Consider the following 57,235-nt stretch of genomic DNA (forward strand, 5'->3'; position numbering starts at 1 on the left):
TTCGATGCTCTCTTTCAGGTTAAGCAAGTCGAGATGGTTGCAGGTTTCGCGGTAGAGCTGGTTGAGCTTCCGGAAATCAAGCTGGTGCAGGAGCTTGTAGTCGCCCTGCAGGCGAATCAGGTTATAAAGGCTGCGGGCGTCGGCCAGTGCCTTCCTGAGCGCCAGCACCGTGGTGCGGTCCTGGATTTGGGTGATCTGCCGCGAAAACTCTTCGGCGTTTTCAATGTTGAAGCTAAACAGGATGTCCTTGATCGCTTCGATTTCCTCAGCGATTTCTTCAGCGGATTTGAACAAATTGGAGTAGTGCTCGACCTCGTCGCCCAGCTCGGCCTGCAGCTCGTCGAAATAGGCCTTGTTGGTGGTGTCGAACTCCTTGCGGATGTCGGCGAAATCGACCACGTAGCCGTAGCGAAAATCCTTGTAGGTACGATTGACGCGTGTGAGCGCCTGCAGCAGATTGTGTGAACGGATCACCCGGCCGAGGTAGAGCTTTTTCAGGCGCTTGGCATCGAAGCCGGTGAGCAGCATGTTGTAGACGAACAGTAGGTCGATCTTACCTGCCTTAAAGTCTTCCACCCATTGCTTGCGCTCTTCCTTACTGCCTATGTCGTGCAGGATCAGTGCGGCAGTTTTGACGCGATTTTCCTGCAGGCTGCGTGCGGCATAGCTGCCCGGCTGCGCGGCGGCGATCAAGGCTTGCGAGGAATCCTTTAGGTTGGGACTCGGCTGGCCCTGCTTGGCATATACATCACTGAATATCTCGAACATCTGCCGGGCCTGTTCGGCGCTATCGCAGATAACCATCCCGCCGATGCTGGCGTCGGCCAGCGCACCGCGGCTCTTTTCGAAATCACGCACGATGTATTCGAGCATAGGCTCGACAAACTTCGGGTGGGAGTAGACAAGCTTGCGGTCAATGTCACCTTGTCGCAGCTCTACAGCGGCAAGCGCCTCCTGAAGGACAAGTTTGTAGTTGGTGGCGATTTCTTCACGGATCAGTCGCAGGGTGTAGCCGTCCGCGATGGATGCGTTGTAGTAGTACTTGTGGATGTAGTCACCGAACAGGGCACGGGAATTGCGATCATCACCTAACAATGGTGTGCCGGTAAGACCAATCTTGATGGCTCTGCGGTCTGACTGGCTGAGGTTGGCGAGGAAACTACCCTGCGGGTTGTAGCTGCGGTGCACCTCATCAAGGAAGTAAACGCGCTGGATGTTGACGTCGTAGTCCTCAGTACGCACCACGTCCGGATCATCCTGGAATTTCTGGATGTTGACCACGGTGATCTCTGGCCTACCGCTGTGGTTGTGCAACACCTGGGTGGCCTTGATGTCGTGAGCGAAGGCTTCACGACTATCAATGCTGTGTACGATTAACCCACGCCCGGAAAATTCACGCTGGGCCTGGGTGAGCAGATCGAGCCGGTCGACGATGAAATAGAACTTAGGAATGATGCCCTGACGCTGAAAATAATCCGTCAGAAAGCGGGTGTTGTAGAAAGCAAGCGCGGTCTTGCCGCTACCCTGGGTGTGCCAGATGATGCCGTTGCGTACATCAGCGTCGAGCTTCTTCTCAATCGCCTTAGTGGCGAAAAGCTGCGGGTAGCGCATGACATGCTTTTGCAGGCCGTCGGCCTCGTTCACGTAGACGAGCGAAAAACGCAGCAGAAAGGCCAAGCGTTGACGGCTGAACAGTGAGGTGCAGATACGGTTGGTCGGCGCATCGGGATCCTTGTTACTGAGAAACTCCGGACTGTGCTTGATGACGTTGAGATTGTTGTCGCGCAGCACCGCATTCTCGATATCGTCATTTTCTGCGGCCAGCAGCTCGTCCAGATTCAACGCTTCCTCTTCACGGAAGTAGTTGAAAATTGGCGAGTCATACGAAGGGCTGGCATAGAAGGCCCCTTCGATTGGCTGCGGCGAGCCGTCTTCATATTCCATGTTGTTGGAGAAGACCATCAACTGGGTAATGTTGATGAAACGACGGAAGCGCAGATTGCGGCAGCGCGTGATGATGCGGTTGCGCTCGGCCAGCACGCCTTCGCGGTTATTGGGTTTCTTGACCTCGATAAAGGCCAGCGGCATGCCATTGATAAGCAGGGTGATGTCCGGTCGGAACTCATCATCACCATTTCGGCATGGAAGCTCGGTCACAACGTGGAAGCTATTGTTGTCGAAGTTCTCGAAGTCAATCAGTCGAGGTCCTGAGCGCGCGGTGAGCCTATCGAAGAAGGCCTGACCTAGGTCCTCGTTATCTAACAGGAGCTTGACCTCGGCCAGCAGGCGGTCGATGTCATCGGCCTCCACGCCAGGGTTAATCCTGGCCAAAGAAGAACAAAAAAGCGCCGGAAAGATATTGGTTTGTTCATCCCAGGAGGCACCTTTCAGGGAAAGGTAGCTGTAGCCCAGGCGAACCAGATGCAAGATGCAGGGGATCTTGACGCGCGAATCTTCACTGAAAACCATCAGGGGTGCTCATCCTTATGCAATGCGCTAGTTGTGTTGCGCTGCGGTTTCGGAGGCATCATCCGCCCCACCAGCCCGTACCCACTCATCCACCTCGGAGAGCTGGAACTTCCAGAGTCTGCCAATGCGATGAGCCGGCATGCCCCGCCGTTCACGCCAACGATAGACCGTGTCTTTGGCCACCCCCAAATGAAGGGAGACCTGCTCAGCAGTGACCCAAGGTTCGGTGCTCATAGCTCAGCCTAACGCTCTCATAGTCGTTTTAAATCGGCTGAAGTCTACCAGCACGAGCTTCACACGCACAGGTCTGAATCTGGATCCCCGCAGTCACCTATGCTTCGTGCTAGGGAAGCGCACACAAGACGGTCGTCAGAGTGAATGCAAACGGGAGGCTAAGCTGAATGAGGAATTCCAACTGGTATTCCAAGCTAAAAATAAAAATCTAAATTAACTTTTTGATCAATAGCTTGTGCAATTGATTCAAATCCCCCCGGCCCACCGAATTCCAAAAAAGAAGGCGCCCCAGGGGGTAATCTCGGTCAGTTAAGCCTTCGTTGCAGCCATTGGGCTGCTTCGCAGCCCATCGCCGGCAAGCCAGCTCCCACAGCTACCGCGCAAAGCTCGAGGCCTGCACTACTTCTGTGAGAGCCCAGCTCGCCGGCGATGTGCCGCAAAGCGTCCCCAATCGCCCAACTGACCAACATTAACCCCCGGGCGCCTTTTTGTGCCTGTGGTTGACTGACCCGGTGCCAAAAGATCAGATTTAACCCCTTCCGCGTAGGACGTTTCCCAAACATACTCCCTGCGCCTGTTTTCCGTTGCGGTCGCTATTTCAGGGTTTTAGGCTCGTTGGGTCGTTGCTCATCAACGACCGGGTTTAGCCGCCTGAAATCGTCGGACACCGCAGCAGTGCAATACCGAGTAATCGGTATTGGCGCCTTATGGCGGCTGTGCGTGGGGCACCTTCGGGTGCGCCGGGTGCCTGACGTCCCGGTCGGCTAACCCGCGTACAGCTGCCACCCAACTGTTTAGCCGCGGTAGGTGGTTGCTCCACTACGACAGGAGCCACACCATGCTGAAGATAGTCCCCGACCCACCCCACCTCCCCCACTCCCTGGAAGACACCATCCTGCTCGCAACCGACTACGCGCTCTGCGCCGAAGCCGTTGCCCAGCAAGCAATGCTGATGCAACCCAGATCACCCGCCTCCGTGTTGATCATGGCCTCGATGCACGAGCTGGAAACACTCCGCCGTTTGCTCGAATCGGCACTGGCGCAAATACAACGGCCAGCCGACCCGCAAACCATGCATTGACCAGGGGTATTGCTCGATGACCACCGAAAACACCCAATGCACTGTCGGCAAAACCATCTTCTTCCAAGGTGAAAACCAAACCCACCCGCTGTTCCGCATCGAACCGGGCATCCCCTGCCAGAACGCCCGTGAACAAGCGTCGGAGCTGATGGGGTATGCGCGGGACTTGACCATTGATGGGTTGATGGAAGACAAGCCGAAGCTGATCTGGGCAGCGCACTATCTTTGCGCTCTGGGGAAAGCCCTGCTGGATGATGCGGAATTGGGAATGATGCGCTGAACCTCAAGGCCAAAGGCGATAGAAGTCAGTCGGCTCGCAGCTATCAATCACTGACGCTATCGCCCGCCAAGGGCCCCTGTGCGCACGGCGAATGAGGACGTCGCACGCGCAGGGGCATCACCCCCTAACCCCTCAAATCCGAAATACCCCCACCTGCCCGTACAACCCTTGCGCCAACCGCTGCAAGGCCCCCGCCGTCTCGGCCGTCTGCTCCACCGCCTGGCTATTCTGCTGCGACATCTGCGCAATCCGTTCAACGTTGCGCGCCACATCCTGGCTAGCCGCGGTCTGTTCCCGCAGTGCCAGGGAAATCTGATCCACCATGCGCACCACGTCCCCCGAAGACTGCCGAATGCTGACGATCGCCTCCCCCGCTTGTTGCGCCAGGGTCACACCGCCTTTGACCTGCTGCACACCCACCTCCATCTGCCCCACGGCATCGCGGGTGCCGGACTGGATGCGTTTGACCATCTCGGTAATTTCCTGGGTCGAGTTGCCGGTGCGTTGTGCCAGCAAGCGTACTTCGTCGGCCACCACCGCAAAGCCCCTGCCCTGCTCGCCGGCGCGGGCGGCTTCGATAGCGGCGTTCAGGGCCAGCAGGTTGGTTTGCTCGGCAATGCCGCTGATCACGCTGACAATGCTGCTGATCTGCTCGGCATGGCTGTCCAGTTCGCTGATCTGGCCGGCAGACGCTTCTACGGTCTGGGCGATCTGGTTCATGCGCGCCAGCGTTTCCTGAATCACGCTGCCGCCTTCGCTGGACTGGCGACCCGACTCGCTGGACTGGGCATGCGCTTCCACCGCATTGTCAGAGACATGGTTGATACTCACGGTCAGCTCCTCGACCGTGGCCGCCATCGAGGAGGCCGAGCTCGACTGTTCCTGGGCTGACGCGGAGAGCTGTACCGATGCCGCCGAAATATTATCGGCAGCCCCCACCAGTTGTTCGGCACTGGCCCTGATCTCGCCAATCATGGTGCGCAGGCGCTCTTGCATGGCCACGAATGCTTGTTGGAGGGTGCTGACTTCATCCGTACCTTCAATGGCAATGGTGTTGTCCAGGCGCCCGTCAGCGATGTTGCGCGCCAGCGCTACAGCTTCACCCAAGCGGTGGGTGAGGGTTCTTGCGAGGAATGTGGCGATCAGCACAGCCAGGATTGCAGCCACCAATCCCCCGGAGATCAGGATGGTGAAGGCGGTGGCTTTTGCCTGGTCCATCAGCAGGCTGCGCTCGTCCTGCAGGGATTTCTCGGCTGCCTGGAATTCGTTGATCACGGCGCGCATGGCGTCCATTTTGGCTTTGGCCTGGCCCGAGCTTATCTGGCTGACCAGCGTTGTCAGCGGCGCGCGGTCAGCATTGACCTCGCGACGCAGGTTCACGCTGGTTTGCATGTCTTGCTGCAGCCACTGATGGTAGAGCTGTTGCAGATGGGCCAGCCGGGCTTGCTGCTGGGGGTTGTCGGCGGTGGCCTGCTTCAGGCGATTGAGCGCGTCGGTGAACGCTTCTTCGCCTGTGTGCATGGGCTCAAGGAAGCTGTCCTGGCCGGTGAGGGCAAAACCGCGCATGGCGGTTTCTATGTCTACAAGGCTGTTGAGGATGCTGCTGGAGCTGTTGAGCACGTCGTAGCTGTGGATGTTGCGCTTCACGCTGCTGCTGACCTGGTCGAAGCCTCGCAAGGCAGTCAATACCAATACGGCGATGATGAGCAGTACAAGACCGAAACCGGTGTACAGTTTTTTCGAGATACTGAGATTGTTGAGCATCGTGAGGGCAACCCTTCAAGGCCTGGCTGGACGCTACGCTGGGTCCCGTGCACAGGGTTGCGGACGGGTTTTCGCGTAGTGACGTTTTGATATCAGGCCTATGATTATCTTGTACAGGAAAAGTTCTTTGTACAATTTTATTTGATTGGGCGATGCGAGGGTTGGATTGGGAGGGGGGTCACCCAGCTCTGGGGCTGGGTGACGATCATGAGCCTGGGCTGGCTTACCAGCTGTAACTCAACTTGGCGGTCACTTCCCGCCCTGGGTTGTAGTAATCGGCCGTACCCGAGCCCACTACATGCTGCTCGTCGAACAGGTTGCTGACATTCAGCGCCAGGTCGGTGCCCTTGGCGATCTTGTAGTTCAGCGCAGCGTCGAACAGGGTGGTGCCGTCGCTTTTCTTGGTGTTGGCCGCGTCCATGAAGTAACCGCCCACGTACCGCGCCCCCAAGCCCACGCTCACGTCGGTGTCGGGTATGTCGTAGTAGCTCCACAGCGAAGCCGTATGCTTGGGCGCAACGGTGAACGCTTTGCCTTTGAGCGAGCTGCCGTCATACAGCGAGCCGCGCAGCACTTCGGTGTCCATGTACGAATAGGCCCCGATCAGGCTGAGGTTCTGCGTGACCTGGGCCTTGGCTTCCAGGTCCAGGCCGCGCGCGCGGGACTCGCCCACGGTTTGCTGCTCGATGATGCCGCTGGGCAGCACCACGGCGATGGTGACGTTTTCCTGGGTCAGGTCGTACACGGCGGCCGAGAACATCGCATCCATGCCCAGCGGCGAGTACTTCACGCCCACTTCGTACTGCCTGCCGGTCTGCGGGGTAACCCCTACCTGCGGCGGCGAAACCGATTCCACCATGCTGACGTAGGTCGACACTTCATCGTTGACGATGTAGGTCAGTGCACCGCGGTAGGAGGTTTCCGAGAAGGTGTCGCTCTGCCTGTTCACACCCCCCACATACTCGGTGCTGGTCAGGTCCATCGAGTCATTGCGCATACCCACGGTGGCAATGACGCGGTCGTAGAAGGACAGGTTCTGCTGCAGGAACACGGCCTTGGTGGTGGCGTCGTTTTTCTCGCGGCTATACGGCGTGATGCCGCCGGGTACGCCGGTGAACACGGGGTTGGCGATGTCTATCGACGGCGCCTGGCTGTACACCGAGCGCTGTTTGTTGGTCGAGTCCAGGTATTCCACGCCCACCAGGGTGCTGCTGTCGATGTGCTCGAACTGGGCATCGTACTGCAGCATCAGGTTGCCATTGAGCTGGTCCGCGTCGCTGTCGGTGCCGAACACGTAACGGGGGATCACGGTACCCACCCGCTCGGCGCTGTCGCTCAGGTAAACGTAGCCGAAGTCATCGCTCAGCTCGCTGTAGCGCAGGTTGCTGCGCAGGGTGAAACCGTTGTCGAAGTCGTGGGTGATGCTGCCGCTGAGGCTGGTGCGCTCCACATCGTGGAAGTTGTAGCCGGGCTCGCCGTAGAAATCGCTGCGGTCGTATTCCTTGTCCAGCGGGTAGCCACCGCTGTTGGGCGAGCTGTTGGTCTTGAGGTAATCGAGAATCACCGTGGCCGAGGTGAAGTCGCTGGGCGCCCAGGTCAGGCCGCCCATCACGAAGCGGTTGTCGTCTTGCGAGTGGTCGTACTCGCGGTCGCTGTTCTGCAGCTTGGCCGTGAAGCGGCCGGCCAGGGTCTGCTCGTCGTTCAGGGCATCGCCCACGTCAATGCCGGTCTCGGCATGGTCGTAGGAGCCGTAGGTCACGTAGCCCTGGCCGAACTTCTCGAAGCGCGGCTGTTTGGTCACGAAGTTCACCGAGCCGCCCGGGTCTGCCGGGCCGAACAGGGTGGAGTTGGCGCCGCGCAGAATCTCGATGCGCTCATAGGCATAGGGGTCTTCGCGCACACCGCGCATCGAGCTCAGGGTAAGGCCGTCGCGGTAGGTGGTGGCCTGGAAGCCGCGGATCTGGAAGTAATCGTTGCGGTCGTCCGAGCCGTAGAAGTCGCTGACCACGCCCGGGCTGTACTGCAACGCTTCCTCGGTGGTGCTGACGCTGCGCTGCTCCATTTCCTTGCGGGTCACCACAGACACCGAGGCCGGGGTGTTGAGGATGCTGGTGGCCACCTTGCCACCGACCCACAGTTCCTTGGCCACCACTGAATTGAGGTCGTCATCGGCGCTGGCCTTGACCTTGGCATTGATGATGACCGGCGCCAGCCGGTAATCCTCGGTCGCACCCAGCTCCAGCGGGCCGGCAGCCGGCGCTTGCGCAATGATCTGGTAGGCCTGCGGCCCTTGCTGTTCAACCTGCAGATCGGTCCCCTGCAACAGCGCCGACAACGCGGCGGGCGTCGCCAGGCCGCCCTGCACGCCCGGGGTGGTGCGGTTGGCCACGGTCTGCGCGTCGAAGGCCAGGCTCACACCCGCCTGCCGGGCAAAACGGTCCAGCGCAGGTGCCAGCGGGCCAGCAGGGATGTTCCACTGCTGCAGTTGCAGGGCGTGATCAGCGCCAGCAGGTTGTGCCAGCGCTGGCAATGCCGGGCTGCTGACAACCAAACCCAGAATCGCCGCGTGCATGGCACGGCTGAGGGGGTGGCGCTGTGGAACCGGTGTCGAACTCATTTTCTCGCTCCGTAGAGGGTCGGCGGCTGGCCTGTATTCCGGCCTTGTGCAAAGGCCGAACGAGAATGAGAAAACACCTCATTTATTTTCAGAAAAAATGGACGGGGGTAATTGCCTCAGCGTGTACCGACCGCCTGGCGCACTTTCACCAGCAGCTCATAGAGCTGAAACGGCTTCACCAGCATGTCCATGCCCGCACCGAGAAAGGCCTGGCGGTCCTGGGCCGCATCGGCGTACCCGGTCATGAACAGCACCGGCAACTGGGGCCGGTAGCAACGCGCCAGGTCGGCCAGTTCGCGGCCGCTGAGGGTCGGCAGGCCAACATCGGTCAGCATCATGTCCAGGCTGGCGTCGTCGCGCAGGTGCCGCAACGCCTCGTCAGTGGTGGTGGCCACCGTACAGCGGTACCCGGCATCGGTCAGCGCTTCTGCCACCGCCACCTGCACCGAGGCCATGTCTTCCACCACCAGCACGTGCTCGCCATTGCCTTGCAGGTTCTGCACGCTGGCCGGCTCCACCGCGACCGCTGCCTCCGCGCTGGCCGGCAGCAACAGGGTCACCTCCGTGCCCTGCCCCACCACGCTGCTCAGCAGCACATGCCCGCCGGACTGCCGGGCGAAGCCATAGATGGTCGACAGCCCCAGCCCGGTGCCCTGCCCCACCGGTTTGGTGGTGAAGAACGGGTCGAACACCTTTTCCAGCAGCTCCGGCTCGATGCCGCTACCGTTGTCGCGCACGTTGACGGCAATGTAATGGCCGTCTGCCAGGTCGGGGTTGCCCTGCGACCAGGTGGCTGCGGTGTTCACCCAGATCCGCCCCCCCTTGGCCAAGGCATCACGCGCATTGATCACCAGGTTGAGCACCGCGCTCTCCAGTTGCACCGGGTCGACCAGGGCGATGGCCGGGTGGGTCGACAGGTCCAGGGTAAGCTTGATGCGCTCGCCGATGGTGCGGTTCAGCAGCTCTTCCAGCGAGCGTACATGCTGGTTGACGTCCACCGGGCGGGTATCCAGTGGCTGCTGGCGCGCGAAGGCCAGCAACCGGTGGGTCAACGAGGCCGCGCTGGTGGCTGAACTGAGTGCGGCTTCGGCGTACCTGGGCACTTTCTCGATACGGTTTTCCGCCACCCGTTTGCAGATCAGCTCCAGGCTGGTGATGATGCCGGTGAGCAAGTTGTTGAAGTCGTGGGCAATGCCGCCGGTCAGGCTGCCCAGGGCATCCATTTTCTGCAGTTGCAGCAGTTGCGCTTCGGTGCGTTCGCGCACCGCGACTTCCCGCGCCAACTGGTTGGTGGCATCGTCCAGGCGGGCCAGGTGGGAGCGCTCCCGGTGGCGGTGCTCGGTGATGTCCTCGATGAACACCAGGCACAGCCCTGGCGCCTGGTAGGGCGACAGTTGCCACTCGGTTTCGCGTACATGCCCGTGCACCAGCATGCTCAGGGTGCCCTTCCAGCGCTCGCCAGCCGCCAGGTGCCGGCGCAGGTCAGCCAACGCTGGCTCCTGGCCGCTGGCAAAGCATTCCAGCAGTTGCCCGGGGTTGCTGTTTTCCTGGGTCAGGTGGCTGAATGCCTGGTTGCACTCGTGCACCTTGAACTCGGCGTCGAGCACCGCGATGGGCGCTGATACACCGGTAAATATCTCGCGAAAGCGCGCCTCACTCTGGCGCAGAGCGCGCTCGGCGTCCCGCACCCGCAACAGGGTACGCAAGGTTGCCAGCAACACATCCGGGTCTACCGGGTGCACCAGGTAGGCATCGGCGCCAGCGTTCAAGCCGGTGATGATGTCACCGCTCTGGATCGACGCGGCCGACACGTGAATCACCGGCAACAACGCCGTGCGGGCATCTTCGCGCAGCAACCGTACGATATCGAACCCGCTCATGTCGGGCAGGTTCACGTCCAGGATCAAGGCATCTATCTGCTCGTCGCGAATCAGCGCAAGGCCTTCACCGCCGGTGCCTGCCTCCAGCACTTCGTAGCCGTGCACTACCAGGCGCCGGCGCAGTGCGTAGCGGGTGGCGACGTTATCGTCCACGATCAGCAAGCGCACCTCAGGTTTCATCGGCGTTCTCCTGAGCCAGGGCCAGAGGAATCACCACGAAGAAGGTAGAGCCTTCCCCTGGTTCACTGTGCACCCCCACCTCGCCACCCAGCAGCATGGCAAAGCGCTTGCACAACGACAGACCCAGGCCAGTGCCGCGAAAGCGCTTCTGCAGTGGCGAATCTACCTGGGTGAAATCTTCGAACAACGTATCCAACAGCTCTGCTGCAATGCCAATGCCGGTATCACTGACGGCAAAGCGGATGCGGTCGTCGCCATACAGCTGGGCCGACACCCGCACCTCACCCTGGGCGGTGAACTTCAGCGCGTTGGAAATGAAATTGCGCAGAATCTGCGCGAGCTTCTTGTCATCGGTGTACAGCCGCGGCAGCCCTGTAGGCTCCTCGAAGATAAGGTCGACTGCAGTAGCGTCGACAATCGGCCGGAACATGCCGCGCAAGGCCGCGAACAGATCGAGCATGTCAAACCAGGCCGGCGAGATGCTGATGCGCCCGGCTTCGATCTTGGCAAGGTCGAGCAGGTCGTCGACCATGTCGGACAGCTCGCGGGTGGCGGTGCTGATGAAGGTGACCTGGCGGTGCTGTTCAGCCGACAGCGGCCCGTCGAGCTCGTCGGTAAGCAGGCCGGTGATGCTCAGGATCGAACCCAGCGGCGTGCGGAATTCGTGGCTCATGTACGACAGGAAGCGGCTTTTCAAGTCCGACGCCTGGCGCAGCTGTTCGGCCTGTATGTCCAACTCGGCGTACAGGGCCAGCACGCCCTGGTTGGTTTCTTCCAGTTCGGCACGCAGGGCATCGTTTTCTGCCTGCAGCCGGGCAATTACCTCTGCATCAGCCATGCGCCGCCTCCAGGTCGATGACCAGCACGGTTACATCATCCCGGCCCCGGCAGAAGTCGCGGTGCAGCACTGCCGCGATCACGGCCGGGTGGCGGTGCACCAGGCCAGGGTAATTCTCAAGATTCCAACGGGACTGCAAGCCGTCGCTGTACATGATCAACAGTTTTCCATTTGCATGAGCGTAGTCAAATACCTGGGCTTTTCTATACTGGCCGCCAACGATGCCGGGCAACGAAGCCAAACCACGCACCTGGGTGGCGCTCACCAGGCTGGCGCCGATATTGCCGATGCCGGCAAAACCGAGGTGGTCGCGGGCACCGTCATAGCATGCTATCGCCACCGCGCCACCACGGCTGCCATTCATGGCATGGTGCATGGCCTGCAATTGCTCCAACTGGCCGGCGAACGGGGCCTGGGCAAACACTGCCGCGCCCGCGCTGGCTGCAGCCTGGGCATCCACACCGTGGCCCAGGCCGTCGATCACCAGGGCGCTGATACGCTGCCCTTCGATCGCCAGGTGCCAGGTATCGCCACAGGCGGGGTCGCCGTGCAGGGCATGCTGGCTTACCCCCACGCGCAAGTCTGGCGCGTGGTCGCGCTGGGCGTGCACGCGCGCCAGCACCACCGCGCCGCGCGCATCGGCGTACACATCGAATACCTGGGCCATGCGCGCCAAGGCCCCCAGGCCGATACCCTGGGTGCCTGCGGTTGAATAACCGTCGGTCAGGCAGGCCTGTGCATCGAAGCCCTGGGCACGGTCCGCCGTGAGCAGTTCAATGGCATAACCCCCGTGCTCACGGGGCAGCACCCGCAGGTGCAGTTCACCGCAGCCTGCATGCTTGAGCACGTTGCTGCACAGCTCGGTGGCCAGCAGCGCCACACGGCCGCAGTCCTCTTCGTCAAAGCCGTGCCGCTCGGCCAGCTTTTGTGCGGTACGCCGGGCGTGGCCAACATCGCTCGGGTCTGCCAGGCCCATCACCTGGGTCTGGCTGGCAAACAGGTTCATGCCCATCGGGTGATCGTCACGCGTGTGCCCTGCCCTGGCGCGGTGTCCAGTTCAAATTCATGGACAAGCCGCCGAGCGCCGGTCAGGCCCAGGCCCAGGCCACCGCCCGAGGTCCAGCCGTCAGTCAGCGCCAACTTGATGTCGGGGATGCCGGGGCCCTCGTCGCGGAACAACAGGCGCAAACCGGTGCGCCCGCCATCCTCCAGTACAGCCCAGTCCATGTCGCCACCGCCGCCATACACCACCGTATTGCGCGCCAGTTCACTGACTGCCGTCACCAGCTTGGTCAGGTCCACCAGGCGCATGCCGCATTCGCCGGCCAGCTTGCGCGCCAACTGACGCGCCAGTACCACATCCTGTTCGATTCGCACCGGTTGGCTGCCGCTTTCGCGCACATTCATTTTTGGCTCACTCGTTGACGCAGCACTTGCATGCCACGCTCCACATTGAGCGCCGTACTCACGCCCGGCAGGGTAAGGCCCAGTTCGACCAAGGTAATGGCCACGGCCGGTTGCATGCCGACCACCATGGTTTCGGCATCAAGAATGCGTGACAGGCCAGAAATGCTGGCGATCATCCGGCCGATGAACGAGTCGACCATGTCCAACGCGGAAATATCGATCAACACGCCCCGGGCCGAGGTACTGCTGATGCGCTCGGTAAGGTCTTCCTGCAGGGTCAGCGCCAGCTGGTCGTGCATGTCGACCTGAATGGTCACGAGCAGGAACTCGCCCATCTGCAGGATCGGGATACGCTCCATGGGCTTACCCCTGCTTGCTGATGTCGCAGCCCAGGCGTGCAAGGGCTAGCTTGAGGGCGTCGGCCAGGCTGGCCTTGGTGGTCAGCGAGCCCAGGTCCAGCCCCAGGTGCACGATGGTCTGGGCGATTTGCGGGCGCACGCCACTGATGATGCAGTCGGCGCCCATCAGGCGGATGGCCGTGACGGTCTTCAGCAGGTGCTGCGCGACCAGGGTGTCGACGGTGGGTACACCGGTGATATCGATGATGGCAATTTCCGAGCCGGTGTCGACGATGCGTTGCAGCAGCGACTCCATGACCGTCTGGCTACGCTGCGAGTCCAGCGTACCGATCAGTGGCAGCGCCAGCACCCCGTCCCACAGTTTGACCACGGGGGTAGACAGCTCCAGCAGTTCTTCCTGCTGGCGCCTGATCACTTCCTCGCGGGTTTTCTGGAAAGCGCGGATGGTGTGCATGCCCATGCCATCGAGCAGTTCCGACACCAGCCACAGTTGCTCGGCCAGGCGTGCCGGCTCGCTGCTGTACTGTGTTTGCAGCAAGCCGAACAGCGGCCCTTTCAAAGCGAAGATGAAGAACGCGGCCTGGTGCGAATCGTGGCCAAGCTGAGCGCGGCTGGCAGAGAGCTTCTCCAGGAACCGGCGCGACGCCTCCCACTCGCTGCCGGCCAGGTGGCTGCCGCCACCAGCGCGCAGGCCGTCCACCAGCAACTGCAGAAATTCCTGGGTTTCCTGTGCCAGTACCTGTTCTTTGATATTGCGCGTGGCGCCGTTGGTTTCGAGGCCGGCTGTCCATTCCTCGCGCAGTTGTGCCTGGCTATGTTGGATAGCCTCCAACGTGCTGCCTTGCAGTGTTGCCATGTGCCTTCGCTCCAGTGGTGAAGGCCGGCGTCCCGATGAATGGCCGGCCTGCTGTGAATGACATTTGCCGGTTCGATTAGTTGTGCAGCGGGAAAAGATAATTGCATTCAGCCATTTAGGATAGCGCAACGGCTTCGGATTGCGGCAGCCTACTGCGAAACGGTTTTATAGGAATGCATACCATCACGGCATGACATCGATGCAACCTTGAACCGTACCTCATATTGCAAGTACCCGCCCGGTAATCGGCGGCGGGGCGGAAGCAAGATGCCCAAGGCGCTCGGAAACCGCCTGGCGCACTCGGTAGGCAACTCCAGCGCAAAAAAAAGGCACCTACCCATAGGTAATGCCTGTCAGTTAAGTAATTTGGGGCCGCTTTGCGACCCTTCGCGGGCACGCCCGCTCCCACAGGGATCGCGCATTTCTTGAGTTCAGCGCCGAACGTGTGGGAGCGGGCATGCCCGCGAAGGGCTGCAAAGCAGCCCCAGTAACGCTTAACTGACAGGCGTTACCTATCCATAGGTGCCTTCTGCCTTGACCCCGGGTGAACCCACTCACCCCATCGACCGCGCCCCCACCGGTTGCGCATGGCCCCGCGAAGTCACGATGCCCAGGAAGGAGATCACAATCGCCAGCCCCAATGTGGAGCTCACCTCCGCGCGGTGCTCAGGCGTGTACATCATGACCGCCAGCGCCCCGCCAATGAAAATGATCACCGCCCAGGTCAGGTACGGGAACAGCCACATGCGGAACTTCAGCTCGGTGTTCTCCCGCTCCAGGCGGCGGCGCATGCGCAGCTGCGAGATGGCAATGACCATGTACACCAGCAAGGCAATGGCGCCAGAGCTGGCCAGCAGGAACTCGAACACACCCTTGGGCGCGAAGTAGTTGAGGATGGCGATGGCGGCCCCGATCAGGGTGCTGCCAAACACCGCCGCACGCGGCACGCCAACCTTGGAGGTCTTGTTGAGGAAGGCCGGGGCGTCACCGCGCTTGGCCAGCGAGTACATCATCCGCGATGCGATGTAGATCGACGAATTCATGCAACTGGTTACCGCCACCAGCACCACCAGGTCGACCATCAATGCCGCGCTGGGGATGTTCATGATCTCCAGCGCACGTTGATACGAGCCCACCACCGCCAGCTGCGGATCGTTCCACGGCACCACCGAGATGATCACGAAGATCGAGAGGATATAGAAGGTACTGATGCGCCAGATCACCGAGCGGGTAGCCTTGGCGATGTTGCGCGACGGGTCGCTGGACTCGGAAGCCGCAATGGTCACGGCTTCGGTGCCGATGAAGCTGAACATCACGGTAATGAACGCCCCGACCACAGCCGACCAGCCATTGGGCGCAAAACCGCCGTAGTCAGCCATCAGCCCGCTCAGGCCGCTAACTTCGCGGTTGGGCAGCCAGCCCATCAGCGCGGCAAAGCCCAGGCCGATGAAACCGAGAATGGCCGTGACCTTGAGGATGGCGAACCAGAACTCGAACTCGCCGTACTTGGCCACGCTGAACAGGTTGGTGCCGGCCAGCAACAGCACCGAGGCCAAGGCGAAGATCCAGCTGTCCACCTGGGGGAACCAGGCGTTCAGCACATGCCCGGCGGCCAGTGCCTCGATCGGAATGACCAGTACCCAGAACCACCAGTACAACCAGCCGATGGTGTAGCCGGCCCAGCGGCCGATGGCCTGGTCGGCGTAGGTGGAAAACGATCCGGTGTCAGGGTGCGCCACGGCCATTTCGCCGAGCATGCGCATGACCAGAACCACCAGGGTTCCGGCTACGAAATAGGAAAATATGGTAGCTGGCCCGGCTGCCGCAATGGCGTGGCCAGAGCCGACGAAAAGTCCGGCGCCGATGATGCCGGCGATAGAAAGCATCGTTACGTGTCGTGGCTTGAAACCTTGTGCAAGGTTGCCATCAGATCCCACGGTGTTCATTGATGTTGTTCTCTTTTTGCTAACACAAGGTTGGACGGGCAGGCGTAGGCGAAAATAGCTCCTTTGAGTTGGGTAGGTCGACACAATGCTCGCATGCTGTTGTTGATCTTTGGCACGCGTCACAGCGCAAGGTGTCAGTGCGGTTCGGGCTTCATTTAAGCCCCGCGGGGCGGTGGGAAATTACACGAGAACGCCCCGGAACTGTTCGATCACGACAGGGCATTTCCCTTGGCGCCAGATGTCGCGAATGGCATGCCCAATCGCGCCATCTGGCCGTTGGGTGCTTTTGTTTTTCATCTGGTTGTGTATGGCCTGTACCGGCCCTATCGCCGGCAAGCCGGCTCCCACCTCGATCGCATCGGCTACAAATCCTGTGCAATCCCTGTGGGAGCGGGCAAGCCCGCGAAGAGGCCAGCAGCCTTAACGCACCAGGCAAGGCCGCTTGTTATCAAAGCGCCAACCCGGAATCAGGAACTGCATTGCCACGCTGTCATCCCGCGCCCCCAACCCCATGTTGCGGTAGCACTCGTGGGCCTTGGCCAGTTGATCCTCATCCAGCTCCACCCCCAACCCCGGCCGCGCCGGCACATGCACATGGCCGTCGACAATGCGCAGCGGCTCACGGGTCAGGCGCTGGCCGTCCTGCCAGATCCAGTGGGTGTCGATCGCGGTGATCTCACCCGGCGCGGCAGCCGCCACTTGAGTGAACATCGCCAGCGAAATATCGAAGTGGTTGTTGGAGTGCGAACCCCAGGTAAGCCCCCAGTCGTTGCACATCTGCGCCACCCTCACCGAGCCCTGCAAGGTTCAGAAATGCGGGTCGGCCAGCGGAATGTCCACCGACTGCAACTGGATCGCATGGCCCATCTGCCGCCAGTCGGTGGCGATCATGTTGGTAGCCGTGGGCAAACCCGTAGCGCGACGGAACTCGGCCATCACCTCGCGGCCCGAGTAGCCGTTCTCGGCGCCGCACGGGTCTTCGGCATAGGCCAGCACATCATGCTTGTCGCGGCACAGGGCGATGGCCTCCTTGAGTGACCAGGCCCCGTTGGGGTCCAGGGTGATGCGCGCTTCGGGGAAGCGTTCGGCCAGCGCCGTCACTGCTTCCATTTCTTCTGCCCCCCGCAGCACGCCGCCCTTGAGCTTGAAGTCGCTGAAGCCGTAACGCTGCTTGGCCGCTTCGGCCAGGCGCACAACCGCCTCGGGCGTCAGGGCCTTTTCATGGCGCACACGGAACCAGTCGTCGTCACTGTCCGCTTCGTTGCGGTAGGCCAGGTCGGTCTGCTGGCGGTCGCCGATATAGAACAGGTAGCCCAGCATCTTCACCGCATCACGTTGCTGGCCCTCGCCCAGCAGTGCCGCCATGGGCACATTCAGGTGCTGGCCGAGCAGGTCGAGCAGCGCCGACTCGATGGCCGTCACGGCATGCACGGTGATGCGCAGGTCGAAGGTCTGCAGGCCGCGGCCCGCCGAGTCGCGGCTGGCGAACGTCTGGCGCATGGCATTGAGCACGCGCTGGTAATGACCGATCGGCTGGCCTACTACCAGGCTGCGGGCGTCTTCCAGGGTCTGGCGAATGCCCTCGCCACCCGGCACTTCGCCAAGGCCCGTGTTGCCCGCGCTGTCCCGCAGTACCACCACATTACGGGTAAAGAACGGGCCATGTGCGCCACTGAGGTTGAGCAGCATGCTGTCGTGGCCAGCCACCGGAATCACGCGCAGGTCGGTGACCACCGGGGTGCTGGTGTGAACGGCGGGTGTTGTCTGCATATTCATGGTTGTCGTCTCGCAGTCGTCAGTGGGTCTGGCCCAGGGCCGCGGGGGCCTTCAGGCTATCGGAAGGTGCGCCCTTGGGGCGTGTACGCACGAAGAAGATGGCAATTGCCGCCAGCACCGAAGTCACCGCCAGGCCATACAACCCGCCCTGGATCGAGCCGGTCTGCTGCTCCAGCAGGCCGAACGTGGTGGGGGCAACGAAGCCGCCGAGGTTGCCGACCGAGTTGACCAGGGCTATCACCGCCGCCGCGATGCGAGCATCCAGGTAGCCCTGCGGGATTGGCCAGAACAGTGACGAGGCCGACTTGAAGCCGATGGCGGCAAAGCACACGGCGACAAAGGCGAATACCGGCCCGCCGGTGGTGGACATGAACATGCCGATGGCCGCGACCACCAAGGCGCCTGCCACCCAGGCCTGCTGGAACTTCCAGCGTGCAGAAACGGCAGCGAAGGCATACATGGCCAGGATCGAGATCAGCCACGGGATGGAGTTGAGGAAGCCGACCTGCAGGTCGCTGAGGTCGCCCATGCGTTTGATGATGCTCGGCAGCCAGAAGGTGGCCGCGTAGATGGTCAGCTGGATGCAGAAGTAGATCAGGCAGAACAGGACGATCTGGCGGTCCTTGAGCAGGCTCCAGGCCGACGGCTTGACCGCACCCAGCGCCTCGCGCGCTTGCTGTTCACGGTCGATCGTCGCGACCAGCGCATCCTGCTCGGCCTGGCTCAGCCACTTGGCGTCCTGCGGTTTGGAGTCGAGCCAGAAGAACACGAAGAAGCACAACGCCACCGAGGCCATGCCTTCGATGAACAGCATCCACTGCCAGCCGTGCAGGCCGAGCCCCTGGATTTGCATCAATGCCCCGGCCAAGGGGCCGGAAATCAGCGAAGCCAGCGCCGACCCGCTGAGAAAAATGGCGATCGCCTTGCCGCGCTCGGCCGCCGGCAACCAGCGGGTGAAATAGTAGATCACCCCAGGGAAGAAGCCCGCTTCGGCCACACCGAGCAGAAAGCGCAGTACATAGAACTGGGTTTCGTTCTGCACGAAGGCCATGGCCGTGGCCACCAGCCCCCAAGTGAACATGATGCGGGTCAGCCACAAGCGGGCCCCCACCTTCTGCAGCAGCATGTTCGAAGGCACCTCGAACAGCGCGTAGCCGATGAAGAACAGCCCGGCACCAAAGCCAAAGGCTGCAGCGCTGATGCCCAGGTCGCTTTCCAGGTGCGGGCGGACGAAGCCGATGTTGACGCGGTCCAGGTAGTTGACGATGAACATGATGACGAACAGCGGCAGCACGTGGCGCTTGACCTTGGCCACGGCGCTGGCCAACGCGTCGCCTTCATTCCGGGCAGACGGAGCGAGGGTGTCGTTCACAGGTGGATCTCCCACTAATTGTTTTTGTGCGGGTCGGGGTTGTCTGACATGGCAGTGGGGACGAGCATAGGCCCCGAGAAGTTGTACGACAAGATCAACAAAATCGCCAAAATGGCAAAATACAAGCTGCAATAAAACTAATATGTTGCGATCTTGCAAAAACAGCCACTCGAAATGCACCCTAGCCTCGCGAAAAATTGGGCAAAAAATATTTTTAGCAATTAACTTGTCATACAAGTACAACAAGAGGTGGACCACAGCATGCTTCCAGATCACGCGCACAAACGCGGCCACAGCCGCGCACATGACCTGGTCTCCAGCCTGACCCAGCAGATTCTCCTGGGCACCTTCAAGCCCGGCGACAAACTGCCATCGGAGAACACCTTGGTACGCGAGCACGGGGTCAGCCGCACGGTGGTTCGCGAAGCCTTGTCGAAGTTGCAGGCCTCGGGGCTGGTGGAACCGCGCCACGGTATCGGCACCTTCGTGATGGCGCGCCAAGCCCAGGCCGGGTTGCGCGTTGCAGCGGAAAGCGCAGCGAATGTGCGCGACTTGCTGGAGCTGCGGGTCGGCCTGGAAAGCCAGGCCGCCGCGCTGGCAGCGCTACGCCGTGATGAAGGGCAGTTGGCGCGCATGCGCCAGGCACTGGATGACTACCAGGACCTGGCGGCGGCAGGTGACAGCTGCATCGAGGCCGACCGGCGTTTTCACCTGCTGATTGCCGAAGCCACCGGCAACCTGTATTTCACCGAGATGCTGCTGCAGCTGGGCAACGGCTTGATTCCGCGCAACCGCATGGCCCAAGCCGAGCGCAGTGGGTCGAAGATGGCAGCGCAGGCATACCTGGCCAACCTGGAGCACGAGGCAATCCTCAATGCCATCCGCCGGCAAGACCCGGATGCAGCACGCGCGGCGGTGTGCCTGCACCTGTCCAACAGCCGCGACCGGCTGCTACCGGATTGACGGGCAACTGCGGCACCGCAGCCCCGACGCTTACCAGGTCAGGCAGATCTTGCCGAAATGCCGGTTGCTCTCCTGGTAACGGAACGCGTCGACGATCTGCTCCAGCTCGAAGTGCTTGTCCACCACCGGCCGCAAACCGTTGGCATCAATGGCCCGCACCATCGCCTGCTGCTGCGCCCGGCTACCGACCAGCACCCCTTGCAGGCGAATCTGCCGCACCAATGCCTGCACCAGCGGCAGTTGCCCGGCCACGCCAGTAAGAATGCCGATCAGCGACACATGCCCGCCGATCCGTGCAGCGATCATCGACTGCTCCAGGGTAGCCGGGCCACCCACCTCGATCACGTGATCGACACCGCGGTTAGCGGTCAGCTCGCGCACTTTGTCCCCCCACGCCGGGGTGCGCTTGTAGTTGATCAAGTGGTCGGCGCCCAAGGCCTTGAGCCGCTCCAGCTTGGCATCGCTGGACGAGGTGGCAATCACCGTGGCACCCGCCAGCTTGGCGAACTGCAGGGCGAAGATCGACACGCCACCGGTGCCCTGCACCAGCACCGTGTCGCCCGGTTTGAGGTGGTCGTCGCACATCAGCGCGCGCCAGGCGGTCAGGCCGGCAGTGGTCAGGGTGGCGGCTTCGGCATGGCTGAAGCCCGAAGGTGCCAGGGTAAACGCGGTGGCACGGGCGGTGACCTGTTCGCGGGCGTAGCCATCGATGCCGTCACCCGGCACCCGGGCAAAGCCTTCGACATTGGCCTGGCCATCGAGCCAGTCCGGGAAGAACGTACTGACGACACTGTCGCCGACCTGAAACTCGCTGACGCCGGCCCCTACGGCAACGACTTCGCCCGCACCGTCGGCCATGGGGATGCGCCGCTCACTCGGCCCCCACATGCCACTCACCACGGCGAAGTCGTGGTAGTTCAGGGAGCTGGCGTGCAGGCGTACGGTGATCTCGCCGGCCTGAGGGGCCGCAGCCTCGCTGCTGCCGACCTCGACCTTGTCGTAGCCGCCGCCAGGTTGAACGTAGATGGCCTTGCTGGTCATGGGTTGGGTCTCCGTATCAACGTCAGGAATGGAAATGAGCATAGACAGGTCTATGGGTTGCAAAAGCTTCACGGGCTTTGCAGCAGCGGCGTTGTGTTGCGATCGGGCTGCGCACTAACGACTCAGCCCAGCATCACCTTCAGTGCCCGGCAATCGACCGCGTGCCAATCCACCAGTTGCGGCCATGGGTTATCGGGCACATTCACCAATATTGTGCGTGCCCCCGCTGCGCGCCCGCAGTCCAGGTCAAAACGGTAGTCACCCACCATCACCAGCTCGCTCGCCGCCACGCCCCAGGCCGCGGCAATCTTCAGCAACCCATCCGGGCTCGGCTTCGGTGCCGCCTCGTCACGCCCGAGCACATGCTCTACCGGGAAGCAGTCCGCCAGGCCGATCGCTTCCAGCGTCACATGGGCCAGTTCCCGCGCATTGCGGGTCAGTATCCCCAACCGGCAACCACGCGCAGCCAGTTCGCGCACCAGTTCAACTGCCCCGGTCGCCGCGGTGGAGGCCACCGCCAGCTCACGCTCATGCTCCAGCAGCCAGGCATGCTTGGCCGCGGCTTCGTCGGCTGGCAAAGCCGCCAGGTGGGTAAGGATGTCGTCCTCGGCAGGGATGCCCAGCGCCTCCCGAATGGCGGCAAAGTCATGCACTGCCACGGTCAGGGTGCCGTCCATGTCGAACACCCAGTTGCGCACCTGCTGCAGGCTCATGCCCAGTCCTTGCGGTGGCGAATCAGGCCTTCCTGGCTCGACGATGCCACCAGTTGCCCGGCCTGGTTGAAAATGCTGCCGCGGCAGAAGCCACGGGAATTACCTGCCCACGGGCTATCGGTGGCATACAGCAACCACTGGTCGGCACGCAGGTTGCCGTGGAACCACAGCGAATGGTCGAGGCTGGCGATCTGCATGTCGCGCTGCCAAACCGACTTGCCATGCGGCACCAGCGCGGTGGTGAGCAGGCCGAAGTCCGAGGCGTAGGCCAGCAGGTACTTGTGCAGGGCCGGCACGTCGGGCAGGTTGCCGTCGGCGCGGAACCACGCATATTTCACCGGGTCGCCTGGCTTGGGGTTGAACGGGTCACGCTCGGTGACCGGGCGAATCTCGATTGGCTTGGCGCACAGCACCTTGTCGCGGATGCGTTCGGGCAGATGGTCTGCCATGGCACGCGCCAGTTCCACTTCGGTAGGCAGGTTTTCCGGGCCGACCACGTCGGGCATCTGCGCCTGGTGGGCGAAGCCTTCCTCGTCGTACTGGAACGAGGCGCTACAGGTGAAAATGGTCTGGCCCTTCTGGATCGCCGTCACCCGCCGGGTACTGAAGCTGCCGCCATCACGCACACGGTCCACCGAGTACACCACCGGCAGGCTGGCGTCCCCCGGGCGCAGGAAATAACCATGCAGCGAGTGCACATGGCGCGCGTCTTCGACCGTCTGGCTGGCTGCCGACAACGACTGGCCCAGCACCTGGCCGCCGTACAGCTGGCGGAAGCCCAGGTCTTGGCTGCGCCCACGGAACAGGTTTTCCTCGATGGCTTCGAGGCTCAACAGGTCGACCAGGTCGTCCAACACATGACTCATTGGGGCATCTCCGTAGAAGCGAGCCTTGCTCGCGCTGCGCCGCCTGGGCGGCGCTCGAACTCACAGGCGCCGAACCCCATGCGGCACAGCGCCCTTTCAATGGGCAAATAATACAGCGTTTGCCATTCGCACCGAGCATGGCTGTGCATTCAGGCGCGCAGGGTGTGCTCCCAGTGCGCACGGTCGATGCGGTACAGCACATGCGGGCGTAGCGGGTGGCCTGCGGGCAGGCGCGGGTGCTCGAAGCTGCCGCGCAGGTCTTGCTGCATGCCGATGGCCTGCATCACCTTCTGCGATGGCAAGTTACTTTCGGCAGTGAACGACACCACCTCGTTCAGGCGCAATTGGGCGAACGCACAGCGCAGGCAGGTCCACGCGGCTTCGCTGGCAAAACCCAGCCCCCAGTGGCGCCGGGCCAGGCGCCAGCCAATCTCCACGGCTGGCGCGAAATCGGCGTCAAAGTCTACCTGCAGCAAGCCGGTCATGCCGATGAATGCACCGCTGTCCTTGCGCTCCAGCGCCCACAAACCAAAACCGTATTCGTTGAAGTGCCCGCGTATGCGGCCAATCAGCGCGGCAGCTTCAAGGCGTGTGAGCGGTGCCGGGAAGTAACGCATCACCTGCGGGTCGGCACACAGCGCCGCAAATTCACGCAGGTCATCGTCGTGCCATTGGCGCAGCACCAGCCGGGCGCTTTCCAGTTGAAGGGTGGAGGTCATCGGGCCTGCTCCGGTTTTGCCGAATTACAGTCTACAGCGTAGGCGCCGGCGCGGTCTTCACCCAACGGGCCGCAACCGAATGCAATTTTCACACGCCCTTCACCGGCCCCCGACAGCTCGCTTAGCAAAATGCCGCCATCACTGCCGTGCCCGCCACGGCCCTGTCACTGGAGCAACGCATGCTATCGAGCAATACCCTGGGGCACCCTGCCATTCACGCCCGGCGCAAACGGCGCCTGTCTCGCAAAGCCCTTGGTGCCGCCCTTGGCTTGTGCATGGTCGTGGCGGCCTTGACCACCTGGCTGGCGACGAGGACGCATATCGTGGACCTTGGCAACGAGCAACAACTGAGTGACAGCGGCCTGCTGCAGAACTGGGCCGAGGGTGCCGTGATCGTGATGGTCCGCCACGCCGAACGCTGCGACAGCGCCCCGGGCCCGTGCCTGGACGACCCCACCGGCATCACCGTGGCCGGCAGCCAGGCTGCCGCGCGGGTGGGCCAAGGCCTGCACCAACTGGGCCTGGCCAACACCGACCTGCTCAGCAGCCCGAAACTGCGCACTCGGCAAACCGCGCACTTCATCCTCGGCCAGGCGGTGGCCAGCGAAGACTGGCTGGAAAGCTGCGACAGCCAGTTTGCCAGCGATGCACTGGCGCACAAACGTGCCGGGCACAACCTGGTGCTGGTGACCCATAACGGCTGCATCGATCACTTCGCCCGCCAACAGCACGTGGCCGGCGGCGAGCGCGAAAGCGCCTACGCCAGCGCGCTGTTCGTTTCGGTGGACGGTAACGGCAAGGCACGCATCCTCGGCCGCCTGAATGAGCCCGACTGGCAGCGGGTGCTGGCCAGCGCCGCAAAATAGCAGTGGCCTGCTCGGGCCTCATCGCCGGCAAGCCAGCTTGTATGGTTAGACTTGAAGGGAGGAGGAGGGACAAAGCCAGCTTCTGACTGTTAGCGCAGTACAGACCGTGGGAGACCTCGCCCCTCCTCCCTTTTCACCCAAGCGCCGATAAAGAATGCTTCCGGGCTCGGACCGACGAAAGACACAAGCCAGCGCCTCTGGGTGACCCTTCAAGTACTCCAACACTATCGAGGAGAGTTGCTCATGGCAATGGTGGTTGCTGATTCAAAGCGGCTGATTGGCGTGGATGTGGCCAAAACAGAATTGGTCATTTGGGACGATGAATCAGCAGAACTCATAGCAATCCCCAATACTAAAGCAGCTATCAAGAAATGGCTCAAAGGCCTCTCGGGTGCGATGTCCGTCGCTATCGAAGCGACCAACATCTATCACGTCCTGTTTACGGATCTGGCCTTTGAGTTCGGGCATACGATTTACGTGGTAGATGGGTACGCCCTGAGCCATTACCGTAAAGGTGTCAACGTACGCGCTAAGACTGATGCAATTGATGCCCAGCTGTTGGCCCGCTATCTGAAGAACGAAGGGCAGGACCTAACGCCTTGGGCACCGCCACCGGCTATCTATCGACAGCTTCTGAGCTTGTTCCGGCGACGTGCAGGACTGGTTCAGGCACGAACCAGCCTGACTCAGGGGTGGGCCAATGAACCGCTACTCAAAGCCGCCTTCAAGACGCATCTGCGTGCGATGCAGCGGCTTGAGCTGCTGGTGGAGAAGATGATCAAGGGCCTGCTGGAAAAGGCCGGGCTGATGCCTCAGGTAAAGCGCTGCATGAAGGTCGAAGGGGTGGGTTTTCTAACTGCTGCTCGCCTGACAGCGACGTTTCAGCGTGGCAACTTCAGCGGGGGTGATGCGTTTATCGCCTTTTTGGGTATGGATCTGAGGATTGCGCAGTCGGGGCAGAAAAAAGGGCAATCCAAGCTCACGAAGCGAGGAGACCCCGAAGCTCGACGCCTCCTTCACAACGCGGCTATGTCAGCATCCCGCACAGCAGCATGGAAGTCGTACTACGAAGAGCGCCTGGCGCGTGGTTTTAGCACGACAGCATCGCTTGTCATGCTCGCACGCAAACTGGCGCGAGTAGTATTTGCCCTACTGAAAAGCGGAGACGAGTATCGGTCAAAAGCCGCTTAAAAAACTTCCCTAAAACCATAGAATCTCCCACAGGGATCGCCTTAGGGCTGACAGGTGTTTGCCACAAGGTATGGCAGCGCCTGTTAGAGGGAGCGCCGCCCGCGCGGCGCATCGCGAGCTGCGCTCGCTCCTACGTTTGTTTCGGGCCAATTATTCCTGTGGGATTCGCGCGCGAACGCCTTGGTGCATGTCTCAATATCGCGCCGTACAAACAAGGCGGCCGCGCGCGCCTGTCACAGGCGTTACTGGCCCGAAACAAACGTAGGAGCGAGCGCAGCTCGCGATTGCGCCGCGCGGGCGGCGCTCGATCTCACAGGCGCTGAAGATGCTCCGGCTACCCTTGCCAGGAACCATAGAATCTCCCACAGGCGCTGTGGCAAACACCTGTCAGCCCTGATGCGGTCCCTGTGGGAGCCGGCTTGCCGGCGATTGGGCAGCAAAGCTGTCCCGGCCATGGCAAGATCAGCACTGGCCCTGACCGCGACCTCCCCCATGCCGTTGCCGCTGATCTACCACGAAGACTACAGCCCGGAGTTCCCTGCCGAGCACCGCTTCCCGATGGACAAGTTCCGCCTGCTGCACGACCACCTGGTCGACAGTGGGCTGACCACCGACCAGGCCTTGCTGCGCCCGGACATCTGCCCCAACGATATCCTCGCCCTGGCCCACGACCGCGACTACATCGCACGCTACATGAATGGCGAGCTGTCCCGCGAAGACCAGCGTCGCCTCGGTCTGCCCTGGAGCGAAGCCTTGGCCCGGCGCACCGTACGGGCCGTGGGCGGCTCGCTGCTGACGGCCGAACTGGCGCTGCAGCATGGCGTTGCCTGCCACCTGGCCGGTGGCACCCACCATGCCCACTACGACCACCCTGCCGGCTTCTGCATCTTCAATGACCTGGCAGTGATCAGCCGCTACCTGCTGGAGGCCGGCCGCGTCCAGCGGGTGCTGATCTTCGATTGCGACGTGCATCAAGGCGACGGCACCGCACGCATCCTGCACGATACCCCGGAGGCCATCACGGTCTCGCTGCACTGCGAACAGAACTTCCCGGCACGCAAGGCCAACAGCGATTGGGACATTCCCCTGCCGCGGGGCATGGGCGACACCGCCTACCTGAACGTGGTGGACGACACCCTCAACTACCTGCTGCCGCTGTATCAACCCGACCTGGTGCTGTACGACGCCGGCGTCGATGTGCACAAGGACGACGCGCTGGGCTACCTGCAACTGACGGACGCCGGCGTGGCCGCCCGCGACGAGGCCGTGCTGCGCCACTGCCTGGGCCGCGATATTGCGGTAATGGGTGTGATCGGCGGCGGCTACAGCAAGGACCGGGTGGCCCTGGCCAAACGCCACGGCATCCTTCACCACAGCGCAGCGCGTGTCATCGGTTGTTCACAATGACTGTGGAACCGCTTGTGGATAACCTGCGGGAAAGCCGCTGCAGGCCTTGACCAGCAAGGCCTGCAGAATACTGGTTGTTTTTTGACCAGTGCTTCCGGGGGCAGCGCTGCGCTAGAATGCGCCTCTTTTCCACAGCCTGCTGCCCACCATGCCCGATTTCAACTCCGCATCGCCTCCCTTTGCTGTCGTCATCGGTGGCGGCCCCGCCGGCCTGATGGCCGCTGAAGCCCTGGCCCAGGCAGGCCTGGCGGTCGAGGTGTTCGATGCCATGCCTTCGGTGGGCCGCAAGTTCCTGCTAGCGGGTGTCGGCGGCATGAACATCACCCATTCCGAGCCTTACCCCGCGTTCGTGGCCCGTTATGCCGAACGCCAAGGTGAAATCGACACCCTGCTGGGCGAGTTCGACGCGTATGCTTTGCGCCAGTGGATTCACGGCCTGGGCATCGAGACCTTCGTCGGCACATCAGGCCGGGTATTCCCCACCGACATGAAAGCCGCCCCGTTACTGCGCGCCTGGCTCAAGCGCCTGCGCGACAGCGGGGTAGTTATCCACACCCGCCATCGCTGGCTCGGCTGGAACGCCGAGGGGGCCTTGCGCATCGCTTATCCACAGGGCGAACGCCTGGTCAACGCCGCTGTGCTGGTGCTGGCACTGGGTGGCGGCAGTTGGGCGCGCCTGGGTTCCGACGGCAGCTGGCAAGCGCTGCTGGCCGAACGGGCTGTGGATATCTCGCCCCTGCAACCGAGCAACTGCGGTTTCGAGGTGGCCGGCTGGAGCGCGCTGTTGAAAGACAAGTTCGCCGGCGCGCCGCTGAAGAACATCGCCCTCAGCGTGCCTGGCAGTGCACCGCGCAAAGGTGAGTTCATCCTCACCGCGCAAGGTGTGGAAGGCAGCCTGGTGTATGCCTGGTCGGCGCGGGTGCGTGAGGCCATCAACCGCGATGGCCGGGGCGTGTTGTTGCTTGACCTGTTGCCGGACAAGCCTGTGGACAAGATTGCCCAGGCACTGGCCAGGCCACGGGGCTCGCGCTCCATGGCCAAGCACCTGCACAGCCAGCTGGGTATCGATGGGGTTAAAGCCGCACTGTTGCGCGAGCTGACCGACCCTGCAACCTTTGCCAGCCCTGAAGCGTTGGCGCAGGCGATAAAGGCCCTGCCAATCACCCTGGTGCGCACGCGACCGCTGGATGAAGCGATCAGCAGCGCCGGCGGTGTGCGTTTCGAGGGGCTGGATGCAGGGCTGATGCTCAAAGGCATGCCGGGGGTGTTCTGTGCCGGCGAGATGCTGGACTGGGAGGCACCGACCGGGGGCTACCTGCTCACCGCGTGCTTTGCCAGCGGGCAGCACGCCGGGCGGGCGGCTGCACAATGGCTCAAAGCCCAGGGCTGACACCGCCCCACTGTGGCGCCGCGAGGCTAAGGTTTACGCTTGCGCGGCCCGCCATTGAAGCTAGGTACCTTGCGCACCGCCTTCACTGCAGGCTCGGCATTGCCCCCCTCGGTGCTGTCCATCCAGCGCCCCAAGCCACGCTTGGCGCTGTTCTCTTTCGGCTTTTTGGGCTTCTTCGGCTTCTTGATCACCTGGCCACTGGCGTCGGTCATCGGCACCCGGTGATCCGGAATGAAGTCCGGTTCTTCATGACGCGGCAGGGTCTGGCGGGTCAGCACCTCAATCGCCGCCAGCAGCTGCACTTCATCGGCGCACACCAGCGAAATCGCCTCCCCCTTGTTGCCCGCCCGCCCGGTGCGGCCGATACGGTGCACGTAGTCCTCGGCAACGATGGGCAGGTCCAGGTTGACCACCAGCGGCAAATCGTCGATATCCAGGCCACGGGCAGCCACATCGGTGGCCACCAGCACCTGGATTTCCCGGGCCTTGAAGCTGTCCAGTGCGCGCTGGCGGGTCGCCTGCGGGCGGTCACCGTGGATACCATCGGCATTCACACCCTCGGCCAGCAAGCGCGCCACCAACTGGTCGACGCCATTGCGGGTCTTGGCGAACACCAGCACCTGCTTCCAGCGCTGCTTGCGCATCAGGTGGCAGAACAGGTCTTCCTTGCGCTTTTTATCCACAGGTACCAGCCACTGCTTGACGCTGGCGGCAGTGGCATTGCGTGGGCTGACTTCGATACTCAGCGGGTCATTCAGGGCCAGCCCTGCCAGCAGGCGGATCTGCTCGGAGAACGTGGCGGAAAACAGCAAAGTCTGGCGCTTGCGTGGCAACGCGGCATAGACCGATTGCAGCTCTTCGGCAAAGCCCAGGTCGAGCATGCGGTCGGCTTCGTCCAGCACCAGGGTCTGCACCTGGTTGAACTTGACCGCGTTCTGCCGGAACAGGTCGAGCAGGCGGCCAGGGGTGGCGACCAGCAGGTCGACGCCACGGCGCAGGCGCATCATCTGCGGGTTGATGCTGACCCCGCCGTACACCGCATAGGTGCTCAACGGCAGGTTCTCGGCGTACTCGCGCACGTTGTTGTGCACCTGCTCGGCCAGCTCTCGGGTCGGCACCAGCACCAGGGCACGGATCGAGTTGCTGGCCACTTTCTCGCCTTCCAGGGCCAGGCGCTGCAGTACCGGCAGGGCAAAGCCTGCCGTTTTTCCGGTGCCGGTCTGGGCCGCGGCCATCAGGTCGCGGCCGGCCAGCACGGCGGGAATGGCCTTGGCCTGCACCGGTGTGGGGGTGGTGTAGGCCAGCTGCTGCAAGGTGCGCAGCAGCGGTTCGATCAGGCCGAGTTGGGCGAAATTCATGGCAATACCGTCAGGGGTTCAGCGAAGCCGGCAAGTTTACCGCATCGTCCCTGCCTACTTGCAGATTTCGCCTTTCAACGGCAATACGGGTTTGGCAGGCTTGCGCCACTGCGGCAGGCCGATCAGCACCACTGCGCCAATGATTACCGCCATCGCCACGCACTCTTCGGCACCGATCTGCTCACCGGCAAACAGGATCCCCAGCAGCACCGCCACGGCCGGGTTGACGTAGGCGTAGCTGGTGGCAGCTGCCGGGCGCACGTGCTTGAGCAGGTACATGTAGGCGCTGAAGGCCAGGATAGAGCCGAAGAACACCAGGTAGGCCAACGCGCCCCAGCCGGCAGCGCTTGGTACCTGCGTCATGCGCTCGCCCGACAGCAGGCTGCCCAACAACAGCACTGCGCCACCCACCAGCATTTCTGCGGCACTGGCCATTGGCCCCTGTGGCAGGGGCAGGCTTTTGCTCCACACCGAACCGAATGCCCACGAGGCCGCGGCAAAAATGATCAACGCTGCGCCAATCGGGCTCGCCTGCAGGTTGGACCCCAGGTTCAACAGGGCGATACCCAGCAGCCCAAGGGCAATGCCTGCCCACTCCAGTTTCGAGTTGCGGTGCCCGAACAGCAGGCCGAACAGCAAGGTGAACAGCGGCACCGTCGCCACCGCCAGGGCCGCCACCCCCGAGGCCACGCCAGCGTGTTCGGCCACCGTTACCCCGCCGTTGCCGCAACTGAGCAGCAGAAAGCCGATTGCCCCGGCAGCCCGCCATTGCGGCCACGTGGGTGCCGGCGCACCGCGCCAGCGCAGAAAACCGTACAGCAGGCTACCCGCGATCAGGAAACGCACACCGGCCATGAGCATCGGTGGCCAGCTCTCGACGCCAATGCGGATGAACAGGTAGGTGGAGCCCCAGACCAGGTACAGCGCCAGGAAGGCGCCGATGAGCAACCAGGGAAAGCGACGGGAGGCAGGCATTGGACACTCGAAATCCGTTTACGGGTGAACAGTCTAGGGGCCTGCCTGAGCGAACAGAAGTTACAGAATGGCTAGAAATGAGCGGCACACTTTCGGTGCGTTCGGTTTGAAGCGGGCGCCGCTTGAAGCGAGCGCCGAACACGCCTCAAGCATACTTGACCAGCGCCTCGCGCAGCTTGGCTGCCGGTGTTTTCTGCAACCGGCACAGCAGGCCATGCGAGAGCTGCTGCACACCATGCTGTTCTCGCAACACGCCGGCCAGGTGCTGCATCAGGTTGGCGGCCATTTCGGCATCGGCCATGGCCCGGTGCGCAGTACCGGTGTCCGGCAGCCCCGCCCAGCGGGTCAGGGTGCCCAGCTTGTGGTTCGGCGCTGCCGGCAACAGGCGCCGCGACAACAACAGCGAACAGGCAAATGACTGGCTGCGGCTGCGGCCGATGCGCGCCAGTTCGTAATCCCAGAACTTCTGGTCGAACGCGGCGTTGTGTGCCAGCAGCGGGGTCTCACCCACAAACTCGGCCACCTCGTTCATGACCTTGTCGACCGGCGGCGCACTGCGCAGCATCGCCGTGGTGATGCCGGTCAGCCCGGCGACGAATGCGGGTACCGGCACACCGGCGTTCATCAGGCTCTGGTAGCGCTCGACAATGCGCCCGCCTTCCAGCATGACCACCGCCACTTCGGTGGCGCGGCAGCCGGCACCGGGGGAAATGCCGGTGGTTTCAAAGTCGATGACAGCGATACGTTCCACGAATGACCTCAGTGCTTGAGCAACAACTTACCCTCGATGGGTACATAGCGGCTGGCGGCACGGATCAGTGACAGCGCCGTCAGCCCGGGCACACCATACACCACCGCCTCAGTGCCGTGGCGCTGGATCACCCGCTCCAGCAGCAGGTCGAAATCGCCGTCACCCGAGGCCAGCACCACTTGGTCGACCCGGCTGGCGGCATCGATCACATCCAGGGTAATGCCCACGTCCCAGTCGCCCTTGGCCGAGCCGTCGCTGCGCTGGATGAAGGGTTTGAGGCGCACGTCGAACCCAAGGTTGCGCAAGATCTGCTGGAACTGTTGCTGCTTGCTGTCGCCGCGGTCGATGGCATACGCCACGGCCTCGACGATCTGCCCTTCGCGGCAGACATCGGCCCATAGGGCGGTGTAGTTGAAATGGCAACCATGGGCTTGGCGCACGGTGTAGTAGAGGTTCTGCACATCGGCGAACAGCGCGATCTTTTTCACCTGGGAACCTCTTGTCTGGCCTGGAATGCCGGGGCCGCTGCGCTGCCCCGGAAATGCCAGCAGTATGCCAGACCTGTCAGACGTAGGAGTCGTCGTCCGAGAAGAACCCACCGTCATCACTGCTGTAATCGGTGTCGGCGTACCCACCCTGGTCGCTGCCCCAGCCACCGTTGTCGGCCACTTGCTGCTGCCCGCCCTGGTCATTCCAGCCACCACTGTCACTGGCCGGCGCAGGCTCTTCCTTGATCACCTCGACCACCTCTTCGGGCTGGGAGTTGTGGTTGAACAGGCTGCTGATACCTTGCGCCAGCAATACACCACCAGCCACACCGGCGGCGGTCTGCATGGCCCCACCGAGGAAGCTGCTGGCACCACTGCGTGCCGGCGCAGCGCCCACGCCAGGCTGCTGTGCCGGCGGTTGCGCGTAGGCCGGTGCCGCCGGCTCACGCCAGCCGCCAGCCGATGCCACCGCAGGCGCTGGCCGCTGTGGCTGCACCGGCGGCGCTGCAGCGCGCCCGCCCGTACCAAAAATGCTGGACAGGAAACCGCCACCGCCAGCGCTGGGCGCACTGTTGCTGCCTTGGGCCGCCTGGGCACGGGCCTGTTCCAGCTCGGCCTGCAGCTGCTTGTTCTGCTCGTCGAGGCGCTTGAGCGCCGCTTCCTGCACCAGGATCGCCTGGGCCATGTAGTAAGGTGCCGCCGGCTGCTGGCGCAGGTGCTGCTCGATGCAGGCCTGGGCCTGCGGGTCGCGCGGCTGGCTTGGGTCTTCGGCTTGCTTGAGACGGCCGAACAGGCCGTCGATCAGGGTTTGTTCTTCAGTGTTCATGGGGCGACCTCATGGGTAGCGGGACAACGGACAACCTCAAAGATGGGGCGTTGCGCCGCGCGATTCAATCGCTGCAAGGGTGAAACATTTTTCAGCAAGTGACAGCGCCACGCCTGCTTTGGGCTAAAGTGATGCACCTGTTTTTACTGCCATGCGATATAGCCCGATGAATCCGCTGAGCGTCCTGCGCGACTCCCTGTACTTTTTCCGCCGCCACCTGCCGAACATTATCCAGCTGTGCCTGCCGCTGGTCGTGCTGGAGGCCCTGCTCACCCAACTGCTGTACCGGCAACTGGGCGACCAGGCATCGCCTGCCTACGGCATGCTGATCAGCCTGCTGTGCTATCCGCTGTATAGCGCCGCCCTGATCCTGTACCTGGACACCCGTAGCCAGGGCCAGGACATCGCCAAGCGCGACCTGTTCGCCCGCGCCTTGCAGCTGTGGCCGCAACTGGCCCTGCTGATCCTGATCAGCTCGCTGCTGATCATGGCGGGCCTGGCCCTGTTCGTATTCCCGGGCGTGTGGATCATGATCAACCTGGTGTTCGCCGAGTACCTGCTGGTACTGCGTGGCCGGCCGGTGGTGCAGGCGATGCGCGACAGCGCCAGCATGACCACCGGGCATTTCATGCGCATCATGGTTTGCGTGGTCGCGGTGCTGGCACCGATCTGGCTGATCGACGGGTTGCTGCTCATGGCGTTCCCCGAGCCATCGCCGGCAATGGAGCTGGCCATGGACAGCCTCAGCGGCTTCCTGCAGCTGTTCAGCACAGTGGTGCTCTACCGGCTGTTCATGTTGCTGGAAGAAAAAGCCAGCGCCTGAGTGAGCACTGCAGGTCGCCTGCGCACGTGCAGGGGCACTGCGCCGCCTTCAGGTGCCGCGCGGCTTCGCCCGGGCCGTGGCCTCCGCCACCAGAGGGTCATCTGGCCAGTAGTCTTTTCTATCACCTACCTCCCTGATTGATTGACAACGTGTAGCCCCCGAAACATACGGGCGTTAGCCAGTTCAGACAAAAACGGCATTGACTGTCAATGTTGCTTCCAAAGATTGACTATCTGCAGGTCGATTACGGCAGACATTGACAGCCTATCCGCCAGCCGCACGTTCGCTTCAGACCCAACATTGACACTCTAGAGCTCACCTCGTAAAACCTCACGGGCGTCTCGAACCTTGGGTAGCTTTCTTGACGAGGAGATATTTGCGGTATGGGCGACATATCCCCAATTACGACCAAGCGAGGCTAAGCGCACCAGTAGTACAAAGTACGCGGCGCTTTGCAGTGAGCGCATAAAATAGGGCAGTTTTATGCTGCCCTTGGAAGCGCTCTGAATCCTCAGTTTGGCAAAATGCCTTCCGCCCCTGCGCGCCTCCTGTCGATCATGTGCCTCTGGGCTTGGCACGCGCAGTCGCTTGAGCGATCAGTGGATCATCCGGCCAAAAATGCTTCGGGTACCTCCCCTTCAAGTCTTTCTTCACATCGCCGTACGTGGACTTCCAGAAATTCGCAAGGTCTTGGGTAACCTGAACCGGACGGCGTGCCGGCGATAGCAGATGCAGCTTGAGCACCTGTCGTCCATTTGCAATGCGTGGTGTATCAGCCTGCCCGAACAGCTCCTGCAGTCTTACAGCAAGCACCGGGGGACGTTCACTGTAATCGATGCGAATATTCGAACCTGAGGGGACTGGAATCGTCTGAGGTGCCTGTGCATCGAGCTGCTGCGGCAAAGGCCAAGGCAGCAAATTGCGGAGCATGGAGGATAAGTCCAGCTGACCGAAATGGCTTAGCCGGGTGACCTTTCCCACATACGGGCCTAACCACACCTCAAGCGACACCAGCAGGGCTTCAGTACGAAGATCAGGCCACTCACTTGGGCTACCTGCCTCTTCATCCAGAATGCGCAGCAACTCAACTCGCGCCTGCCACTGACGTAGCTCTGGTGTCCACGGCAAAAGCTCCAGGCCTTTGCGGCGAACGTAGTTGAGCAGGGCCTGAACACGGGCGTCATCGTCGAGGTTGGCCAGGGGTGCGCGAGCCAGGATCAACTCCCCCACTTTCACCTGCCGCTCAGCACAAAGGACGCCCTCTCGCTCATCCCAATCGAGCTCATCCACCTGGGTGACCTGCTCTTTCAGGACAGTGTCGAACAACGCTTCGTCCAAATCGGCAGCCAGGTAGATCCGTTCTTCGCGCTGGCCCTGCCGACTGCCCAAATCAGCAATGACCAACCACGGATGTTTCATCAGCGCATCAGCTTCTGTAAACATCGCTGCTCGACCATTCGCCAACCGATACTCAGCCCCTCCAGCTCGGCGCTGTTGCGCAACACGATCGGGATAGGCGAGTGCCAAGAGGCAGCCCACCCATTGAGGGTGATCAGGATCAGCGACGGGTTGCGATGCTGAGCCGCGCATGTATGAACGGTACTGCTTCGCCAATTGCTTCGCTCGTTGGGCGCCGGCTTGCTCTGATCGCTGAGCCCTTTGCTCCCCTGAAAGAATGGCCAGCCGACTGTGCAAATCTGCGCCGCTGCCACGCTGTATATCTCGCTCGCCGAGCAGGGCTGCAATGTTGCACGCTGTCTCAGTGAGGCCCAGCTCATGGCCACGCAACAACAGATGTGCAATGCGTGGATGACTGGGCAGCTCTGCCATCGCTTGGCCATGCTTGGTCAACTGCCCATCTTGTTGCAGCGCGCCAAGGCGGCGGAGCAGGTCATTCGCTTGTGAAAATGCCGCTGAAGGCGGCGCATCAAGCCATCGTAGGTCACCCGATTCTGCACCCCATTTAGCGAGTTGCAGCGCCAAGCCTGTGAGGTCGGCTTGCTGAATTTCGGGGGCACTGAATCCAGCCATCTGCTCATGCTGGGCCTCAGACCACAGGCGATAACACACCCCTGGCTCAACCCGGCCTGCACGACCTGCACGCTGGGTTGCGCTGGCTTTGGATATCCGCTGAGTATCCAGCCTCGTCATCCCACTTCGTGGGTCGAAGCGCGGAACCCGCTCAAGGCCTGTATCGATGACTACGCGCACACCATCAATGGTGATACTGGTCTCGGCGATGTTGGTTGCCAGCACCACTTTGCGCTTCCCAGGTGGGGCGGGATCGATCGCCGCACGCTGCTCATTCAGATCGAGTTCACCATGCAGCGGGCATAGGAGTGTGTTCTGCTGCAAAGATGGCGAGGCTCTTAAAGCGTCTTCCAGCCCTGCTTGAACACGACGGATCTCAGCCTGCCCTGGCAGGAATACAAGCAAACTGCCTGTCTGCTCGTCGAGAGCATCAAGGCACGCACTGATGGCCCGGGGTTCGAGGTACTCACCGGGCTGCTGCGGCCTGCTCCAGATCGTCGACACCGGGTACATCCGCCCTTCGCAGGACACGATCGGTGCGTAATCCAGCAAGCGTGACAGCCGCTCGCCCTCAAGGGTTGCCGACATCAGCAGTACTTTCAGCGGAGCATCGTCCCGGAACAGCTCACGTCCATTTAGCGTCAATGCCAACGCGAGATCGGCATCCAGGTTTCGCAGATGGAACTCGTCGAAGATCACAAGACCCACGCCCTCAAGCGCAGGATCGCTTTGCAGGCGGCGCGTCAGGATACCTTCAGTAACTACCTCGATGCGCGTACGCGGGCCTACCTTGCTGTCGAGACGAATGCGATAGCCCACGGTTTCGCCGACCTTCTCACCCAGCTCACTCGCCATGCGCTCCGCAGCAGCGCGCGCCGCAAGGCGGCGAGGTTCGAGCATGATGATTGTCTGCCCTTGAAGCCAGGACTCATCGAGCAGCGCGAGTGGAACGCGCGTCGTTTTACCGGCGCCAGGCGGTGCTTGGAGCACCACTTCATCTCGCTCTTGAAGGGCTTTTAGAAGGGCCGGCAACGCGGCATTGATCGGCAACGAACTCATGTGTACTCCTACGACATACGCGGCAGTATACAAAGGTTGATCGCCTCAAGGAGGCCGGAGCTGAGCCAATACTCAAATGACGCGGGAGTAGGATTTGCGGGCAATCACACGCTGGACTTGAGAAATTGTGGCGCCAGTGCGATGTGCTATTTCATCAACCGGATGACTGACGGATAGCTCGCGAATGGCCGTGATCTGCGTGATTGATAGCCGGTCAGAACGGCTGCAGATCTGTGCAGACGCCCATGCATCGTCCTGCCAACGCTCGGCGAGGCTGAGCGGAGGTAGCTTGCGGTCTTGATCTGCTCATCCAGCCAGGCCTTCAGGATGCCCTCACGCTCATCCGGAGTGACCACCAGCCCCTTTCGAAGGATCGAGTATTCCCTGAGGTAACGAGGCCCTGCCTTGCCTCCCGGAATCATGTTCAGGCGGGTGCGCCGATAGAGGTAGTTGATCTAAAGGTCAATTAGCCCTAATCATGAGTGGATCTGCGCCCACCGCCCAAAGGGGGATGACATTCCTACAGCCTTACTGAATAGCAAAATCAGCTTCGGTCTTGCGCCTGCGGTTGAGTACCAGCATCACCGCCATCGATAGACCGCCCAGCAACACCGAGCCCGCCGATAGGGTAAAAATCTCCTGCCGACCTTGGTTACCGATGAGCACCATCAAAATCGTTGGCGCTGCAGCGGCAGAGATGACTTGCAGGCTCCCCACCATGCGAGTGAGCCGACCCGTTGGATCATGGGCGACGACCGACGACATGTAGTACGACAGCGCAAGGTTCCAGCCAACGTTCATAAGAAACACGGCGATCCCCAGATCAACGGCACTTCTGATGGCGGTTGCAAACATGACGATGGCCGCCAATACGATCGTCGAGCCCGTAAGAATCATCGGCACTCGCCCGAGCTTCTTGCCCAGAAGGCTTGGCAATGCGGCTCCGGGCAAACCACCCAGCAAACCGACGCTCAAGGCCCAACCGATCTCCACGGCCCCGATTCCCGCGTCAGTGCCTATGCCCTCTACGAACCCCCAAAGCGAATAGATGGACACTTGGAGCAAGACCATCCCGATAAGGGAGAACACCCCAACGACCGAAAGACTCTTCGCATTCGCGTCGGTTGTATTTTTGGGCTTGGGAGCGGTTGTCCGAGGCAAAAACATGCACGCGAAGCAGATCAAGGCGAACCAGATCGACAGGTAATTGATTGCCCACCCGAAACCCAGACGCCCTGCAATCAGCGGTACTGTCGCAGCCGAGAAAGCAAAAAGCGCTGTTTGCATGAACAGCAGCACCCCATAGGAGCGATCAGGGTCGCGCAACCCTCCGAGGCCGAAAATGGAATAGGCGTACAGGATCCCCGATCCTATTCCGGCAACGACACGAGCCGCCATCAACATCGAAACATCAGAAACCTGAGCAGTGAATAGATTGCTTACGAGTAACGCGGATGCAGCCAAGAGTGCCGTAGTGCGAACACTAAACCGGCGCATGATCGGAACGCATGCCAACGTGCCAAAAATCGAACCACACATTTCGGCTGACATGACACTGCTTTGCTGAGCGAGCGTTAACCCCAGGCGCTCGACTAAGAGGCCGATGAAAATCGGTTGAATGCCTACGGCAAGAATGGATCCTGCCGCAATGAGAATGCAGGCTGCGCGCAAGACGTTGTCTGATTGTGTATTCATATTTTTGTTAGATCCTGCTGGTCGCCGCTTGGCGGACGACCAGGGTGGGCCTCAATACATAAGACCAGCCTATGTCGACGACGCCTGTTACGCTAAACGGTAACAGGCAATGTGAACTTGCCCTTCAGCGGGATAGCTGACATGGCCAATAAACACGTGATCTCGCAACCAGCTCAAAGGCCCATTAGCCACCTGGAAGACCGGTGTGCAGGTACAGCGATAGCGCTCTTGCTTCAATGGCCACACGCCTTCCGCGCTCAAGCGTCGTCCTTCCTCGTCGAGAAGCAGGCGGCCTGTGTTGTGGATATTGATGAGTTCTCCGGCATCCGTTAACAGGCTGTACCGGGCATCCAGCTCCCCTACGCCGTCCCTTCGCTCAAGATACTGGTCACTTCCCCCAGGCAAAACACGCCCACGAAAACCCAGGCTTTCAAAGGTACCCCCCGTGATCGGGTAGTTGCTGCGCCAACCTTCGCAACACTCTCCCAAGTTCTCATGCACAGAGATATCAACCTTCAAGGTCATGACCCACTCTAAATCAGGTACGCTCACAGATTCGTGCTCGGACTTTTCCATTACTTCCTCTCGTGCAATCCGAATCATCGATTGCTCTTGATCGACGTCCAGGTTCGAGTCCGTACGCGCTCGATGGATGACGGTATCGGTTCAAGAACGTACAAGTTAGAACGCTCCGCTTCAGGAATGTAGATCGTAGGATCGTTTCGCAAGGATTCATCTACCAGAGCAGTCGCGTCCTTGTTTGGATTTTGGTAACCGATCTTATTGCTGATTTTGGCAATCACATCAGGGCGGAGGATGTAGTTTATGAAAACATGAGCCTCCTTAGCATTCGGTGCGTTCAGAGGAATGGCGATGACATCTGACCAGGTAGGTGCGCCCTCCTTGGGGACAACCATCTTGATCTTGACCCCTTTTCCGGCAACGTTGGCAAGTTGCTTGGCCAAAGTAAAGCCGCCCGACCACCCAACGGCTGCGCAGATATCCCCGTTGGCCAGATCCATGCCATACCTGGACGAGTTGAAATAGCTCACATATGGGCGAATTTTCAGAACTGCCTGCTCGGCCTGCTTGTAATCACTGGCCTTTTGACTGTTTGGATCGAGGCCTTGGTAATGCAAGGCAATCGGAATGATCTCTGTCGCAGCATCCAGGAAACCAACGCCGCACGTGGCGAGCTTGGAAATATTTTCAGGTTTGAATATGGCGTCCCACGAACCCATGTCTGCGTCTTCGCCGAGCGCCTTCTGAACCATGTCCACGTTGTAGCCGATGATCGTAGTTCCAAGCAGGTACGGAACGGCATATTGGTTCCCCGTATCCCCCACTGCTTCGAGGTTTTTCATCGCGGACTCATCTAAATGACTCCAGTTCGGTAGCTGCGCACGATCAAGTGGCTCTAGCGCTTTAGCCTGGATGAGCTTTCCAATGTTCGAGCTTCCAGGAAAGACTACGTCATAGCCCGAGTTACCGGTCAACAACTTTGACTCAAGGATTTCAACGCTATCGAACACATCGTAAATTGGACGTATGCCTGTCTCCTGCTCAAAGTCCTTCAGAACCTGCGGTGGTAGATACTCAATCCAGTTGTAGATCCTGACGGTAGGCTGAGCCCAAGCCAGAGAACTGACGGCCAGTGCAGCGACGCCAAACACGCTGCGCAAAAAAGCCTGCTTCATGAACGACACCTCGCAATTGATAATGCGTGATTGAACTCAGTAGCGATACGTAAAATAGAGTTCAAGCGCACTGAAACGCTCGTCATCCCCGAAAACTTGTTTTGCAGCGGATTTGGCATTTACCCAGTTATACGAAAGGGACGTATAAAGGCGAGGCGTTGGCGTCCAATCTAAGTACACTGCCGTCTCATCCGCAAATCTACGCTTGTCAACCGGGGTGCCTTGATAGTTCTTTTCGTCAAGCGAGAATTGGTAGTGGATGACACCAAACGTCAGGTTTTCAGTGAGGTGGTTCTTGATTGAAAACTGATGAACATTCTGGTTGGTGTTGAACAGGAGATAGTTTCCGACGACGTCACCGAGCAACCAGGTACCCCAGTCGATAAACCCTTTACTTAAAGGATCCCAGGCTTTTTGGCGATTATCAGTTAGATCGGAGTCACCCGAAAAGTGCGTGTAACGGTATCCAAGCACAGGCGCGAAGGGAAGCATATCAAACGTGTAATCCGCCTCGGCATACCAAGCGTTGGCGTCGTAGTCAACGCCGTCACCATTCCCTCGCTGGACTGCGTATTCGCCATTGAGTTCCAGAGCGGGCAGAGCCGGGTGAACGGCCTTGAGAGCCCGCACGTTATAGACCTGCATACCGTCACGGGCAGCTCGTGCAGGGGTATGGCCCTCAAGCGCATCGACCTTCATAGCAGTTGCCCCAAGAACGACTGCACCGCCCACATCATAATCCAGGTTGACCCCATTCATCCGGAAATCGCCCAGATGATCATCGGTGGTCAAACTGAAAGCTTGTACCTGAGCAGCTCCACCATCCCAGGCCAACAAAGCAGAATCGCGAAACGCCGTGCGCGGGCCAAGCCAGTACGCGCCGTCCCCGAAGGTATCAAGGTTGCCATCCATGACGATGAAGCCGGTACCAATCATGTAGTCCTGACGGCCAGCCGTGAATTTCCAATTCCCAGCCCGGAAGCCTGCGTAAGCCTCTTCGACAGAAGCGCTGCCATCGGAGCTGCGCGTGTTGCCGCCAGCATCACCATCCCCAAAGGTGCTTGCGGCAACCACTGAGCCACCCGCCAATAAGCTCAGATCAGGATTCAACTTATAATCAAATGCAACCTTGGGCTTGACATAGATTTCTTGCCAAGTCGTTTTTGTACCACGATCCTTACCGCTACGAAGATCCTTGACCCCGGCCCCGAAGTTAATGTTCCGAGCGGTGACAGTAGAGCCACCCGCAGAGAATGAAAACTCTCCACTTAAATCACCATCTTCAAACTTGTAACCGGCCCATGTGAACTGACTCACTGAAACGAGGCCGAGCGCTAGCAATACTCCGGCATTACGCGGGGTGCGGTACATGTGATGCTCCTGTGCATTGTTTTTGTATTACAGGGCAGTTGGGCGGCAAATCATGCCGCCTAAACCTGCTAAAGCAGGAGGATGCGACCGCATCCTTTAATTATTTTTTAAACACTCAAATGCATTGCAATAGCGCGTAGCATCCGCACGCTATCCGCATCTAGGTCGGTAACAGCTTCAGGTAGGGAGGATTGCTTGACGATTACTGTCCTAGAGGGAATATCCACAAACAGGTACTGCCCATGGATACCACCTGCCATGATGGCTTGACTGTGGTCGTTGAAGACATACCACTGGCTGCGATACGACGCCCCCGGCGTCCACTCGGAGAACTCTTCGTTCGCAGCGTAGATAGCAGGGTCAGCGCCACGAAGCACTCGCTCGATCGCGCTCTGAGAAATGAGCTGTTCACCATTGCGGTTGCCGCCATCGAGAATCAACTGACCAAAGCGGGCCATGTCACGCAAGGTCGCGTTGAAGCCGGCACCAGCCACACTGCGCCCCCAAGGGTCAGCCATAAAATAGCCATCGCGCTCGCAGCTGAGCTTGCCCCACACGCGCTCAAGATGCTCCGAACAAGACAGACCGCTTGCTCGCTCCATCACCCACGCTAACGCCTCAGTCGTTGCAGTCACGTAGTGGAAAAACCCACCGTGCTCACCCAATTTTCGCAACGAGGGGATGTACTGGTACAGCGACTCATAGCGCGAAAACTCAGTCGGCGCCGGCTGAAATCCGCAGGCGTAGCCATATTGAGAGCTTTCCGAAGCAGGATCGTCATAGACCTCGCTGTAGTCGATGCCTACCGCCATGTCGAACAGTTGCTGCACGGTTGCGTCTGCGAAGGCACCGTCGCCAAACTCAGGAACATAGGTCTTGGCCAGAGCCTCCGGGTTCAAAATGCCCGACGACACTAAGTCTTCACCGATCATGCCGATCAACGATTTGGTAACGGAGAACATGATGTGCCGGTCGCTGCGCTGCTGACCATTGAAGTACTCCTCGTGCATAACCTCGCCGTTACGCACCACGATGAAGGCGTCAGTTTTGCTCGCCTGCAGGTGCTCAGCAACCGTCACCGACTCGCCGATCACGCTTTCGAACGCCAAGCCACCCAGTGATCCGGGAGCACATTTCCACTCACTGGGAGCACCGTTCCCAGCTTTGACATCGATGGTTGGGCGCAGGCGTGCAAGATTTCTGAAAGCCCAGCGGTTGTAGGGTGGACGCATCCAGTTATCCCAGGTCACCCGGGCATCTGGAGTGGCTGGGAACCCTTGCATCAGAGAGACCGAAAGTCCACCGCTGATGACCGCTTGCTTGGCCTTACGGTACTGCTCGGCCAGATGATCAATCTTGTTATCGTTCATGACGCTGTCCCGAAAAATGACTCTGCGGTTCGTGCAGATGCCCTAAAGATTTATTACGAACAAAAACTTTAGTCAACTAAAACATTTTATTGGGATCACCTTTTCTGGTAGGCTGCATTCGACTGTGGACAACCGGATAGCGCAAGTGAGTGGATTACGTGAACGACAGATGGAGCTGCGCCGCCAGGCCATCTCCGAGGCGGCCATCGAATTGTTCAGAGATCAGGGGTATGCGCAGACGTCTATTGACCAGATAGCGAAGCTCGCCGGGGTGTCGTCACCTACCGTTTTCAAGTACTACCCGAGCAAGCAGGAGATCCTGCTGGGGTTGCTTCAGGAGGCTGATCAGCGCGCAGTGCTCGACCTGCGGGAGGTCATGCACCAGTTCGAAGACCCGGTGGATCTGCTGTGCCACCTGGAATCGCTTCTGATCAGCTACAGCCTCAAAGTCTTACCTGCCCCCATTTGGGCTGAGCTGCTGCCACTGGTGCTGAGCGGTGGAGTCGGGCTGCCTGACTCGTACCATCAAATGAACCGTAAGCTGCAGGGAGAGATTGCAAATGTGCTCAGGGCGCTTCAGGAGGCAGGCAAGCTCAGGGCGGATCTGGACGTCGAGTTGGCCGCGTTCCTCTTGAACGACTATTCCCATGTCCAGCTGATGAGGCTAGTCAAAGCGACGGATCCAGATCGCGAGGAACACAACAGCAATGTCCGGCGAATCACCTCATTGCTATTCCATGGGATGAAGGCTGGCTAGGCATTGGCTTCGTGAGAGGTTGCTGGAGCGGAGCAGCGCTCGTGCGGCAATGAAGAACCTCCCGTGGCACCTACCGGAGGTGGGATTAAAGACCCTCGCCGAGGGTTGGTCCGGAATGGAAAAGCTGCAGGGTCGGGCTTAGCTTGACTGCATCACCTGATACACCACTTAGGTGCTCGATGAGGAGCAGAGCAAAGAAAGGGCAGCAAGGCTCAAATCTTGGTTTGACAAGAAATATGCGTTTCCGGGGATTGTGGCAAAACGTGGTATTCGTCGAAAATCAGCAAGCCCACCCCTTCCAGTGCCGGGTCGGCTTGCAGGCGACGGGTAAGAATACCTTCGGTGACCACTTCGATACGGGTGCCGGGGCCCACCTTGCTGTCCAGGCGGATGCGGTAGCCCACGGTTTGCCCAACCTGCTCACCCAGCTCACTGGCCAGCCGCTCGGCCGCGGCGCGGGCGGCCAGGCGCCGGGGTTCCAGCATGAGGATGGTCTGCCCGGCCAGCCATGGCTCGTGCAACAACGCCAGCGGCACACGGGTGGTCTTGCCCGCCCCCGGGGGCGCCTCGAGCACCGCTTCGTCGCGGGTTTGCAAGGCTTGGCGCAAAGCGGGCAAGGCCGCATCAATGGGTAATGAAATCATGGTGGTCCTCGAACAGTCTGGCGAGTATAACGGCGAACCCAGCCTGCCCTATCATGGTCTTAGCATCTGGCGCAGGCGCTTCGCTTGCCCTGCTGAATACCCTTTCGGAGATTGTCATGCGCATCCCAACCCGCGCCATCGGTGGCGCACTCGTGGTTACCCTGCTGACCCAACTGACCGCCTGCGGCACCATTTTCTACCCGGACCGTCGCGGCCAGATCGGTGGCAAGATCGACCCGGTGGTTGCCGCCATGGACGCTATCGGCATCCTCTTCTACGTGATCCCCGGGCTGATCGCCTTCGGCATCGACTTCGCCACCGGCGCCATCTACTACCCAGGCGGCCACACCGCCCAGGTCGACCCGGCAAAACTGCAACAGGCCGTCAGCCCGGATGGCAAGGTCGACAACCTGAAACTGCAGGCCATTCTTGAAACCGAACTGGGCCAGCGCCTGCCGCTTGACGACCCGCGGCTTATCCAGCACCGCGGCAGTGTCGAGCAATTGGCCAGCCTTGGCTTGGTGCCAGCAGCCTGAACCACAAGGACCTGACCACGGATGATAACCACCCCGGCTGAACACCAGCGCCTGTTGCGCCTGGCCACCCGCGCCTCGCTGGCGGTGGCCGGCATCCTGGTAGTGAGCAAGGCGCTGGCCTGGTGGCTGAGCGGCTCGGTCAGCCTGCTGGCCGGGCTCACCGACTCGGCACTGGACGCCGTCGCCTCGTTCCTCAACCTGCTGGCCGTGCACTACGCCCTGCGCCCGGCTGATGACGACCACCGCTTCGGGCATGGCAAAGCCGAAGCCCTGGCCGGCATGGCGCAGGCGCTGTTCATCGGCGTCAGTGCCGTATTGATCGGCGTGCAGGCGGTCGAGCGCCTGCATACGCCACAACCCTTGGGTGATACCAGCATCGGTATCGCAGTGATGCTGCTGTCACTGGTGCTGACAGTCGCCCTGCTGGCCTTCCAGTACAAGGTCATCCGCCTGACCGGCTCCACGGCGATCCGCGCCGACTCGCTGCACTACCGTTCGGACCTGCTGCTCAATAGCAGCATCCTGCTGGCGCTGTTACTGGCCCGTTTCGGCTGGCCGCAGCTGGATGCGCTGTTCGGCCTGGGCATTGCCCTCTACATCCTGTGGAGCGCGCTGCAGATCGCGCGCGAGAGTATCGCCATCCTGATGGACAAGGAGCTGCCCGGCGATGTGGGCGAGGAAATGGCCGCGCTGGTGTTGGCCATTCCCGGGGTCAAAGGCGTGCACGACCTGCGTACGCGGCTGTCGGGCAACCAGTGGTTCGTACAACTGCACCTGGATTTGCCCGGGCAGTTGCCGCTGCATGATGCCCATGAGCTGTGCGTGGAGGCCTCGCGGGTGATCCGCCAGCGTTATCCGCAAGCGGATGTGATGGTGCATGCCGACCCGGTCTGAACCTGCGCGTGGGTCAGTTGACGCTGTACCCTCGGCCGCTGAAGCAGGCCCCCAGTGCGCGTTGGTAATTGCTGAGCACATTCGGCGGCGGCGCGTAAGTCGCGGTGGCGGGGTCGAAGCCTGACTGGCTGACCGCCCAGCGGTGGCACTGGTAACGGTCCTGCTCCTGCTGCTCCGGGCCTTGGCCATACATCGGGTACGCCATCACGTCATAGTCGCCCGCAACCGGCGGTGGCGGCGCGGGTGGCGGCGCGGGTGGCGGCGGGTTGACCACCACATATTCCTGGCTGTCTTCCAGGTACTGGTAGTAGGTATCGGCAACCAGGAAGAACAACGCCCCACCCACCCACACTTCCCGTGCATACGGCGGCAGGTAATTGACCCGCACCCCGTAAGGCGGGGTTACCACGATGTAATTGCCGCCATGCGGGCGGTACCAGTAACCGCCGGAGTAGAAGTAGTCACGGCCGCGATAGGGCACTTTCCAGTAGCGGTCAGGGAAACGATCGACCGTGTGCCCAGGGCGGTACTGCGGCCCCGGCCCCCCGGCTTGCCAGCGATGCTCATCGCCATGGCGGCGGGGAATATCCTGGTAGTAGCCCTGCCGGGGCGGCTGGGTCTGGCGCACTTCGTCGCGGGCGTTCAGCGGCCGACCGGGCCCAGGGTCGCCGGGCCCTTCGGCCAGCGCCCCAAGGCTGATGCCCAACCCCAGCAAACCAACACCTGCCAACTGCCAGATGCGCGACGTCATGGTATTCCTCTCGGTAGGTAAACTGCAGCAGGCAGCCAGTCTACCGTGGTCTTCAGGCCGGCCAATTAAAATTACCGACATGAAAAAAGGGAGGCCGCAGGGCCTCCCTTCAGGAATTGTCGTCCGTGCTCGGCACTTGTGGCACCGGCTCACCTCACAGCGTCTTCTGGAAGCTGTGTAGCCCGGGGGCCTGCGGATCCGGTTGGATGGCTGGCCGCGACCGCCCGCCTAGGGCGCGTCGCCGTGGACTGATGTCCGGGCAGTGATTCTGTTGATAAAGATACCGGACAGCTGGCGGCAGCGGATTGCGAAGATTGCTCATATAAATATTACTTGCGCAATTTTTCACCCTGGAATGATAATTCGCCGCAATCCGAACAGAAAAGGCAAATGCCATGAGCAAACTCGACCGCTATGACCTGAGCATCCTCGCCGAATTGCAGCGCGATGCGCGCATTTCCAACCAGGAACTGGCCGAGCGCATCGGCTTGTCGCCTTCGCCATGCTCGCGTCGGGTCAAGCAGCTGGAGGACGACGGCTACATCTCCCGCCAGGTCGCCCTGCTCGATCGCAAAAAGCTGGGCCTGAGCCTGACCGCCTACGTGCTGATCGGCATGGACCGGCACACGCCGGAGCGCTTCGAGACCTTCGAGGCCGCTATCCGCAACCTGCCTCAGGTACTGGAATGCAGCCTGGTCACCGGTATGGATGCCGACTACCAGTTGAAGGTGGTGGTGCCCGACATGGACCACTACCAGAAACTGCTGCTCGGCAGCCTGACCCGCATCGAAGGCGTCACCAGCGTGCGTTCGAGTTTCGTGCTGAACCAGGTGCTGGCCAGCACCGAGCTGCCATTGACCCACCTTCGGTAATTGCCCGCGCCTGCGGGCGTATACTCGAGCGCTCAAACTGCCTGGAGAACACCGATGGATCCCGCCGTATTCGAAGAGTGGATGATGATCATCCTGGTTACCGTGCTGATCGGTTTCATGGGTTTCATCGTCTGGGACCTGGCGAAAAAGTCCAAGGCGGGCAAGTTCGGTACGCTGATCCTGTTCTTCGTGCTGGGGCTGGGGGTGCTGGCCTTTATCATCAAGAGCGTGGTGGTGGGGTTTCTTGAAGGGGTTTAGGGCTTGGGAATGCGGGGAGCGCTTTGCGCTCCATCGCGACACAAGGCCGCTCCTACAGGGGTCGCACAAAGCGGGGATCGCGACCCAAGGCATGGTTTTGCGCGGTTCTGTAGGAGCGGCCTTGTGTCGCGATGGGCCGCAAAGCGGCCCCCACTAGCGCTGCAATTTTGCCGGAACCTCCCGCCAGCACCCCTGCTCCAACCCCTCCAGCGCCCAGTCACCAATGCGTACCCGCACCAGGCGCAAGGTCGGCAACCCCACCGCTGCCGTCATGCGCCGCACCTGGCGGTTACGCCCTTCATGAATCACCAGCTCCAGCCAGCTGGTCGGCACGCTCTTGCGAAAACGCACCGGCGGGTTGCGCGGCCACAACGCGGGCTCGGCCAGGCGCCGCGCCTCGGCCGGCAAGGTCGGCCCATCGTTCAGTTCCACGCCGTCACGCAAACGCTGCAACTGCTCGTCGCTCGGCTCACCTTCCACCTGCACCCAGTAGGTCTTGGCCAGCTTGTGCTTAGGGTCGGCAATCCGCGCTTGTAGCCCGCCATCGTTGGTCAGCAACAGCAAGCCTTCACTGTCACGGTCCAGCCGCCCGGCCGGGTATACGCCCGGGATGTCGATGAAGTCCTTGAGCGTCGCCCGCCCTTCGCCGTCACTGAACTGGGTCAGCACGTCGAACGGTTTGTTGAACAGGATCAGGCGGGGCTCGGCCGGCGGCGCCTTGGCCTGGCGACGCGGGCCGGCGGCAGGCCGCGCCTGGGGGCGGCGCGGCTTGTTACGGGGTGGCAGTGACATGGATCCTCAGCGGAACGGCGGCTCATCGAAGCTGCGCAGTTTACGCGAGTGCAACGAGTTGAGCTCGGTGCGCAGCAGGTCGAGGGCGGCAATGCCGATCTTCAGGTGCTGGCTGACCGCCCGGTTATAGAAGGCGTTGGCCGAACCTGGCAGCTTGATCTCGCTGTGCAGCGGTTTGTCGGACACGCACAGCAAGGTGCCGTACGGTACCCGCAAGCGGTAGCCCTGGGCGGCAATGGTGCCGCTTTCCATATCTACCGCCACGGCACGTGAAAGGTTGATCAGCGGCCGCTCCTGGGCCCAGCGCAGCTCCCAGTTACGGTCATCGTAGGTCAGCACGGTGCCGGTGCGCAGGCGCTTCTTCAACTGTTCGCCACGCTCTCCGGTCACTTGCGCAGCCGCTTCCTGCAGCGCCAACTGCACTTCGGCCAGGGCCGGGATCGGAATGTTCGGCGGCACCACGCGGTCGAGAATGCCGTCGCGGCGCATGTAGGCGTGTGCCAGAACATAGTCGCCAATGGTCTGCGACTGGCGCAGGCCGCCGCAGTGGCCAATCATCAACCAGCAATGCGGGCGCAACACCGCCAGATGGTCGGTGATGTTCTTCGCATTCGACGGGCCGACGCCGATGTTGACCAAGGTGATGCCGTCACCGTCGGCGGCGATCAGGTGGTAGGCCGGCATCTGGTAACGGTGCCAGACCACGCTGGCAACCAGCGCCTGGGCTTCGCCATGGTCCATGCCCTTTTCGATGGCCACGTTGCCCGGCAGCACCATGCGCACGAAACGCGGGTCGTCACGCAACTGCTCCAGGCCATGGCTGATGAACTGGTCGACATAGCGGTGGTAGTTGGTCAGCAGGATCCACGGCTGCATGTGGCGCCAGTCGCTGCCGGTGTAATGCACCAGGCGGCGCAGCGAGAAGTCGACGCGTGCGGCATCGAACAGTGCCAGCGGCAACACGTCGGCATGATCCCAGTCGTACAGGCCGTCGGCGATATTGTCGGTGGCGGCCGACAGGTCGGTGCTGGGGAACACCCGCGCCAACTGCGCGGCGGTGATGCCGCTGCCGGCCAGTTCGTCACCCTGGTCGACCACATAGGGGTAAGGGATATTCTGTTCGCTGACGCCCACTTCTACGGTAACGGTGTAGTCGTGCATCAGCGGGCGCAGCTGCTCCAGCAGATAACCACGGAACGCCGCGGGCTGGGTGACAGTGACGCTGTAGGTGCCGGCCACCTGCACCTTGGCATAGGCGCGCGTGGTGGCGGCGACTTCGCCATGGCTGTAGTAGGTCAGGCGCAGGGCCGGGTAGCGGAACAGGTCGCGCTGCTCGGCGTCGGGTTCGGTGCGGTCTTTCAGATAACGCTTGAGCGCAAGGCTTAGGGCACCGGTGGCTTGTTCATGCAGGGCCGCCAGACGATCGACGGCCTGTTCGGGGGTATCAACGACTACAAAAGCGTGGCTCACACTGTGCTTCCTGTCTGGACATGCATGTGAACCATCTTGCCTGCCTTCTTGGCTAAATACATCCCCATTGATCGGTGCTGGATTCTTCGCGGGCGCGCCCGCTCCCACAGGTACGGCACCGCCCGGGACATCCATGAAGATCTTGGGAGCGGGCATGCCCGCGAACAAGCCGAATCAATTCGCCCAGGCTGGCGTCGCCCGCGCCACCAATGCCTGCACATCCACACCGCGCGGCAACGCCCCATACACCCGGCCGCCGCCCGCCAACCGGCTGCCAATGAACGCATCACTCACCAACGCATTGCCCGCCTCCAGCAACAGCTTGGCCTGCAACGCCAGGGCAATGTCCTCGGTCAACTGCCGCGCGCGGTACTGCATGTCGCCAGTATCGGCAAACGCCCCCTTGAGGTTGCCGATATGCGCCGCCAAACGTGGGTCGCCATGCCCATCGCCCAGCTCGGCGAACAAGGCATCAAGCACCCCCGGTTCCTTGGAAAGGGCCCGCAGCACATCCAGGCACTGCACATTGCCCGAGCCTTCCCACGTCGAGTTCACCGGTGCTTCGCGGTACAGCCGGGGCAGGATGCTGTCTTCCACATAACCGGCACCGCCCAGGCATTCGGCGGCTTCGTTGATCATGGCCGGCGCACGCTTGCAGATCCAGTACTTGCCCACTGCCGTCACCAGGCGGGCGAAGTGCGCCTGCTGCGGGTCTTCGAGCTGCTCCAGCGCCTGCCCCATGCGCAGGCTGAGGGCGAGCGCAGCCTCGCTCTCCAGGGCAAGGTCGGCAAGCACGTTCTGCATCAGCGGCTGCTCATTCAACACGCGCCCACCGACCTTGCGGTACGCGCAGTGGTGGGTAGCCTGGGTCAGCGCCTGGCGCATCAGCGCACTGGAGCCGACCATGCAATCGAAGCGGGTCATGGCGACCATTTCGATGATGGTCGGCACACCACGGCCTTCTTCGCCGATCATCCACGCCAACGCCCCGCGAAACTCCACCTCGCTGGAGGCGTTCGAGCTGTTGCCCAGCTTGTTCTTCAGGCGCTGGATATAGAACTGGTTGCGGCTGTCATCCGGGCGGTGGCGCGGCAGCAGGAAACAACTCAGCCCCTTTTCGGTTTGTGCCAGGGTAAGGAAGGCATCGCACATCGGCGCCGAACAGAACCACTTGTGGCCGACCAGCTCGTAGGCCTGACCCGGGCCCGGCGCCCCGACCGGGTAGGCCCGGGTGGTGTTGGCCCGCACATCGGTGCCGCCCTGTTTTTCGGTCATGGCCATACCCAGGGTGACACCGGCCTTGTGCCGGTCGCCGACATTGCGCGGGTCATACTCGCAGGCGAGGATTTTCGGTAGCCAGTACTCGGCCAGCTCGGGTTGCAAGCGCAGGGCTGGCACGGCGGCGAAGGTCATGGTCAACGGGCAGCCGCTGCCGGCTTCGGCCTGGCTGTGCAGGTAGGTCATGGATGCCCGTGCCACATGCGCCCCGGGGCGCGGCTCGGCCCATGGCAGCGACGGCAGGCCGTGCTCGATCGCGGTGCGCATCAGTTCGTGGTAGGCCGGATGGAACTCGACCAGGTCGATGCGATGGCCGTAGCGGTCGTGGCTGCTGAATTCGGGTTTGTGGGCGTTGGCCAGAAAGCCAGCCTGCATCAGCGGCCCCCCGGCCAGGGCGCCGTAGGCATCGATCCGCGACTGCGCCCAGCCCGCGCCGAAACGCCGCGACCACTCCTGGAGTGGCAGGTCGAGGCGGTAAAGGTTGGCACCGTCTAGCGACGGTGGCTGGTTGGTAACTTCGTGGGTTTCAGCGTACTGGTGCAGGTTCATCGGGGGCTCCTGGATCCGGGTAGGCTTGAAAAACCCAGTGAAGCACTGCCTGCGGGGTTGGCAAAGTGGCATTCGTGACTAAAGGTGTGGTGGTGGGGGCATGGGGTGTAGATGCAGCGCCTGCGAGATCGAGCGCCGCCCCCCCTCAAACCGAACGACGCTTCTGCAAGATACCCACCGGCACCTGCCCCTGCGAAACCGCCATATTCAAACTCAACTCAAACCGGCTCCCCAACCCGCGCGTCGACTCATGCGCCAACCGCGCCCCCAGCAACTCGCCCATCTGCCGGCAGATCGACAGCCCGATCCCCAACCCGCCATAGCGGCGGGTCATCGAGCCATCTACCTGGAAGAACCGCTGATACAACGTCGCCTGGTCCAGGTCATCGAAGCCGATACCGCTGTCGCTGACAGTGAAGGTCAGCGCCATGTCATCCGGCCCCACCCGGCGCCCGCGCACCTGGATCACCACGCCGCCCTGATGGGTGAACTTCAACCCGTTATCCACCAGGCATCCCAGGCAACGCGCCAGCTTGGGCCCGTCACCCAGTAACCCATCCGGCAAATCGGCCGGGATATCCAGGCTCAGGTACAGGCCCTTGGCCAATGCCTGGCCGGCATAACCGGCGCGCAGGCTCTGCAACAAAGTACGCAGGCTGAACGGCGCCGGCTGCGCCCGCAGGCGCCCCGCTTGCAGCTCGGACAGCGTAAGGATGGCATCGACCATGTCCATCATGCCTTGCGCCGAACCGACCGCTGTACGGTGGTACTGGGCCATCTCGCCTTCCATCGGCAAGGTATGCATCAACTCCAGCGAGCCAATCACCCCGTTCATCGGCGTGCGCAGTTCATGGGTCACACTGGCCAGAAATTCGTCCTTCAACCGGTTGCTCCTGGCCAACTGCAGATTCAGTTGTTCCAGCGTACGGCCGGTTTCACGCAAGACCTGCGCCTGCTGCTCGCGCAGGATGTTGATGCGGTCGGCCAGCGCCAGCGACAGCAGCGCCACCTCCAGTGCCGAACCCAGCTGGCTGGCATACATGGTGATGAACACGTTCGGCAGGTAGCCCAGCACCATCAGGGTGTTGACCAGGCCACCAAGCAGGAACGCCGTCCAGGCAATGATGAACCAACGCGCCAGGCGCAACCCGCGCCACCAGGCATACAGCCCGGCGCTGAACACGCTGACGGTGAACAGCAGCGCCAGCAGGGTGGCCATGCGCAGCGCCACCCCATAGGTCATGCTCACGGCCAGCACCATGACCGCCACGCCCCCCAGCATCAACAGCTGCAATAGCCGATCGAAGCCCCGGCTGATACTGCCAAGCTGAAGGAAGTGGCGGGCGAACTGGCAGGCGAACAGCGCGGCAGCACCGATGCTCAGCGGTGTCGCGGCATTCGCCCACCAGGGACTGTCTGGCCAGAAGTAGGCAACACCGGCGCCATTCACCGACACCTGGTAAAGGCCGAACGAGGCGATATAGAGGATGTAGTAGAGGTAGCTGACGTCGCGCACGCTGAGGTAGATGAACAGGTTGTACACCAGCATCACCAGCAGCACGCCATAAATCATGCCCAGCACATACAGGCGGGTCGGTTGCGCCTCGATGTAGGCCTCGGGGGCCCATAGCGCCAGCGGCGCCTGCACCGAGCCCTGGCTGTGCAGCCGCAGGTAAGCGGTAGTCACCTGGCCGGGCGGCAGCTGCAGTTCGAACAGATAATTGCTCTGGCGCACTTGCCGGCTGTCGTAGGGCAAGGCATCGCCGGTGCGCTGGGCCAGGCGGTAGCCGCCATTGCCATCGGCCAGGTACAGCTCCAGATGATCCAGGGGCGGGTAGGCCAGTTCCAGCAGCCACTGCCGGGGCGCAGCACCGGGCGCCGCAACCGGGCGCAACTCGACCTTGAGCCAGAACACCGAAGTGGAATAACCGGCGTTCAGCACCTCATCTGGGTGGGGGCGGAAGTATCTGGCGAAGTCCGGGGCGCTGACTTGGGCGATGCTGCTACTGCCATGCGGGTCCTCATAAACCTGCATGACCTTGCCCAGCGGCAGGTGCCGGGTAGCCTCGTCGAAATCGACTGCGCCGGCCAGCACGGGCAGCATCCCCAGAAGCACAATCAGCAAATAGCGCATACAGCCCCAGCCTGGTCTGTGCAGTCGCGTCGCGGTTGCCTCCCATCCGTTTGAGACGACGTGATCCAGCAGAGTCCGTTTGTCGAGTTATCCAAGCACTCTAGCATAGCTGTAACCGCTGGCAATCGGCCATGCCAAAACGCGAAAAAAGGCTTCTAAATCAATAGTTTGAGGGAGGACTCCAACCATAAGCTGACCATTCGATCAGTAAATCCGGCTTGTCGGACGATTCTCCCAAACAGGTTTGGTGGTAAGCTCGCCGACCATGAATACCTACAGCTCCCGCCCCGTTGTCCTCTGTCTCTCCGGCCACGACCCAAGTGGCGGCGCCGGCCTGCAGGCAGATATCGAAGCCCTGCTCGCCCAAGGCTGTCACGCTGCACCCGCCGTGACTGCCCTGACCGTGCAGGATACCGTCAATGTTTCCGACTTCCGGGTACTCGACCGCGAGTGGGTGCTGGCCCAGGCTAACGCCGTACTGGCCGACTCCACGGTTGCCGCGGTCAAGCTGGGCATGCTTGGCTCGATCGACATGGTCGACACCGTGGCCGAGCTGCTGGCCGCCCACCCGCACCTGCCGCTGGTCTGCGACCCGGTGCTGCGCGCCGGCGGCGGCGGCCGCCTGGGCAAGGATGAAGTAGGCTATGCCCTGCGCGAACGCCTGCTGCCGCTGGCGACCATCGCCACGCCAAACCTGCCTGAAGCGCGCATTCTCGCCGAACTGCCCGAGGGCAGCGCCGATGCGTGTGCCGAGAAGCTCTTGCCGTTCTGCAAGCACCTGCTGATTACCGGCGGGCACGGCGACGAAGACGAAATCCACAACCGCCTGTACACCCAGAACGGCCAGCGATATACCTGGACCTGCCAGCGCCTGCCAGGCAGCTACCACGGCTCGGGGTGCACCCTGGCCAGCGCCCTGGCCGGCCGCCTGGCCTTGGGCGAGCAGCTGGAAAGTGCCGTACGCAGCGCCCTTGACTACACCTGGCGCACCCTGCGTGACGCCGAGCAGTTGGGCAAAGGCCAGTACGTGCCGCGCCGCCTGCCCCTGGACTTCTGCGCTTGAAACGAGGCCTTCCATGAAGCTACGTGGCCTGTATGCCATTACCGACAGTCAACTGCTTGCCAGCCGTTTCCTGTCTTATGTCGAAGCGGCGCTGGAAGGCGGCGTGTGCCTGCTGCAATACCGCGACAAAAGCGACGACGCAGCGCGCCGGCTGCGTGAAGCCGAAGCGCTGATGAAGCTGTGCGAGCGCTATGGCACGCGGCTGCTGATCAACGACGACGCCGAACTGGCCGCGCGCCTGGGCGTCGGCGTGCACCTGGGCCAGACCGACGGCCCGCTGACCCCGGCCCGGGCCCTGCTCGGCCGCCAGGCGATCATCGGTTCCACCTGCCACGCCAGCCTCACGCTGGCCGCCCAGGCCGCCAAGGAAGGTGCCAGCTACGTGGCCTTCGGCCGCTTCTTCAACTCCGTGACCAAGCCCGGCGCGCCTGCCGCCAGTATCGAGCTGCTGGAGCAGGCTCGCGCCCAGGTCAAGCTGCCGATCGCGGTGATCGGCGGCATTACCCTCGACAACGCCGCCCCGCTGGTCGCCCATGGCGCCGACCTGCTGGCGGTGATCCACGGCCTGTTCGGTGCCGACAGCGCGCAGGAAGTTACCCGCCGCGCCCGCGCCTTCAACGCCTTGTTCGCATCCTGATTCGAGAGATTCCCATGTCCCGTTCCGAAGCCCTGTTCGCCCAAGCCCAGAAGCACATCCCCGGCGGCGTCAACTCGCCGGTCCGCGCTTTCAAGAGCGTTGGCGGTACGCCGCTGTTCTTCAAGCATGCCGAGGGCGCCTACGTCGTTGACGAGGACGACAAGCGCTATGTCGATTACGTCGGCTCCTGGGGCCCGATGATCCTCGGCCACGGCCACCCCGAGGTGCTGGAGTCGGTGCGCAGGCAGCTGCAGCACGGGCTGTCCTACGGTGCGCCAACGGCCATGGAAACCGAAATGGCCGACCTGGTCTGCTCGATCGTGCCGTCGATGGAAATGGTGCGCATGGTCAGCTCGGGCACCGAAGCCACCATGAGCGCCATCCGCCTGGCCCGTGGCTACACCGGCCGCGATGCCATCATCAAGTTCGAAGGCTGCTACCACGGTCACTCGGACAGCCTGCTGGTTAAAGCCGGCTCCGGCCTGCTGACCCAGGGCGTCCCCAGCTCGGCGGGCGTGCCAGCCGACTTCGCCAAGCACACCCTGACCCTGCCGTTCAACGACATCGCTGCCGTCGAGAAGACCCTGGCCGAAGTTGGCCAGACCGTGGCCTGCATCATTGTCGAGCCAGTGGCCGGCAACATGAACTGCGTGCCACCGGCCCCGGGCTTCCTTGAGGGGCTGCGCGAGCAGTGCGACAAGCATGGCGTGGTGCTGATCTTCGACGAAGTGATGACTGGCTTCCGCGTTTCCCTGGGTGGCGCCCAGGGCCATTACGGCATCACCCCGGACCTGTCCACCTTTGGCAAGATCGTCGGCGGCGGCATGCCGGTTGGCTGCTTCGGCGGCAAGCGTGAAATCATGGGCTGCATCGCCCCGCTGGGCCCGGTCTACCAGGCCGGCACGTTGTCGGGTAACCCGCTGGCCATGGCCGCCGGCCTGACCACCCTGAAGCTGATCAGCCGCCCCGGCTTCCACGCCGAGCTTACTGACTACACCAGCCGCATGCTCGACGGCCTGCAACAGCGCGCCGATGCCGCCGGGGTGCCGTTCGTCACCACCCAGGCCGGTGCCATGTTCGGCCTGTACTTCAGCGGTGCCGACGATATCGTCACCTTCGATGACGTGATGGCCAGCGATGCCGAGCGCTTCAAGCGCTTCTTCCACCTGATGCTCGACGGTGGCGTGTACCTGGCACCGAGCGCGTTCGAGGCAGGCTTCACCTCCATCGCCCATGGCGACAAGGAGTTGCAGATCACCCTGGATGCGGCTGAAAAGGCGTTTGCTGCCCTGAAGTGATGCTTTGCCTGTACCGGGATCTTCGCGGGCTCACCCGCAAAGAGGCCGGTACAGGCAACGATTATTCATGCACAATCAGCTGACTTCCCCAACCAAGCAGAAATTCGAGTAAAACTTTGTAAGGTTGGCGCTGCTTATCCCATAATGTGCCACCAGAGACATTGGCCGCAGCTTTGCAGAGGTAAGTCGATCCCCATGAACCGCACCGGCCGCGCCCTGACCCTGGGCTGCCTGTTGCTTCTTCAGCCCCTGCTGGCCCTGGCGGAGGGCGGTAACTCGTTGCTCATTCCGGCAACGGGGCGCTGCACCTTGAACGTTCAGCCTGAAGACCTGGCAAACGCCCTCAAGGCCTGCGAGCAGACCGCCAGCGCGGGGGACGCCCAGGCGCAGTTCGAACTGGGCGAGTACTACTACACGCAAACCCCCAAGAACCTGAACAAAGCCCTGGACTGGTTCCAGAAAGCCTCGCTGCAAGGCCAGGCCGATGCCCAGTATCGCCTGGGGGCCATGTTCTTCCATGGCGAAGGGGTCAAGGCCAACAATGTGCAGGCGTACATCCTGCTGAAAATGGCCGCGGTCAACGGTGCCGAAGACGCGCTGGACATGGCCGACGAAGTCACCGAGCAAATGCCTCGCGACGACC

Annotated in this window: 49 protein-coding genes and 3 pseudogenes (2 of these 52 only partly in view); 17 read left to right on the top strand and 35 right to left on the bottom strand. The window is 61.7% G+C overall.

Translation table 11 applies throughout. The annotated features are described in order from the left end of the window. Positions 1–2,469, bottom strand: the 5' portion of a protein-coding gene (locus L1P09_RS21845; protein WP_235768100.1) for a type I restriction endonuclease subunit R. 642 nt of this gene lie to the left of the window's left edge; only the first 2,469 of its 3,111 coding nucleotides appear in the window; the start codon lies at positions 2,467–2,469; the stop codon falls past the left edge of the window. Between the two features lie 27 nt (positions 2,470–2,496). Next, entirely contained in the window at positions 2,497–2,703 is a 207-nt protein-coding gene (locus L1P09_RS21850; RefSeq protein WP_235768101.1) for a helix-turn-helix domain-containing protein, read from the bottom strand. 838 nt (positions 2,704–3,541) lie between these two features. Here L1P09_RS21850 and L1P09_RS21855 point away from each other — a divergent pair. Together L1P09_RS21855 and L1P09_RS21860 are read left to right on the top strand one after the other, a co-directional pair. Next, positions 3,542–3,784 carry a hypothetical protein gene (locus tag L1P09_RS21855; RefSeq protein ID WP_235768102.1) on the top strand — a complete coding sequence of 81 codons (243 nt, stop codon included), beginning with the start codon at positions 3,542–3,544 and terminating at the stop codon, positions 3,782–3,784. 16 nt (positions 3,785–3,800) lie between these two features. Then, on the top strand, positions 3,801–4,064 hold the full coding sequence (locus tag L1P09_RS21860; protein WP_009683500.1) for a DUF3077 domain-containing protein: 264 nt from the start codon (positions 3,801–3,803) through the stop codon (positions 4,062–4,064). A 132-nt stretch (positions 4,065–4,196) separates the two neighbouring features. Here the strand turns inward: L1P09_RS21860 and L1P09_RS26425 are convergent, their stop codons facing one another. The 12 genes and pseudogenes from L1P09_RS26425 to L1P09_RS21915 form a co-directional block, all read right to left on the bottom strand. Next, positions 4,197–5,060 (bottom strand): methyl-accepting chemotaxis protein, encoded by an 864-nt coding sequence (locus tag L1P09_RS26425; protein WP_408005361.1) that lies wholly within the window; start codon positions 5,058–5,060, stop codon positions 4,197–4,199. Next, positions 5,052–5,828 (bottom strand): annotated as a pseudogene (locus tag L1P09_RS26430) (CHASE3 domain-containing protein); the annotation flags it as partial. The gene L1P09_RS26425 and the pseudogene L1P09_RS26430, both read right to left, overlap by 9 nt. Before the next feature lie 223 nt (positions 5,829–6,051). Next, complete coding sequence (locus L1P09_RS21870; RefSeq protein ID WP_235768104.1) at positions 6,052–8,445, bottom strand: TonB-dependent siderophore receptor; 2,394 nt, start codon at positions 8,443–8,445, stop codon at positions 6,052–6,054. Positions 8,446–8,561: 116 nt separating this feature from the next. After that, positions 8,562–10,505: a response regulator gene (locus L1P09_RS21875; RefSeq protein WP_232893080.1), complete on the bottom strand. Its 1,944-nt coding sequence runs from the start codon at positions 10,503–10,505 to the stop codon at positions 8,562–8,564. Next, positions 10,495–11,343, bottom strand: coding sequence for a sensor histidine kinase (locus L1P09_RS21880; protein WP_144189331.1), 849 nt, complete (start codon positions 11,341–11,343; stop codon positions 10,495–10,497). The genes L1P09_RS21875 and L1P09_RS21880 overlap by 11 nt, the downstream gene beginning before the upstream one ends. After that, a complete protein-coding gene (locus L1P09_RS21885; RefSeq protein WP_235768976.1) occupies positions 11,336–12,349 on the bottom strand; it encodes an ATP-binding protein in 1,014 nt (337 codons plus the stop codon). Before L1P09_RS21885 ends, L1P09_RS21880 begins: the two co-directional genes overlap by 8 nt. Next, a complete protein-coding gene (locus L1P09_RS21890; protein WP_029885914.1) occupies positions 12,346–12,750 on the bottom strand; it encodes an anti-sigma regulatory factor in 405 nt (134 codons plus the stop codon). Before L1P09_RS21890 ends, L1P09_RS21885 begins: the two co-directional genes overlap by 4 nt. Then, positions 12,747–13,109: an STAS domain-containing protein gene (locus tag L1P09_RS21895; protein WP_054905950.1), complete on the bottom strand. Its 363-nt coding sequence runs from the start codon at positions 13,107–13,109 to the stop codon at positions 12,747–12,749. The genes L1P09_RS21890 and L1P09_RS21895 overlap by 4 nt, the downstream gene beginning before the upstream one ends. Before the next feature lie 4 nt (positions 13,110–13,113). Further along, a complete protein-coding gene (locus tag L1P09_RS21900) occupies positions 13,114–13,965 on the bottom strand; it encodes an STAS domain-containing protein (RefSeq protein WP_054905951.1) in 852 nt (283 codons plus the stop codon). A 554-nt stretch (positions 13,966–14,519) separates the two neighbouring features. Continuing rightward, positions 14,520–15,911: a GABA permease gene (gabP, locus tag L1P09_RS21905; RefSeq protein WP_235768105.1), complete on the bottom strand. Its 1,392-nt coding sequence runs from the start codon at positions 15,909–15,911 to the stop codon at positions 14,520–14,522. Positions 15,912–16,331: 420 nt separating this feature from the next. Beyond that, positions 16,332–17,687 (bottom strand): annotated as a pseudogene (gudD, locus tag L1P09_RS21910) (glucarate dehydratase). A gap of 19 nt (positions 17,688–17,706) precedes the next feature. Next, positions 17,707–19,059, bottom strand: coding sequence for an MFS transporter (locus tag L1P09_RS21915; protein ID WP_235768106.1), 1,353 nt, complete (start codon positions 19,057–19,059; stop codon positions 17,707–17,709). A 261-nt stretch (positions 19,060–19,320) separates the two neighbouring features. Here L1P09_RS21915 and L1P09_RS21920 point away from each other — a divergent pair, with 261 nt between their 5' ends. Continuing rightward, the gene (locus tag L1P09_RS21920) at positions 19,321–20,022 is read left to right on the top strand and encodes a FadR/GntR family transcriptional regulator (protein WP_054905955.1); all 702 of its coding nucleotides are present in this window, start codon (positions 19,321–19,323) and stop codon (positions 20,020–20,022) included. A 30-nt stretch (positions 20,023–20,052) separates the two neighbouring features. Here the strand turns inward: L1P09_RS21920 and L1P09_RS21925 are convergent, their stop codons facing one another. From L1P09_RS21925 to L1P09_RS21940, 4 genes are all read right to left on the bottom strand, one after another. Continuing rightward, positions 20,053–21,063 (bottom strand): zinc-dependent alcohol dehydrogenase family protein, encoded by a 1,011-nt coding sequence (locus tag L1P09_RS21925; RefSeq protein WP_235768107.1) that lies wholly within the window; start codon positions 21,061–21,063, stop codon positions 20,053–20,055. 122 nt (positions 21,064–21,185) lie between these two features. Then, the gene (locus L1P09_RS21930; protein WP_235768108.1) at positions 21,186–21,776 is read right to left on the bottom strand and encodes an HAD family hydrolase; all 591 of its coding nucleotides are present in this window, start codon (positions 21,774–21,776) and stop codon (positions 21,186–21,188) included. After that, positions 21,773–22,642: an acyl-CoA thioesterase II gene (gene tesB / locus L1P09_RS21935; RefSeq protein ID WP_009681790.1), complete on the bottom strand. Its 870-nt coding sequence runs from the start codon at positions 22,640–22,642 to the stop codon at positions 21,773–21,775. The genes L1P09_RS21930 and tesB overlap by 4 nt, the downstream gene beginning before the upstream one ends. A gap of 149 nt (positions 22,643–22,791) precedes the next feature. Continuing rightward, on the bottom strand, positions 22,792–23,361 hold the full coding sequence (locus L1P09_RS21940) for a GNAT family N-acetyltransferase (protein ID WP_054905957.1): 570 nt from the start codon (positions 23,359–23,361) through the stop codon (positions 22,792–22,794). Between the two features lie 179 nt (positions 23,362–23,540). On the opposite strand from L1P09_RS21940, the gene pmrG reads away from it, so the two are divergent. From pmrG to L1P09_RS21960, 4 genes are all read left to right on the top strand, one after another. Then, positions 23,541–24,227 (top strand): lipopolysaccharide core heptose(II)-phosphate phosphatase PmrG, encoded by a 687-nt coding sequence (gene pmrG, locus L1P09_RS21945; RefSeq protein WP_235768109.1) that lies wholly within the window; start codon positions 23,541–23,543, stop codon positions 24,225–24,227. A gap of 243 nt (positions 24,228–24,470) precedes the next feature. Continuing rightward, positions 24,471–25,418 (top strand): IS110 family transposase, encoded by a 948-nt coding sequence (locus L1P09_RS21950; protein ID WP_029886225.1) that lies wholly within the window; start codon positions 24,471–24,473, stop codon positions 25,416–25,418. Between the two features lie 492 nt (positions 25,419–25,910). Then, positions 25,911–26,825: a histone deacetylase family protein gene (locus tag L1P09_RS21955; protein WP_009681787.1), complete on the top strand. Its 915-nt coding sequence runs from the start codon at positions 25,911–25,913 to the stop codon at positions 26,823–26,825. Between the two features lie 148 nt (positions 26,826–26,973). Continuing rightward, positions 26,974–28,215, top strand: coding sequence for a TIGR03862 family flavoprotein (locus L1P09_RS21960; protein WP_235768110.1), 1,242 nt, complete (start codon positions 26,974–26,976; stop codon positions 28,213–28,215). A gap of 26 nt (positions 28,216–28,241) precedes the next feature. On the opposite strand, the gene L1P09_RS21965 is transcribed toward L1P09_RS21960, so the two are convergent. From L1P09_RS21965 to L1P09_RS21985, 5 genes are all read right to left on the bottom strand, one after another. Then, complete coding sequence (locus tag L1P09_RS21965; RefSeq protein ID WP_054911680.1) at positions 28,242–29,573, bottom strand: DEAD/DEAH box helicase; 1,332 nt, start codon at positions 29,571–29,573, stop codon at positions 28,242–28,244. A gap of 54 nt (positions 29,574–29,627) precedes the next feature. Next, positions 29,628–30,548, bottom strand: a complete 921-nt coding sequence (gene yedA / locus L1P09_RS21970) for a drug/metabolite exporter YedA (protein ID WP_235768111.1) — start codon at positions 30,546–30,548, stop codon at positions 29,628–29,630. 145 nt (positions 30,549–30,693) lie between these two features. Continuing rightward, positions 30,694–31,299 (bottom strand): 3'-5' exonuclease, encoded by a 606-nt coding sequence (locus tag L1P09_RS21975; RefSeq protein ID WP_029887389.1) that lies wholly within the window; start codon positions 31,297–31,299, stop codon positions 30,694–30,696. 8 nt (positions 31,300–31,307) lie between these two features. Continuing rightward, a complete protein-coding gene (locus L1P09_RS21980; RefSeq protein WP_009681780.1) occupies positions 31,308–31,787 on the bottom strand; it encodes a LabA-like NYN domain-containing protein in 480 nt (159 codons plus the stop codon). A 76-nt stretch (positions 31,788–31,863) separates the two neighbouring features. Then, a complete protein-coding gene (locus tag L1P09_RS21985; protein WP_235768112.1) occupies positions 31,864–32,613 on the bottom strand; it encodes a DUF2076 domain-containing protein in 750 nt (249 codons plus the stop codon). 166 nt (positions 32,614–32,779) lie between these two features. Between L1P09_RS21985 and L1P09_RS21990 the strand changes: the two genes are divergently transcribed. After that, positions 32,780–33,436, top strand: coding sequence for a YciC family protein (locus L1P09_RS21990; protein ID WP_235768113.1), 657 nt, complete (start codon positions 32,780–32,782; stop codon positions 33,434–33,436). 555 nt (positions 33,437–33,991) lie between these two features. Here L1P09_RS21990 and hrpB read toward each other — a convergent pair. The 6 genes from hrpB to L1P09_RS22020 all read right to left on the bottom strand — a co-directional run bounded on the left by hrpB (position 33,992) and on the right by L1P09_RS22020 (position 42,659). After that, a complete protein-coding gene (gene hrpB, locus L1P09_RS21995; RefSeq protein ID WP_235768114.1) occupies positions 33,992–36,526 on the bottom strand; it encodes an ATP-dependent helicase HrpB in 2,535 nt (844 codons plus the stop codon). Between the two features lie 528 nt (positions 36,527–37,054). Continuing rightward, positions 37,055–38,221 (bottom strand): MFS transporter, encoded by a 1,167-nt coding sequence (locus L1P09_RS22000; protein ID WP_009685420.1) that lies wholly within the window; start codon positions 38,219–38,221, stop codon positions 37,055–37,057. 87 nt (positions 38,222–38,308) lie between these two features. After that, the gene (locus L1P09_RS22005) at positions 38,309–38,824 is read right to left on the bottom strand and encodes a DUF3237 domain-containing protein (protein WP_154211069.1); all 516 of its coding nucleotides are present in this window, start codon (positions 38,822–38,824) and stop codon (positions 38,309–38,311) included. Further along, the gene (locus L1P09_RS22010; protein WP_235768115.1) at positions 38,821–39,918 is read right to left on the bottom strand and encodes a polyamine ABC transporter substrate-binding protein; all 1,098 of its coding nucleotides are present in this window, start codon (positions 39,916–39,918) and stop codon (positions 38,821–38,823) included. The genes L1P09_RS22005 and L1P09_RS22010 overlap by 4 nt, the downstream gene beginning before the upstream one ends. Before the next feature lie 36 nt (positions 39,919–39,954). Continuing rightward, on the bottom strand, positions 39,955–41,289 hold the full coding sequence (locus L1P09_RS22015) for an alginate export family protein (protein ID WP_232892744.1): 1,335 nt from the start codon (positions 41,287–41,289) through the stop codon (positions 39,955–39,957). A 107-nt stretch (positions 41,290–41,396) separates the two neighbouring features. Beyond that, positions 41,397–42,659 carry a serine hydrolase domain-containing protein gene (locus tag L1P09_RS22020; protein ID WP_054906083.1) on the bottom strand — a complete coding sequence of 421 codons (1,263 nt, stop codon included), beginning with the start codon at positions 42,657–42,659 and terminating at the stop codon, positions 41,397–41,399. A gap of 145 nt (positions 42,660–42,804) precedes the next feature. On the opposite strand from L1P09_RS22020, the gene L1P09_RS22025 reads away from it, so the two are divergent. Further along, positions 42,805–43,416 carry a TetR/AcrR family transcriptional regulator gene (locus tag L1P09_RS22025; protein ID WP_235768116.1) on the top strand — a complete coding sequence of 204 codons (612 nt, stop codon included), beginning with the start codon at positions 42,805–42,807 and terminating at the stop codon, positions 43,414–43,416. A 263-nt stretch (positions 43,417–43,679) separates the two neighbouring features. Here the strand turns inward: L1P09_RS22025 and L1P09_RS22030 are convergent. After that, positions 43,680–44,060, bottom strand: a pseudogene (locus L1P09_RS22030) (DEAD/DEAH box helicase); the annotation flags it as partial. 116 nt (positions 44,061–44,176) lie between these two features. Here L1P09_RS22030 and L1P09_RS22035 point away from each other — a divergent pair. Together L1P09_RS22035 and L1P09_RS22040 are read left to right on the top strand one after the other, a co-directional pair. Beyond that, positions 44,177–44,596 (top strand): hypothetical protein, encoded by a 420-nt coding sequence (locus L1P09_RS22035; RefSeq protein WP_009685412.1) that lies wholly within the window; start codon positions 44,177–44,179, stop codon positions 44,594–44,596. 21 nt (positions 44,597–44,617) lie between these two features. Beyond that, positions 44,618–45,490 (top strand): cation diffusion facilitator family transporter, encoded by an 873-nt coding sequence (locus tag L1P09_RS22040; protein ID WP_009685411.1) that lies wholly within the window; start codon positions 44,618–44,620, stop codon positions 45,488–45,490. Positions 45,491–45,503: 13 nt separating this feature from the next. Here L1P09_RS22040 and L1P09_RS22045 read toward each other — a convergent pair whose 3' ends face one another. Next, the gene (locus L1P09_RS22045; protein ID WP_235768117.1) at positions 45,504–46,241 is read right to left on the bottom strand and encodes a DUF6515 family protein; all 738 of its coding nucleotides are present in this window, start codon (positions 46,239–46,241) and stop codon (positions 45,504–45,506) included. A 395-nt stretch (positions 46,242–46,636) separates the two neighbouring features. On the opposite strand from L1P09_RS22045, the gene L1P09_RS22050 reads away from it, so the two are divergent. Both L1P09_RS22050 and L1P09_RS22055 read left to right on the top strand, forming a co-directional pair. Further along, positions 46,637–47,113, top strand: coding sequence for an Lrp/AsnC family transcriptional regulator (locus L1P09_RS22050; protein ID WP_003249795.1), 477 nt, complete (start codon positions 46,637–46,639; stop codon positions 47,111–47,113). 54 nt (positions 47,114–47,167) lie between these two features. Next, complete coding sequence (locus tag L1P09_RS22055; protein WP_003249787.1) at positions 47,168–47,371, top strand: DUF2788 domain-containing protein; 204 nt, start codon at positions 47,168–47,170, stop codon at positions 47,369–47,371. 153 nt (positions 47,372–47,524) lie between these two features. On the opposite strand, the gene L1P09_RS22060 is transcribed toward L1P09_RS22055, so the two are convergent. The 4 genes from L1P09_RS22060 to L1P09_RS22075 all read right to left on the bottom strand — a co-directional run bounded on the left by L1P09_RS22060 (position 47,525) and on the right by L1P09_RS22075 (position 53,594). Further along, positions 47,525–48,163 carry a pseudouridine synthase gene (locus tag L1P09_RS22060; RefSeq protein WP_235768118.1) on the bottom strand — a complete coding sequence of 213 codons (639 nt, stop codon included), beginning with the start codon at positions 48,161–48,163 and terminating at the stop codon, positions 47,525–47,527. Between the two features lie 6 nt (positions 48,164–48,169). Then, positions 48,170–49,633: an AMP nucleosidase gene (gene amn / locus L1P09_RS22065; RefSeq protein ID WP_009685408.1), complete on the bottom strand. Its 1,464-nt coding sequence runs from the start codon at positions 49,631–49,633 to the stop codon at positions 48,170–48,172. 174 nt (positions 49,634–49,807) lie between these two features. After that, positions 49,808–51,460, bottom strand: coding sequence for an acyl-CoA dehydrogenase family protein (locus L1P09_RS22070; protein WP_054905921.1), 1,653 nt, complete (start codon positions 51,458–51,460; stop codon positions 49,808–49,810). 145 nt (positions 51,461–51,605) lie between these two features. Further along, positions 51,606–53,594, bottom strand: coding sequence for a sensor histidine kinase (locus tag L1P09_RS22075; RefSeq protein WP_192441077.1), 1,989 nt, complete (start codon positions 53,592–53,594; stop codon positions 51,606–51,608). 265 nt (positions 53,595–53,859) lie between these two features. Between L1P09_RS22075 and L1P09_RS22080 the strand changes: the two genes are divergently transcribed. The 4 genes from L1P09_RS22080 to L1P09_RS22095 form a co-directional block, all read left to right on the top strand. Then, the gene (locus tag L1P09_RS22080; RefSeq protein WP_235768119.1) at positions 53,860–54,657 is read left to right on the top strand and encodes a hydroxymethylpyrimidine/phosphomethylpyrimidine kinase; all 798 of its coding nucleotides are present in this window, start codon (positions 53,860–53,862) and stop codon (positions 54,655–54,657) included. Between the two features lie 13 nt (positions 54,658–54,670). Next, positions 54,671–55,294: a thiamine phosphate synthase gene (thiE, locus tag L1P09_RS22085; protein ID WP_054905919.1), complete on the top strand. Its 624-nt coding sequence runs from the start codon at positions 54,671–54,673 to the stop codon at positions 55,292–55,294. Between the two features lie 14 nt (positions 55,295–55,308). Continuing rightward, positions 55,309–56,592 carry a glutamate-1-semialdehyde 2,1-aminomutase gene (gene hemL, locus L1P09_RS22090; protein ID WP_009685400.1) on the top strand — a complete coding sequence of 428 codons (1,284 nt, stop codon included), beginning with the start codon at positions 55,309–55,311 and terminating at the stop codon, positions 56,590–56,592. A gap of 195 nt (positions 56,593–56,787) precedes the next feature. Further along, positions 56,788–57,235, top strand: partial view of a tetratricopeptide repeat protein gene (locus tag L1P09_RS22095; protein ID WP_029884758.1) — the 5' portion only. It continues 98 nt past the right edge of the window; 448 of the gene's 546 nt are visible here — the first part of the coding sequence; its start codon is at positions 56,788–56,790; its stop codon lies off the right edge, out of view.

The sequence above is a fragment of the Pseudomonas juntendi genome (assembly GCF_021560075.1).
GTDB classification, from domain to species: domain Bacteria; phylum Pseudomonadota; class Gammaproteobacteria; order Pseudomonadales; family Pseudomonadaceae; genus Aquipseudomonas; species Aquipseudomonas juntendi.

What these genes read in the sequence shown, in the direction of transcription:
- L1P09_RS21885 (WP_235768976.1), bottom strand. Translation starts at nt 12,349, where the DNA reads ATGAACCTGTTTGCCAGCCAGACCCAGGTGATGGGCCTGGCAGACCCG.
- L1P09_RS22015 (WP_232892744.1), bottom strand. Translation starts at nt 41,289, where the DNA reads ATGTACCGCACCCCGCGTAATGCCGGAGTATTGCTAGCGCTCGGCCTC.
- L1P09_RS21890 (WP_029885914.1), bottom strand. Translation starts at nt 12,750, where the DNA reads ATGAATGTGCGCGAAAGCGGCAGCCAACCGGTGCGAATCGAACAGGAT.
- L1P09_RS22040 (WP_009685411.1), top strand. Translation starts at nt 44,618, where the DNA reads ATGATAACCACCCCGGCTGAACACCAGCGCCTGTTGCGCCTGGCCACC.
- L1P09_RS22055 (WP_003249787.1), top strand. Translation starts at nt 47,168, where the DNA reads ATGGATCCCGCCGTATTCGAAGAGTGGATGATGATCATCCTGGTTACC.
- L1P09_RS21950 (WP_029886225.1), top strand. Translation starts at nt 24,471, where the DNA reads ATGGCAATGGTGGTTGCTGATTCAAAGCGGCTGATTGGCGTGGATGTG.
- L1P09_RS22005 (WP_154211069.1), bottom strand. Translation starts at nt 38,824, where the DNA reads ATGATTCGGATTGCACGAGAGGAAGTAATGGAAAAGTCCGAGCACGAA.
- L1P09_RS22000 (WP_009685420.1), bottom strand. Translation starts at nt 38,221, where the DNA reads ATGAATACACAATCAGACAACGTCTTGCGCGCAGCCTGCATTCTCATT.
- L1P09_RS21955 (WP_009681787.1), top strand. Translation starts at nt 25,911, where the DNA reads ATGCCGTTGCCGCTGATCTACCACGAAGACTACAGCCCGGAGTTCCCT.
- L1P09_RS22020 (WP_054906083.1), bottom strand. Translation starts at nt 42,659, where the DNA reads ATGAACGATAACAAGATTGATCATCTGGCCGAGCAGTACCGTAAGGCC.
- L1P09_RS21850 (WP_235768101.1), bottom strand. Translation starts at nt 2,703, where the DNA reads ATGAGCACCGAACCTTGGGTCACTGCTGAGCAGGTCTCCCTTCATTTG.
- L1P09_RS26425 (WP_408005361.1), bottom strand. Translation starts at nt 5,060, where the DNA reads ATGCAAGAGCGCCTGCGCACCATGATTGGCGAGATCAGGGCCAGTGCC.
- L1P09_RS21985 (WP_235768112.1), bottom strand. Translation starts at nt 32,613, where the DNA reads ATGAACACTGAAGAACAAACCCTGATCGACGGCCTGTTCGGCCGTCTC.
- L1P09_RS21925 (WP_235768107.1), bottom strand. Translation starts at nt 21,063, where the DNA reads ATGACCAGCAAGGCCATCTACGTTCAACCTGGCGGCGGCTACGACAAG.
- pmrG (WP_235768109.1), top strand. Translation starts at nt 23,541, where the DNA reads ATGCTATCGAGCAATACCCTGGGGCACCCTGCCATTCACGCCCGGCGC.
- L1P09_RS21895 (WP_054905950.1), bottom strand. Translation starts at nt 13,109, where the DNA reads ATGGAGCGTATCCCGATCCTGCAGATGGGCGAGTTCCTGCTCGTGACC.
- hrpB (WP_235768114.1), bottom strand. Translation starts at nt 36,526, where the DNA reads ATGAGTTCGTTGCCGATCAATGCCGCGTTGCCGGCCCTTCTAAAAGCC.
- L1P09_RS22045 (WP_235768117.1), bottom strand. Translation starts at nt 46,241, where the DNA reads ATGACGTCGCGCATCTGGCAGTTGGCAGGTGTTGGTTTGCTGGGGTTG.
- L1P09_RS21900 (WP_054905951.1), bottom strand. Translation starts at nt 13,965, where the DNA reads ATGGCAACACTGCAAGGCAGCACGTTGGAGGCTATCCAACATAGCCAG.
- L1P09_RS21855 (WP_235768102.1), top strand. Translation starts at nt 3,542, where the DNA reads ATGCTGAAGATAGTCCCCGACCCACCCCACCTCCCCCACTCCCTGGAA.
- L1P09_RS21920 (WP_054905955.1), top strand. Translation starts at nt 19,321, where the DNA reads ATGCTTCCAGATCACGCGCACAAACGCGGCCACAGCCGCGCACATGAC.
- L1P09_RS21960 (WP_235768110.1), top strand. Translation starts at nt 26,974, where the DNA reads ATGCCCGATTTCAACTCCGCATCGCCTCCCTTTGCTGTCGTCATCGGT.
- tesB (WP_009681790.1), bottom strand. Translation starts at nt 22,642, where the DNA reads ATGAGTCATGTGTTGGACGACCTGGTCGACCTGTTGAGCCTCGAAGCC.
- L1P09_RS22035 (WP_009685412.1), top strand. Translation starts at nt 44,177, where the DNA reads ATGCGCATCCCAACCCGCGCCATCGGTGGCGCACTCGTGGTTACCCTG.
- L1P09_RS22080 (WP_235768119.1), top strand. Translation starts at nt 53,860, where the DNA reads ATGAATACCTACAGCTCCCGCCCCGTTGTCCTCTGTCTCTCCGGCCAC.
- L1P09_RS21875 (WP_232893080.1), bottom strand. Translation starts at nt 10,505, where the DNA reads ATGAAACCTGAGGTGCGCTTGCTGATCGTGGACGATAACGTCGCCACC.
- L1P09_RS21990 (WP_235768113.1), top strand. Translation starts at nt 32,780, where the DNA reads ATGAATCCGCTGAGCGTCCTGCGCGACTCCCTGTACTTTTTCCGCCGC.
- L1P09_RS22075 (WP_192441077.1), bottom strand. Translation starts at nt 53,594, where the DNA reads ATGCGCTATTTGCTGATTGTGCTTCTGGGGATGCTGCCCGTGCTGGCC.
- thiE (WP_054905919.1), top strand. Translation starts at nt 54,671, where the DNA reads ATGAAGCTACGTGGCCTGTATGCCATTACCGACAGTCAACTGCTTGCC.
- L1P09_RS21860 (WP_009683500.1), top strand. Translation starts at nt 3,801, where the DNA reads ATGACCACCGAAAACACCCAATGCACTGTCGGCAAAACCATCTTCTTC.
- L1P09_RS22060 (WP_235768118.1), bottom strand. Translation starts at nt 48,163, where the DNA reads ATGTCACTGCCACCCCGTAACAAGCCGCGCCGCCCCCAGGCGCGGCCT.
- yedA (WP_235768111.1), bottom strand. Translation starts at nt 30,548, where the DNA reads ATGCCTGCCTCCCGTCGCTTTCCCTGGTTGCTCATCGGCGCCTTCCTG.
- L1P09_RS22050 (WP_003249795.1), top strand. Translation starts at nt 46,637, where the DNA reads ATGAGCAAACTCGACCGCTATGACCTGAGCATCCTCGCCGAATTGCAG.
- gabP (WP_235768105.1), bottom strand. Translation starts at nt 15,911, where the DNA reads ATGAACACCGTGGGATCTGATGGCAACCTTGCACAAGGTTTCAAGCCA.
- L1P09_RS21870 (WP_235768104.1), bottom strand. Translation starts at nt 8,445, where the DNA reads ATGAGTTCGACACCGGTTCCACAGCGCCACCCCCTCAGCCGTGCCATG.
- L1P09_RS22010 (WP_235768115.1), bottom strand. Translation starts at nt 39,918, where the DNA reads ATGAAGCAGGCTTTTTTGCGCAGCGTGTTTGGCGTCGCTGCACTGGCC.
- L1P09_RS21940 (WP_054905957.1), bottom strand. Translation starts at nt 23,361, where the DNA reads ATGACCTCCACCCTTCAACTGGAAAGCGCCCGGCTGGTGCTGCGCCAA.
- L1P09_RS21930 (WP_235768108.1), bottom strand. Translation starts at nt 21,776, where the DNA reads ATGAGCCTGCAGCAGGTGCGCAACTGGGTGTTCGACATGGACGGCACC.
- hemL (WP_009685400.1), top strand. Translation starts at nt 55,309, where the DNA reads ATGTCCCGTTCCGAAGCCCTGTTCGCCCAAGCCCAGAAGCACATCCCC.
- L1P09_RS21880 (WP_144189331.1), bottom strand. Translation starts at nt 11,343, where the DNA reads ATGGCTGATGCAGAGGTAATTGCCCGGCTGCAGGCAGAAAACGATGCC.
- L1P09_RS22070 (WP_054905921.1), bottom strand. Translation starts at nt 51,460, where the DNA reads ATGAACCTGCACCAGTACGCTGAAACCCACGAAGTTACCAACCAGCCA.
- L1P09_RS21965 (WP_054911680.1), bottom strand. Translation starts at nt 29,573, where the DNA reads ATGAATTTCGCCCAACTCGGCCTGATCGAACCGCTGCTGCGCACCTTG.